The 56,523-nt window shown below is 51.3% G+C and carries 57 protein-coding genes and 3 tRNA genes (2 of these 60 only partly in view); 36 read left to right on the forward strand and 24 right to left on the reverse strand.

From position 1 onward, the window contains the following. Nucleotides 1-332, reverse strand: partial view of an MBL fold metallo-hydrolase gene (locus B0I18_RS03605; protein ID WP_245882043.1) — the beginning only. 445 nt of this gene lie to the left of the window's left edge; only the first 332 of its 777 coding nucleotides appear in the window; it begins with the start codon at nt 330-332; the stop codon falls past the left edge of the window. A gap of 2 nt (nt 333-334) precedes the next feature. Beyond that, nucleotides 335-643 carry a hypothetical protein gene (locus B0I18_RS03610; protein ID WP_106521272.1) on the reverse strand — a complete coding sequence of 103 codons (309 nt, stop codon included), beginning with the start codon at nt 641-643 and terminating at the stop codon, nt 335-337. 86 nt (nt 644-729) lie between these two features. On the opposite strand from B0I18_RS03610, the gene B0I18_RS03615 reads away from it, so the two are divergent. After that, nucleotides 730-1,461 carry an outer membrane beta-barrel protein gene (locus B0I18_RS03615; RefSeq protein ID WP_181358325.1) on the forward strand — a complete coding sequence of 244 codons (732 nt, stop codon included), beginning with the start codon at nt 730-732 and terminating at the stop codon, nt 1,459-1,461. Between the two features lie 63 nt (nt 1,462-1,524). Here B0I18_RS03615 and B0I18_RS03620 read toward each other — a convergent pair whose 3' ends face one another. Together B0I18_RS03620 and B0I18_RS03625 are read right to left on the reverse strand one after the other, a co-directional pair. Further along, entirely contained in the window at nt 1,525-6,642 is a 5,118-nt protein-coding gene (locus B0I18_RS03620; protein ID WP_106521274.1) for an AAA domain-containing protein, read from the reverse strand. Further along, nucleotides 6,639-7,781 (reverse strand): M48 family metalloprotease, encoded by a 1,143-nt coding sequence (locus tag B0I18_RS03625; RefSeq protein WP_106521275.1) that lies wholly within the window; start codon nt 7,779-7,781, stop codon nt 6,639-6,641. Before B0I18_RS03625 ends, B0I18_RS03620 begins: the two co-directional genes overlap by 4 nt. A 238-nt stretch (nt 7,782-8,019) precedes the next feature. Between B0I18_RS03625 and ispG the strand changes: the two genes are divergently transcribed. From ispG to B0I18_RS03690, 13 genes are all read left to right on the forward strand, one after another. Further along, nucleotides 8,020-10,041, forward strand: coding sequence for a (E)-4-hydroxy-3-methylbut-2-enyl-diphosphate synthase (gene ispG / locus B0I18_RS03630; RefSeq protein WP_106521276.1), 2,022 nt, complete (start codon nt 8,020-8,022; stop codon nt 10,039-10,041). 179 nt (nt 10,042-10,220) lie between these two features. Continuing rightward, a complete protein-coding gene (locus B0I18_RS03635) occupies nt 10,221-10,616 on the forward strand; it encodes an SET domain-containing protein-lysine N-methyltransferase (RefSeq protein WP_106521277.1) in 396 nt (131 codons plus the stop codon). A gap of 20 nt (nt 10,617-10,636) precedes the next feature. Then, entirely contained in the window at nt 10,637-11,308 is a 672-nt protein-coding gene (locus tag B0I18_RS03640; protein ID WP_146146644.1) for a hypothetical protein, read from the forward strand. A gap of 67 nt (nt 11,309-11,375) precedes the next feature. Next, nucleotides 11,376-12,110, forward strand: a complete 735-nt coding sequence (locus B0I18_RS03645) for a hypothetical protein (protein WP_146146645.1) — start codon at nt 11,376-11,378, stop codon at nt 12,108-12,110. Nucleotides 12,111-12,222: 112 nt separating this feature from the next. After that, the gene (locus tag B0I18_RS03650; RefSeq protein ID WP_106521280.1) at nt 12,223-12,870 is read left to right on the forward strand and encodes a hypothetical protein; all 648 of its coding nucleotides are present in this window, start codon (nt 12,223-12,225) and stop codon (nt 12,868-12,870) included. Nucleotides 12,871-13,037: 167 nt separating this feature from the next. Beyond that, on the forward strand, nt 13,038-13,769 hold the full coding sequence (gldF, locus tag B0I18_RS03655; RefSeq protein WP_106521281.1) for a gliding motility-associated ABC transporter permease subunit GldF: 732 nt from the start codon (nt 13,038-13,040) through the stop codon (nt 13,767-13,769). 17 nt (nt 13,770-13,786) lie between these two features. Continuing rightward, complete coding sequence (gene rsgA / locus B0I18_RS03660; protein WP_106521282.1) at nt 13,787-14,701, forward strand: ribosome small subunit-dependent GTPase A; 915 nt, start codon at nt 13,787-13,789, stop codon at nt 14,699-14,701. Nucleotides 14,702-14,771: 70 nt separating this feature from the next. Further along, nucleotides 14,772-15,428 carry an SCO family protein gene (locus tag B0I18_RS03665; RefSeq protein ID WP_181358326.1) on the forward strand — a complete coding sequence of 219 codons (657 nt, stop codon included), beginning with the start codon at nt 14,772-14,774 and terminating at the stop codon, nt 15,426-15,428. A gap of 20 nt (nt 15,429-15,448) precedes the next feature. Next, nucleotides 15,449-15,808 carry a nucleotide pyrophosphohydrolase gene (locus B0I18_RS03670; RefSeq protein ID WP_106521284.1) on the forward strand — a complete coding sequence of 120 codons (360 nt, stop codon included), beginning with the start codon at nt 15,449-15,451 and terminating at the stop codon, nt 15,806-15,808. Nucleotides 15,809-15,880: 72 nt separating this feature from the next. Further along, nucleotides 15,881-16,477, forward strand: coding sequence for a hypothetical protein (locus tag B0I18_RS03675; protein WP_106521285.1), 597 nt, complete (start codon nt 15,881-15,883; stop codon nt 16,475-16,477). A gap of 98 nt (nt 16,478-16,575) precedes the next feature. Beyond that, complete coding sequence (locus B0I18_RS03680) at nt 16,576-17,349, forward strand: enoyl-CoA hydratase/isomerase family protein (RefSeq protein WP_106521286.1); 774 nt, start codon at nt 16,576-16,578, stop codon at nt 17,347-17,349. Between the two features lie 64 nt (nt 17,350-17,413). Continuing rightward, the gene (gene infC / locus B0I18_RS03685) at nt 17,414-17,962 is read left to right on the forward strand and encodes a translation initiation factor IF-3 (RefSeq protein WP_106521287.1); all 549 of its coding nucleotides are present in this window, start codon (nt 17,414-17,416) and stop codon (nt 17,960-17,962) included. A 952-nt stretch (nt 17,963-18,914) separates the two neighbouring features. Further along, nucleotides 18,915-20,021 (forward strand): hypothetical protein, encoded by a 1,107-nt coding sequence (locus B0I18_RS03690; protein ID WP_106521288.1) that lies wholly within the window; start codon nt 18,915-18,917, stop codon nt 20,019-20,021. Here B0I18_RS03690 and miaA read toward each other — a convergent pair. Both miaA and B0I18_RS03700 read right to left on the reverse strand, forming a co-directional pair. After that, nucleotides 20,018-20,932: a tRNA (adenosine(37)-N6)-dimethylallyltransferase MiaA gene (miaA, locus tag B0I18_RS03695; protein ID WP_106521289.1), complete on the reverse strand. Its 915-nt coding sequence runs from the start codon at nt 20,930-20,932 to the stop codon at nt 20,018-20,020. The genes B0I18_RS03690 and miaA overlap by 4 nt on opposite strands. Nucleotides 20,933-21,011: 79 nt before the next feature. Further along, a complete protein-coding gene (locus B0I18_RS03700; RefSeq protein ID WP_106521290.1) occupies nt 21,012-21,596 on the reverse strand; it encodes an IS1096 element passenger TnpR family protein in 585 nt (194 codons plus the stop codon). A gap of 169 nt (nt 21,597-21,765) precedes the next feature. Between B0I18_RS03700 and B0I18_RS03705 the strand changes: the two genes are divergently transcribed. The 7 genes from B0I18_RS03705 (at nt 21,766) to B0I18_RS03735 (ending at nt 26,820) form a co-directional block, all read left to right on the forward strand. Continuing rightward, on the forward strand, nt 21,766-22,101 hold the full coding sequence (locus tag B0I18_RS03705) for a hypothetical protein (protein ID WP_146146646.1): 336 nt from the start codon (nt 21,766-21,768) through the stop codon (nt 22,099-22,101). Nucleotides 22,102-22,203: 102 nt separating this feature from the next. Next, entirely contained in the window at nt 22,204-24,510 is a 2,307-nt protein-coding gene (locus B0I18_RS03710) for a TonB-dependent receptor (RefSeq protein WP_245882068.1), read from the forward strand. Between the two features lie 53 nt (nt 24,511-24,563). After that, nucleotides 24,564-25,136, forward strand: coding sequence for a hypothetical protein (locus B0I18_RS03715; RefSeq protein ID WP_106521293.1), 573 nt, complete (start codon nt 24,564-24,566; stop codon nt 25,134-25,136). 198 nt (nt 25,137-25,334) lie between these two features. Next, nucleotides 25,335-25,538, forward strand: a complete 204-nt coding sequence (locus tag B0I18_RS03720; RefSeq protein WP_106521294.1) for a class I lanthipeptide — start codon at nt 25,335-25,337, stop codon at nt 25,536-25,538. A 209-nt stretch (nt 25,539-25,747) separates the two neighbouring features. Further along, nucleotides 25,748-25,972: a class I lanthipeptide gene (locus B0I18_RS03725; RefSeq protein WP_106521295.1), complete on the forward strand. Its 225-nt coding sequence runs from the start codon at nt 25,748-25,750 to the stop codon at nt 25,970-25,972. Nucleotides 25,973-26,167: 195 nt separating this feature from the next. Next, on the forward strand, nt 26,168-26,392 hold the full coding sequence (locus B0I18_RS03730) for a class I lanthipeptide (RefSeq protein WP_106521296.1): 225 nt from the start codon (nt 26,168-26,170) through the stop codon (nt 26,390-26,392). A 191-nt stretch (nt 26,393-26,583) separates the two neighbouring features. Beyond that, nucleotides 26,584-26,820 (forward strand): class I lanthipeptide, encoded by a 237-nt coding sequence (locus B0I18_RS03735; RefSeq protein WP_106521297.1) that lies wholly within the window; start codon nt 26,584-26,586, stop codon nt 26,818-26,820. Nucleotides 26,821-26,900: 80 nt separating this feature from the next. On the opposite strand, the gene B0I18_RS03740 is transcribed toward B0I18_RS03735, so the two are convergent. From B0I18_RS03740 to mqnC, 7 genes are all read right to left on the reverse strand, one after another. Next, complete coding sequence (locus tag B0I18_RS03740) at nt 26,901-27,935, reverse strand: glycosyltransferase family protein (RefSeq protein ID WP_106521298.1); 1,035 nt, start codon at nt 27,933-27,935, stop codon at nt 26,901-26,903. Nucleotides 27,936-27,974: 39 nt separating this feature from the next. Then, nucleotides 27,975-28,817 (reverse strand): UDP-2,3-diacylglucosamine diphosphatase, encoded by an 843-nt coding sequence (locus tag B0I18_RS03745; protein ID WP_106521299.1) that lies wholly within the window; start codon nt 28,815-28,817, stop codon nt 27,975-27,977. 223 nt (nt 28,818-29,040) lie between these two features. Further along, complete coding sequence (locus tag B0I18_RS03750; RefSeq protein ID WP_106521300.1) at nt 29,041-29,748, reverse strand: porin family protein; 708 nt, start codon at nt 29,746-29,748, stop codon at nt 29,041-29,043. A gap of 84 nt (nt 29,749-29,832) precedes the next feature. Further along, nucleotides 29,833-30,975: a methionine aminotransferase gene (locus B0I18_RS03755; RefSeq protein WP_106522039.1), complete on the reverse strand. Its 1,143-nt coding sequence runs from the start codon at nt 30,973-30,975 to the stop codon at nt 29,833-29,835. A 50-nt stretch (nt 30,976-31,025) separates the two neighbouring features. Next, nucleotides 31,026-31,376: a hypothetical protein gene (locus B0I18_RS03760; RefSeq protein WP_106521301.1), complete on the reverse strand. Its 351-nt coding sequence runs from the start codon at nt 31,374-31,376 to the stop codon at nt 31,026-31,028. A 77-nt stretch (nt 31,377-31,453) separates the two neighbouring features. Next, nucleotides 31,454-32,419 (reverse strand): AAA family ATPase, encoded by a 966-nt coding sequence (locus tag B0I18_RS03765; RefSeq protein WP_106521302.1) that lies wholly within the window; start codon nt 32,417-32,419, stop codon nt 31,454-31,456. Between the two features lie 145 nt (nt 32,420-32,564). Beyond that, nucleotides 32,565-33,686, reverse strand: coding sequence for a cyclic dehypoxanthinyl futalosine synthase (mqnC, locus tag B0I18_RS03770; RefSeq protein WP_106522040.1), 1,122 nt, complete (start codon nt 33,684-33,686; stop codon nt 32,565-32,567). Nucleotides 33,687-34,483: 797 nt separating this feature from the next. On the opposite strand from mqnC, the gene B0I18_RS03780 reads away from it, so the two are divergent. The 5 genes from B0I18_RS03780 to B0I18_RS03800 all read left to right on the forward strand — a co-directional run bounded on the left by B0I18_RS03780 (nt 34,484) and on the right by B0I18_RS03800 (nt 36,753). After that, complete coding sequence (locus B0I18_RS03780; RefSeq protein WP_106521304.1) at nt 34,484-35,464, forward strand: RNA ligase (ATP); 981 nt, start codon at nt 34,484-34,486, stop codon at nt 35,462-35,464. Between the two features lie 81 nt (nt 35,465-35,545). Then, nucleotides 35,546-35,630: transfer RNA gene (locus B0I18_RS03785), tRNA-Ser, on the forward strand. A 251-nt stretch (nt 35,631-35,881) separates the two neighbouring features. Beyond that, nucleotides 35,882-35,966: transfer RNA gene (locus B0I18_RS03790), tRNA-Ser, on the forward strand. Between the two features lie 161 nt (nt 35,967-36,127). Further along, nucleotides 36,128-36,212: transfer RNA gene (locus B0I18_RS03795), tRNA-Ser, on the forward strand. Between the two features lie 52 nt (nt 36,213-36,264). Further along, the gene (locus B0I18_RS03800) at nt 36,265-36,753 is read left to right on the forward strand and encodes a ribonuclease H-like YkuK family protein (RefSeq protein WP_106521305.1); all 489 of its coding nucleotides are present in this window, start codon (nt 36,265-36,267) and stop codon (nt 36,751-36,753) included. A gap of 50 nt (nt 36,754-36,803) precedes the next feature. Here the strand turns inward: B0I18_RS03800 and B0I18_RS03805 are convergent, their stop codons facing one another. The 3 genes from B0I18_RS03805 to B0I18_RS03815 form a co-directional block, all read right to left on the reverse strand. Then, on the reverse strand, nt 36,804-38,228 hold the full coding sequence (locus B0I18_RS03805) for an MATE family efflux transporter (RefSeq protein ID WP_106521306.1): 1,425 nt from the start codon (nt 38,226-38,228) through the stop codon (nt 36,804-36,806). A gap of 298 nt (nt 38,229-38,526) precedes the next feature. Then, entirely contained in the window at nt 38,527-39,438 is a 912-nt protein-coding gene (locus B0I18_RS03810) for a helix-turn-helix transcriptional regulator (protein WP_106521307.1), read from the reverse strand. A 156-nt stretch (nt 39,439-39,594) separates the two neighbouring features. Further along, nucleotides 39,595-40,062 carry a hypothetical protein gene (locus B0I18_RS03815; protein WP_106521308.1) on the reverse strand — a complete coding sequence of 156 codons (468 nt, stop codon included), beginning with the start codon at nt 40,060-40,062 and terminating at the stop codon, nt 39,595-39,597. A gap of 299 nt (nt 40,063-40,361) precedes the next feature. Between B0I18_RS03815 and B0I18_RS03820 the strand changes: the two genes are divergently transcribed. The 3 genes from B0I18_RS03820 to B0I18_RS03830 all read left to right on the forward strand — a co-directional run bounded on the left by B0I18_RS03820 (nt 40,362) and on the right by B0I18_RS03830 (nt 43,891). Next, nucleotides 40,362-41,555 (forward strand): AI-2E family transporter, encoded by a 1,194-nt coding sequence (locus B0I18_RS03820; RefSeq protein ID WP_106521309.1) that lies wholly within the window; start codon nt 40,362-40,364, stop codon nt 41,553-41,555. A 280-nt stretch (nt 41,556-41,835) separates the two neighbouring features. Then, nucleotides 41,836-42,915 carry an AAA family ATPase gene (locus B0I18_RS03825; RefSeq protein ID WP_106521310.1) on the forward strand — a complete coding sequence of 360 codons (1,080 nt, stop codon included), beginning with the start codon at nt 41,836-41,838 and terminating at the stop codon, nt 42,913-42,915. Nucleotides 42,916-43,030: 115 nt separating this feature from the next. Beyond that, the gene (locus B0I18_RS03830) at nt 43,031-43,891 is read left to right on the forward strand and encodes a mechanosensitive ion channel family protein (protein WP_219905902.1); all 861 of its coding nucleotides are present in this window, start codon (nt 43,031-43,033) and stop codon (nt 43,889-43,891) included. A 112-nt stretch (nt 43,892-44,003) separates the two neighbouring features. Here the strand turns inward: B0I18_RS03830 and B0I18_RS03835 are convergent, their stop codons facing one another. The 4 genes from B0I18_RS03835 to B0I18_RS03850 form a co-directional block, all read right to left on the reverse strand. After that, a complete protein-coding gene (locus tag B0I18_RS03835) occupies nt 44,004-44,213 on the reverse strand; it encodes a hypothetical protein (RefSeq protein ID WP_106521311.1) in 210 nt (69 codons plus the stop codon). A 23-nt stretch (nt 44,214-44,236) separates the two neighbouring features. Further along, on the reverse strand, nt 44,237-45,190 hold the full coding sequence (gene metF / locus B0I18_RS03840) for a methylenetetrahydrofolate reductase [NAD(P)H] (protein WP_106521312.1): 954 nt from the start codon (nt 45,188-45,190) through the stop codon (nt 44,237-44,239). A gap of 171 nt (nt 45,191-45,361) precedes the next feature. Further along, complete coding sequence (locus B0I18_RS03845; RefSeq protein WP_106521313.1) at nt 45,362-45,625, reverse strand: hypothetical protein; 264 nt, start codon at nt 45,623-45,625, stop codon at nt 45,362-45,364. Nucleotides 45,626-45,747: 122 nt separating this feature from the next. Next, entirely contained in the window at nt 45,748-46,671 is a 924-nt protein-coding gene (locus B0I18_RS03850; RefSeq protein WP_106521314.1) for a LysR family transcriptional regulator, read from the reverse strand. 96 nt (nt 46,672-46,767) lie between these two features. Here B0I18_RS03850 and B0I18_RS03855 point away from each other — a divergent pair, with 96 nt between their 5' ends. Genes B0I18_RS03855 through B0I18_RS03875 form a run of 5 tightly spaced genes read left to right on the forward strand, consistent with a single transcriptional unit; the run spans nt 46,768 to nt 51,462 of the window. Next, nucleotides 46,768-47,751 (forward strand): aldo/keto reductase, encoded by a 984-nt coding sequence (locus tag B0I18_RS03855; protein WP_106521315.1) that lies wholly within the window; start codon nt 46,768-46,770, stop codon nt 47,749-47,751. Between the two features lie 16 nt (nt 47,752-47,767). Further along, nucleotides 47,768-48,346 carry a VOC family protein gene (locus B0I18_RS03860; protein WP_245882044.1) on the forward strand — a complete coding sequence of 193 codons (579 nt, stop codon included), beginning with the start codon at nt 47,768-47,770 and terminating at the stop codon, nt 48,344-48,346. Between the two features lie 46 nt (nt 48,347-48,392). Continuing rightward, nucleotides 48,393-49,523: an alkene reductase gene (locus B0I18_RS03865; protein WP_106521317.1), complete on the forward strand. Its 1,131-nt coding sequence runs from the start codon at nt 48,393-48,395 to the stop codon at nt 49,521-49,523. Between the two features lie 24 nt (nt 49,524-49,547). Further along, nucleotides 49,548-50,672 (forward strand): alkene reductase, encoded by a 1,125-nt coding sequence (locus B0I18_RS03870; RefSeq protein ID WP_106521318.1) that lies wholly within the window; start codon nt 49,548-49,550, stop codon nt 50,670-50,672. A gap of 16 nt (nt 50,673-50,688) precedes the next feature. Then, entirely contained in the window at nt 50,689-51,462 is a 774-nt protein-coding gene (locus B0I18_RS03875; RefSeq protein WP_219905903.1) for a type 1 glutamine amidotransferase domain-containing protein, read from the forward strand. Between the two features lie 68 nt (nt 51,463-51,530). Here B0I18_RS03875 and B0I18_RS03880 read toward each other — a convergent pair whose 3' ends face one another. Further along, entirely contained in the window at nt 51,531-52,847 is a 1,317-nt protein-coding gene (locus B0I18_RS03880) for an MFS transporter (protein ID WP_106521319.1), read from the reverse strand. A gap of 146 nt (nt 52,848-52,993) precedes the next feature. On the opposite strand from B0I18_RS03880, the gene B0I18_RS03885 reads away from it, so the two are divergent. Then, entirely contained in the window at nt 52,994-53,563 is a 570-nt protein-coding gene (locus B0I18_RS03885) for a hypothetical protein (RefSeq protein WP_106521320.1), read from the forward strand. Nucleotides 53,564-53,575: 12 nt separating this feature from the next. Here the strand turns inward: B0I18_RS03885 and B0I18_RS03890 are convergent, their stop codons facing one another. Together B0I18_RS03890 and B0I18_RS03895 are read right to left on the reverse strand one after the other, a co-directional pair. After that, the gene (locus B0I18_RS03890) at nt 53,576-54,376 is read right to left on the reverse strand and encodes a helix-turn-helix domain-containing protein (RefSeq protein ID WP_106521321.1); all 801 of its coding nucleotides are present in this window, start codon (nt 54,374-54,376) and stop codon (nt 53,576-53,578) included. A gap of 90 nt (nt 54,377-54,466) precedes the next feature. Further along, nucleotides 54,467-55,363, reverse strand: a complete 897-nt coding sequence (locus B0I18_RS03895) for an oxidoreductase (RefSeq protein ID WP_106521322.1) — start codon at nt 55,361-55,363, stop codon at nt 54,467-54,469. A 179-nt stretch (nt 55,364-55,542) separates the two neighbouring features. Here B0I18_RS03895 and B0I18_RS03900 point away from each other — a divergent pair, with 179 nt between their 5' ends. After that, on the forward strand, nt 55,543-56,034 hold the full coding sequence (locus B0I18_RS03900) for a hypothetical protein (RefSeq protein ID WP_146146647.1): 492 nt from the start codon (nt 55,543-55,545) through the stop codon (nt 56,032-56,034). A gap of 32 nt (nt 56,035-56,066) precedes the next feature. Here the strand turns inward: B0I18_RS03900 and B0I18_RS03905 are convergent, their stop codons facing one another. Further along, nucleotides 56,067-56,523: the 3' portion of an aminotransferase-like domain-containing protein gene (locus B0I18_RS03905; RefSeq protein WP_106521324.1), read on the reverse strand. 1,022 nt of this gene lie beyond the right edge of the window; the window shows 457 of its 1,479 coding nt (coding positions 1,023-1,479); its start codon lies off the right edge, out of view — the gene reads right to left on this strand; it ends in the stop codon at nt 56,067-56,069.

Consider the following 56,523-nt stretch of genomic DNA (forward strand, 5'->3'; position numbering starts at 1 on the left):
CGCAGTATCTCTTCTGCATTGGGATCGGCGTATAGGTCTATGCCCTCGTTCTGCCAGTAATTGTAGGCCCGTACATCATCCAGCCCGGCCACATGGTCTTTATGACCGTGGGTAAACACGATGGCATCGATGCGGGGTACCCTGGCGCGCAGCATCTGGTAGCGGAAGTCGGGGCCGGCATCGATTACGACGCTGGTCTCCTCCGACTGCACCCAGATAGCGGAACGCAGCCGGTTATCCCTCGGATCTTTGGAACTGCATACCGCACAGGTACAACCTATAAAAGGAACCCCCTGCGAAGTGCCGGTTCCCAGAAATGTGATCTTTGCCACGCTTAAATGTCGATTTGGGTTTGAATGGATTGACTGCCTTCGGTGCCGGGGTTCTCGATCAGTTGCCGGTACCATTTCTGCATTTCCCCGCTCAGCTCCTCCTCATTGACCACGAGCGTGGGTAATATTTCGATCAACGCATTGATGCGGCCTTCCACATTGAGGAAGCGGTTGATTACCGCGATCCGGCGATCTTCGAGCACACAAAAGCCGGAATTGAAATTTCCCTTTTCGTACCGCACACGGTAACGGGCTTCTTCGAAAAGCTGTTCCAGTTTTTTTAGTGTGTTTGGTGTATATTTGAAGCTCATTTTTACGTTTATTTTGAATTAAGGCTGGGCGCGTTTTACAGGCAACCGGGTCATTACATTAACATTTTTGTCTTATGCCTCCGTTTATGGATTCGTCAGAACAGCATGGTATCCCGGTATTTCCAGCCCGAATATGGGCTAAAATTAGTAAAATAGCCGCAATCGTAACGATACTATTATCCACAGCCACTGCCAGGACCGTTGCGCAGGCCTATAACGAAGAATACAACAATTTTGTTGCCGGCCTGGTTGGCGGCCTCAATTTTACCCAGGTCGACGGCGACGGTTACCGCGGTTATAGCAAAATCGGCTTTAACGGCGGCGGTATCATCTATCTGCCTTTCGGTTATATGGAAAATATGCCGCTCGATGGTACCCTGGCCCTCAGCCTGGAGGTTTCCTTTACCCAGAAGGGATCCAAGGGCAAAACACCGATTCCCAATACCGGCGTACTGAGCCAGGACATTAACCTGCAATACGCCGAAGTGCCCATCCAGCTTAACTTTTACCGGGGTTCAAGAAAAACAGGCTTCGGGGCCGGCTTTTCGGTGGGTTACCTGGCTTCCAGCGAAGAGCTGATCGATAACGGCGGCGGCGTGATCCTGAAAAATGCATTGCCCTTCCGGAAGTTCGATTTCAATTTTGTACTGACCGGCAATGTACACTTGTATAAAGGATTCTTCCTCAGTCCGCGCTTCCAGTACTCGCTGGTTTCGATCCGTAACAACAACAGTATGTACGGCGGGCGCAACGAGCAATTCAACAACGTGGTTTCCTTACGCCTCATGTACCTCGTTAAAAGAAGGGGAGAGGAGTAGCGCGGAGTTAATATTACGACTATTATAACAAGGGGACGGATATCATTTCCGTCCCCTTATGTTTTAACCGGCGGCAAGCGCCTGTAACAATAGTTTTTTAACCGCATCCTGCCGGTAGATCCAGTCGCGGGTTTGTACCCGCTGCACCTTCCAGCCAAAGCTGCGCATAACGGCCGGGCGTTGTACATACTGTTCCAATACGTTGCTGTTGCTGTAATGCCGGGCATCGTCGAGCAATATACCCAGGCGGAACTCCTGGTCGCCTTCTTTTCTTACCGCCAGGCTGCATTTAAACATCGACTGTCCTACACCGGCCGATACCAGCCAGCCCTGCTCCTGCAGGAAGGCCGCGATCTGGCTGCAGACCAGCAATTGTTCCGCCTCGCCATCGATGGCCTGGTGTTTCGTATTATGAAGACTGTTCAATACCTGGGCCGCCTGTTCTACCGCGCCATTGCTGATATGTTCGGCATACTGCAGGTAACGGGCAAAGTAACGGGCGCCCTCGTTGTACTGGTTTTTGATATCGGTATGTTTGATACTACTTACGACCACTACGTGATTCTTGGCTCTCGAAAAGATAACATTGAGCCTCTTTTCACCGCCCTTTCGGTTGATGGGACCGAAGTTCATGTACATTTTGCCCTGGGCATTGTAACCATAACAGGTGCTGATGATAATGATGTCCCGTTCCTCGCCCTGCACATTCTCCAGGTTCTTGACGAAGAGGCCGGTAAAGTGGCCTTCGTCGGTGCGTTGGTATTCTTGTTCCACCAGGGTGTCAAACTGCGGATCTTCCTGTTGCAGGCGGTAAAGGGCATCTTCGATCTGGCCCTGCTGTTCCATGCTGAAGGCCACGATGCCTATGGTATTGCCCGATTGGCGTAACAACAGGCTGCGTACCAGTGTCGCTATGTATGCTGCTTCCTCTGCATTTTTCCGTTCATCGTAAAGGCCTTTGGGCAGGTAGTGATAGCTTATACTACGTTCGAACACGGCTTCCAGCTGCGCTTCTGCAGGATCATGTACGATAATTTCGGGCCGGGCGGTAGCAAACATTTTACGGTCGGGAATGGTCAGTAGCTCACCCTTATAAAAGGCAGCATTGGAATAGCTGATCAGCGACTCGTTGCGGCTGCGGTAATGCCAGCCCAGCATTACATGTTCCAGTTTGCGCGCACCCTGGGTCAGCAGGCTGTCGGCGTCCAGCGAGATCGGCTCTTCCGCTGCGCCGGCTTCGGGCAGGTTCAGGTCGTCGGGATCGGCATTGCCGGTATTAAAGAAATTGGTAGGCGGCATCTGCATTTCATCGCCCACGATAATACTCTTGCCCGCCCGGAACATAGGCGGGATGCCCTCTTCGAGCGTGATCTGCGAGGCTTCGTCAAAAATAACGACGTCGAAATAAGTGTTGGCCAGGGGCAGGGCATCGCTTACGCTCAGTGGGCTCATCAGCCATACCGGCTTGATCTCGCGCAGCACGGTACCGGTATCGCCGTCGGCCAGTTCACGAATGCTTTTATAACGGCGTGTTTTGCCAAACTCATGCTCCAATACCCGCCTGCCGTTGTTATAGATCTTCTTCAGTTCTTTTTCCTCGGGTGTCAATACGGCTGCGCTCTTTTCGGTAAGCAGCAGCTTTTCCCGGAAGGCGGCGCGGTGATGCGCCCTGATATAACGGGCATTGATGCCGAGCAGGTCCTGGTAGCGGCTTTCGATATTGGCGGTTAGCTCGTCTACCAGTTGCGTGGTTAGTTTTTCTGTTGCGGCATATTGCCGGTACAATTGTTGCAGGGTGTTTTCAAGCAGCAGCAGCTCAAGGTCGTCCGGTGTTATGGCCTGCCCGCGTACGATACGTTGCAGCTCCGGGTCTGCGAGGTCCAGTTGCTCGAGGTAATGCAGCAATGCAGGCAGCTGGCCCAGGTTGCCGATCAGAGCCTGTACCTGTTGCTGCAGGGTTTCGAGTATAGTATCCTGTTGGCCGGTCCAGGTATACGACAGGATCTGTTCTGCTTCGGCGAGTGGCTGTGCCTTGCTGCCCAGCCGCAAAACCAGGTCGGGATGCTCTTTCCAGGTTTTGATCCTTTGCCGCGATTGCTCGTCCTGGCGGGCGCGGAAGGCAGTGATCCTGGCCCAGTCGGCTTCCAGGTCCTGCAGGCCGAAGCGTTCGAGCGTATCGGTTTCGGCCCCGGTATATTCGTGTTGCAGGCGGTATTCTTCCAGCAGGTTTTTAAGTACGGTGCTGTATGCCGGCGGTACCTGGTGCGCCGAAAAGTTGTAATGACTACGGATTACCTTTTTAACCCTGCGCCAGGTGCCGCTCAGGAATTTGAAGAAGGAGTGCTCCAGCCGTTCAACCTGTTCCAGCGCGGTTTTGAGCTCCTGCTCCGGTAAGCGCGCAGTCCAGGCCTGGTTTTGCTGCCGGGCCTCTTCCAGTTTTTTCCGGAGCTGGCCCAGTTGCCGGATACGGCTGTTGAGCTCGCGGCTCTGGCTGTCTTTTTCATCCAGCAGGCGAAGGTTATCGTTTTGTGCGAATAGCTGTAACTGCTCCGCCTCACCGATAATCTGTTTCAGGGCGGAGAGTTCCAACGCCGGTATATCGGCGCCGGTTGCGCAAAGGCCTTCCAGCAAGGCGGCAAGCTGCTGCAGTTTAAGGCCCACTTCAGAAAGCGTCAGGCGCCGGATGCGTGTGGCTGCAGTATTGAAATGCCTTGCAGGATGCTGTGCCAGGGTCGCGTAAGGACCATCCTGTTGCAACTGCGTGGTAAGTTTACGGATCATGTCGCCCGAGTCGAGCCATGCCTTGTAAGCGGGTAGCAGCGGCATATTCAGCGGGTGCTCCGTTGTTGCGGACAACGCTTCTTTTAATTGCAGCAGGCGGTTCCATAACTGGTATACCGGTTTGCCGGCGGTTTCGAAGGCATGTCCTGCAAAATGGTGGAGCTCTTCCAGCAGGCCCAGGTCGGCCTGCAGCGCGGCTATTGCGGCATAACGTTCCCGGGTTACGAGATCGGCCGGCGGCTCCTGTTCGAGATAGCGTTCGTAGGTGGCTTTCAGGTCGGCGATCATATTCTTTTTATCGCCCTGGCTATCGTGTATGAGGCAGCACATATCGTGCAGGCCACGGCTCTGCAGGCGGTGGTACACCACTTCTACCGCCGCCATTTTTTCGCATACGAACAATACCTTTTTGCCATTGGCAATAAAGTCGGCGACCAGGTTGGTAATGGTCTGCGATTTGCCTGTGCCCGGCGGGCCCTGGATGATATAACTTTTATGGCCGCGCGAACGTACCACGGAATGAAGCTGCGTAGGGTCGGCAGGCACAACGGTATACTGCTGGGAAAGCCCGGTGCCGTTCAGGGGTTTGTCTTCGGCTATTTTCCGTACTTCTTCAGAAAACAGCTGGTCGAAGATGTGTTGCCCGGCGCCGGTTTCGAGGGCTTCGTTATAATCGCGTACCAGCGACATTTTACGGTAGTTAAAGTTGCCCAGTACAACATGGCAAAGGTCAAACTCCCAATGGTAGGGATTCCCGGGACCTTCGTCGAGCACATAGGTATCCTTTACCTCGGTAAGATGGCGTGCTCCGGGCCGGGCCGGTGTATCGCCGATAATGTGTTCGAGGTAACTGTCGCCGGGGGTAATATAATTGCGGAAAAGCTGGAGTCCCAGCGGTTGAAAGTTGTCCGCATCATAACTGTAGTCGAGGTGACTGTAACGCTGCATGCCGCGTTGCCGCTGTCTGATACGCTGGGCATAAGTACTGGCGGTACGTTGGGCAATATTATGGATCAGCCGTATGCGCGGCTTATCGACCAGCGCGATACGGATGCCTTGCCGCGCCAGTAGGATCTGCTCCTGCAATAACTGGTAAAAAGCAGTCAGGTCGGTCGTTTCGAGGTCTATACGCTCCGGCAGTTTTATGCCGTAGGTTTCGTCGAGCATATACCGCAGTATGGGGTTGATCTCGGCCTCGGTATCTTCAAACTCCAGGATATAATCGTCGTCCTTGCGCAAGCTTTTTTTCTTTTTCAGGTTGGCTGGTATCAGTACAAGCGGCGTGGATATGCGTTCCTTTTCGTCTTCCTTTAGGTTGTACCAATGCAGGAAGGCAACGGCCAGGCGCAGCTGGCTCATGCCATATTCGTTAATGTCTTTCTGGGTTTCCAGTCTTATCTTATCGAGCGCCGGTATGCTGTAGGGATTTTCATCGGCCCGGAGGTATACATTCAGGTGCAGGTCCTGGGCCTTGCTTACCTTTTTCGATATGGCTTCCTGCCAGTAGAAAAGATGTTCGGGTTTTACATAGTCCAGGTTGAGCGATAAAGGGAAAGAGGCTACCGTCAGGTTCAGGAAGCGCATATTGCTTTTGAAGTAAAGCATGCGGTTGCGCCTGCTGGTGTCGAACAGCCTGCTGCGCAGTTTTTGCAGTACTACCTTACGCCGGTCGGCCAGCGGCGCATGCCGGTAAGCCTCGATCGTGGTCAGGTCTATCGCTTGTTCGGGGTTATAATCCCTGAAGTTTTTCAGTTTGCCGATCGCTTCCTGCAGGTCGCGGCAGCGCATATTGCGGTCCAGTTCGGTCATTTCCTCCACCAGGTTGGCGATAGAGGGGTGCAGCCGGTTGTTGAGCTGCATCAGCGCCGTACGGTGGTATACAAATTTGCGGCAGTCTTCGGTATCATAGAGATTAAGCCCGGTGGCAACACTCGCCAGGATAAGCCCCAGCCAATAGATGTCGGTCAGTGCATCATGATGACCCAGTACGGCCTCATAACTCCGGTAGCCGGTCAGGTATACGGGCCGGCTGATGGCCTCAGCGTCCACGTCTTCGCTTTCGAGCAATAGCGAATCTTCGATGTCGGTATTGCCGGCGTCGGTATCGGTACGGGCTACCTTACGGCCTGTAATATGCAGCGCTTTATTACGGTCGTCGTCGAGCGCAGCCAGGGCCGCAGGGTTGTAAACGGGGGCGAGTATAAAGGTTTCGTCGATATCCAGGCAGCCACCGGTAACCAGTAGTGTGTCGAAACGCTGCAGGGACGCCACTTTGCCGCTGGTATGAAAACCGGCTACTTCTTCCATCAGTGGTAACATAACCGATACCAGCTGATCGTTGCCCGGGAAACCTTGTTGTATTATCGTGTCGAGATAAGTTTCAAATTGATTACGCATCATACCATCCTTATTTTCTTAAATCGTTCCTTGTATTGCTTATCGCTCAGTTTAAGTTCTTTTTTCAGCACTGCTGCGAGGTTATTGCTTATGCCTGCCGTTCCGGCCAATACAAACGCGGCTTCCAGTACGGGTTCCTCTGTTTCTTTATCGGCAAAGGCAAAGTCGGCGAGCACATAAGCCAGGTAATCCTTACAGGCAGGGCTGCTCAGGGCAGGAGGCAAGGCCTCTGCGGCGCCTGCATGCCCCGGTTTTTCGCCGGGAAAGTATTCGTTGAACAGCTGCAGGAGACTGGGTGTGTGTAAGGCTTCATCCCGGAGCAACTGGTCGAGGCAGGTGCGGGTATACGCCGCCAGCGCCTCCTGCGCAAAAACATCGAGCAGGTGCAGGTCGGCAGGGCCTTCTATTACCGGGCGGATCTGCTCCTGCCAGCTGGCGGCATCGGTAGCCTGCAGGTCCAGGGCATAAGCGCGTATAAACATTTCGGGATGGGTTTGCTGCCCGGTTACTACGGTATCCTGCCCAAATATTTCGCGGGCCTGCCGGATATACCCTGCGGCCGAAACCTGCTCCAGGCCGGAGGCCATCTTGACCAGTGCGGCTACGGCGGCATGACTGTCGCCGGTTACTTTAAGCGCCATACTATCGCAAAACAGTTCGGTATAGAGATCGAACAGCCTTGCCGTTTCGAGGTAAGTATTGCCCGCACCGGGTTGGCAGGACAGTGCATTCAGTATCTTATTGCTGATATTGTAATCCTCCTGGTTAAACAACAGCACATGGCCCAGTTCGTGCCCCAGTACGGCAAGTAGTTCTTCCCTGCTCAGTAGTTTAAGGGCCTGGCCCGAAAATACGATGTGGACCGCATCGGGCAGGGTGTATACTGCGGCATTGAGGGCATCGTTGTCCATCTGCTGGTAAAGGGTGATCTGCTGCCCGATACCCAGTGCTGCTGCAGCCTCATGGGCCGCCGCATACAGGGCAGGATCCGATTCGGGACTGAGCCGGTAGGTGGTTTTGAGCAATTCCTGCTGAACCGGGGAAGGGTCTGTGCTGCCGGCAGGGGAGGCAAAGTATTGCCAGAGCCGTGTTTTTGCCTTGAAAAAAGCAGCAACACGTTCATGGTACGATAATATTTGCATGGTGCAATATCAGGATTTCTTAATACAATACCGGTCCGGCTGCTATTACCCTGTCGGGAAGGGATATAACCACGGTACAAACCGCTGCCGGAAAGGATAATTAACCCAAAAATAGGAGAATTAGCCATAATGTATTTCTTAACTTTGCGGTTCGTTCCCTTACCCCGTAAAAGAACGAACCGGCCGGCAGGAATACGAATCGTGGGTCCGGCACGTTATAATCATCTCATCTGAGTATATGCAAGACTACGCGGCGTCGCTTACGCAATATAAAAGACTTAAGACCAGGGCAGTGAATGTAGGTGGTTTGCTGATCGGCGATTTTAACCCGATCCGTTTGCAAACCATGACCACTACCGATACCATGGATACCGAAGGTACCGTGGCACAAACCATACGTTGTATCGAAGCGGGGGCGGAACTGGTCCGCATCACGGCGCCTTCTAAAAAAGAAGCCGAGAACCTGCTCCTTATTAAAAACGAACTGAACCGCAGGGGCTATCATGTACCCCTCGTGGCCGATATACACTTTACCCCCAATGCCGCAGAGATCGCTGCCCGTATTATCGAAAAGGTGAGGGTGAACCCGGGCAACTATGTCGACAAAAAGAAATTTGAACAGATTGACTATACCGATGCCGAATACCTCGAAGAGATCGAAAGGATCAGGGAACGGTTTACGCCCCTGGTAAAGATCTGTAAGGAATACGGTACGGCCATGCGTATCGGTACCAATCACGGTTCGCTGAGCGACCGTATTATGAGCCGCTACGGCGATACGCATATCGGCATGGTCGAAAGCGCCATGGAGTTTCTGCGTATTGCACGCGACCAGAACTACCACAACATCGTGCTGAGCATGAAGGCCAGCAACCCGCAGGTAATGGTACAGGCCTATCGCCTGCTTACCTCGACCATGTACAACGAGTTTGGCGAGTGCTACCCGCTGCACCTGGGTGTAACGGAAGCGGGCGATGGCGAGGACGGGCGCGTTAAAAGCGCCGTGGGTATGGGGACCCTGCTGGAAGACGGTATCGGCGACACGGTACGCGTAAGCCTGACCGAGGAACCCGAACTGGAAATACCGGTATGCCGCGACCTGGTGAAACGGTATACCCATGCCTGCGACCGGGAGGAGGAGGTGCCCTTTACCGGGAGCCCCATCGTACTGCGCAGTACGCCCACTTTTACCGTAGATAACATGGGCACCGGGCATGTGCCGGTGGTGATCGCCGACCTGAGCAAACTGCCCGAAATTACGCCGGTATCGCTCGAGCGGATCGGGTATACCTATGATGCAGCAACCGATAAATGGAGCATCAGCGATACGGCAGCCGATTATGTATTTACCGGCAAGGAGCCGCTTGGCTTTGCCCTGCCGGGTATGCTCAAAGTAATTACCTGGCCGGCCTACTGGATGCTGGCTACGGATAAGACCAAATACTTCCCGCTGTTTAGCGATACCGAATACCTGGAGACCACCGAAAAAAGCGATACGATCAATTTCGTGATGGTCGACTGTTTTAACGAAGCAGACCGGGACAAAGACCTGGCTTACCTCGAAACGCTGGGCCGCGACAAGACCGCGGTGCTTTGCCTGAACAGCACCAATACCAATGCCATGCAAAGCGTGCGGCGCATGTACAGCGTGCTGGCCGAAAAACAAGTGGGTAACCCTACGATCCTCATGACTGGCAGCAGTTGGGCTACGGCCGATGAGCACCTGATCCATTATGCCACCGAAGCGGGCGCCCTGCTGCTCGACGGGCATGGCAACGGCGTGTGCTTCGGCATGAAGCAAGAGGCCTACGATGCCTTTGCCGCCTCCTTTTCGCAGGAAACCCTGAACGGGCGCAACTACAATACCAATACCAGCATCGAACAATTTGTCAATGCAACGGCGTTCTCTATTTTACAGGCAACCCGTACCCGCATTTCCAAAACCGAATATATTTCCTGCCCGAGCTGCGGCCGTACCCTGTTCGACCTGCAGGAAACCACAGCCAAAATACGGAGCCGTACCCACCATTTAAAAGGCGTGAAGATCGCTATTATGGGCTGTATCGTAAACGGGCCGGGCGAAATGGCGGATGCCGATTTTGGTTATGTAGGCAGCGGTGTGGGTAAAATAACCCTGTACAAAGGTAAAGACGTGGTGAAAAAAGGTGTGGACAGCGAGATTGCGGTAGATGAACTGATTGCCCTGCTGAAGGAGAACGGCGCCTGGGTAGAGCCTTCCACCCAGCCGCAAACGGCCTGAGGACAACATTGTCGCGAATCGCGTTGTGCGTAGCGGTATAATAACTCCTTATTATTTTTTAGCGCGATCGGGCAGGCAGACCTGTTTTGTGCCCGCAAGGCGCAGTGGTCCGTTGCCCCGCTCAAAGGTCCTGCCGGCAACACCTTGCGGGCAGGGTATTAATATATTATAGAAAAGATATGCAGATCAAAATCGCGCACTGTCTCTTTGTCGACGAAACACCGGGTAAAGGACGCGGTGTTTTTACCCGTGAAGATATCCCCCCAATGAAAACAATAGAAACATCGTCTGTATTGGTGATGGATGCCGCGGCAAGAAAACTGCTCGACCAGACTACCCTGCACGACTACATATTTGAGTGGGGGAGCGACGAAGACCAGTGTTGCGTGGCCTGGGGCTACATTTCCCTGTATAATCATAGCTACGAAGCCAATTGCGAATACTTTATGGACTTCGAACAGAACCTGATCACCGTAAAAACGATGCGTAAGGTATTGCAGGGCGAGGAGCTGACCATCAACTATAACGGCGACTGGAACGACAGCAAGCCGGTATGGTTCGAGACACGCGATTAAAAAATTAAGGTACCATGTATATGATAAGGAAAACCGCATTACTGTTATTGTTGTCCGGCTGTCTGGCCCAATCTGCACAGGCCCGGCTGGACGACGAGGCGAAAGAAATGCCGCAGCCTGCTGCCCCGGAGGCCGATGCAGGCGCTAACGTAGTGCGTATCGCTCCCCTCACGGCGATGGATATCGGCTACGGCTTCGGGCTGAGCTACGAACGTCTTCTGGGTAGCGAACAACGGGTCGGACTTATATTCCCGGTATCGATGTTGCTGGAAAAAAGGCCGGTGCCCTCGGATGCCGGCAAGACCACCAATACTTATTTCTACTTTACCCCGGGTGTTAAGATCTATCCTTTCGGCCAGCGCCGTATTACCTATGCCGTAGGCCCATCCCTGATGTTTGGTTACGGTGAGAATGCCGACCGCTTCGGGTATTATTTCCAGAATAATGGCACCACGGTACAGGAAGATGTACTGCTGCGGAAGTTCCGTCTGGGTTTTATCGTCAATAACTACCTCAGTTTCCGGGTTACACGGGCCCTGCAGATCGGCTTCGAAGGGGGTATCGGTATGCGTTACCTCGATCGCGAAACCTTCAACTCACCCGGCGCTTATCTCGGTTCGGAAAGGGTGCAGTTCCGCAATGGCTTTAATATTACCGGGCAGTTTTCCATGACCCTGGGTCTTAAATTTTAAAATAATAAGGTTACGGTAGCTGCCGTTAACCCTAATACTACATCTGCCAAACCAGAAAAATATCTTTATGATGCGAAAGATTGCATTAGCCCTTGTATGTTGTTGCCTGCTTAGTACTTCCCTGTTGGCGCAAAACCGCGACTTCCGGCGTGAAAGAGAAGAGCTTGACCGTGCCGAACGCGCCGAAAAACGCCGCTTAAAAAGAGAAGGGTATATGGGCCGCCCCAAAGTGGACTATGGTTCCAATATCCTGCGCCTGTCGCCGATAACGGCTATGGATATCGGCGTGGGGTTCGGCCTTAGCTACGAGCGCATTTTCGGCCAGGAGCAAATGATCGGTATCGTAATACCGGCTGCACTGATCCTGCAGGATAAAGCAGACGGCTATAATCCGATCAACGGCACTTATAATAACGACGTGCGTTATAACGCCTATTTTTATTTTACACCCGGTCTTAAGATCTATCCTTTTGGCCAACGCCGGGTAACCTATGCCGTAGGCCCCAGCCTTATGTTTATGTATGGCGGTGGTAAAGAATGGGTGAGCGATTACGACTCCAATACCGGGGTGACCACGTTCCGCGAATCGGAAATGACCCGCACCCGTTTCGGTATGCTGGTCAATAACTACGTTAATTTCCAGATCACACCGGCCTTTAACCTGGGGCTCGAACTGGGTCTGGGTATGCGCTATTACGATAAAGAAAGCCGTACCAACACTTTTTATAACTATGGCGGAAGCTACAACAATGGCTTCGACGTAACCGGGCAGTTTTCGATGACCCTCGGTTACCGCTTCTGACCGGCTGCGATACCGGATTAAAACGGCATCCCTGTATTTTTACAGGAATGCCGTTTTTTTTATACGATTTAAAATGAACATGCGTTAGATATGCAGCAACCCTATCCTGTATATGATCCTGAAAACGGAATCTTTCCTGTCGGCAATCCTATTGCTGATGCATACCCCTGCGGCCCGCGCCGGCAGCCGCATTGCGGCCGACTCCAGCACGGGCGCCGACCCGCATTATGGCGCCCATATCCTGTCGGTAATGCCACTTATGGCCATGGACTACCGCCTGGGTATTGGCATGAGTTACGAACAGTTGCTGGGCAAAGCACAACGGGTCGGGATGATACTGCAGGGAACCCTTATGCTGAACGGATACGAAAGACCCGGCTACCGCTACAATAAAAACAACCCGCATTATCCGGCATATTATTTTACCCCTGGTATCAAGATCTATCCCTTTGGTCAACGCCGCGCCACGTATGCTTTCGGACCTTCGTTCATGCTTTGTTACGGCAAGGAAAAAAACGAATGGTACCACGATTATCCCATTGAGGGCACCACGGTATCCTGGATGAAAATGGCGGCCATGTTCAGTAACTATGCCAATTTCCAGGTCACCCCCTGGTTCAGCCTCGGGCTGGAGATCGGGCTGGGCATCCGTTTTATCGACCGGCAAACCTACCTGGAGCCGGGTACGCCCGAACTGCATACCAGCGAGCGGGCCAAACCTACGGGGCGTTTCGGGCTTAGCCTTGGCTGCCGGTTCTGACGCGGGCCAGGCCGGCCGGCTTGCAACCGGGTGCCGGTAAGGGGCCCTGGTCCTACCATTTCTGCGATCTTTCGGCCCAGGGGCATGCAAGATGCAGGAGAATAAAGTACATTTGCCTTCCGGAGTGGTAAAGCCACCCGGGTTAAAACCAGATTTACAGGGTTATCATGCGCAGTATTTACTTTAAGGAACTTAAATCTTTTCTCAGCTCTATAGCGGGCTATGTGGTACTCCTGGTATTCCTGGTGGCTTCGGGCTTGTTTATGTGGGTATTGCCCGATACCAATATCCTCGACTACGGTTATGCTTCGCTGGAGCAGTTTTTCAGCATAGCGCCCTGGCTGTTGTTGTTCCTCATCCCGGCGGTAACCATGCGGTCGCTGGCCGACGAGTTCCGGGGCGGGACTATGGAATGGCTGGCTACCAAGCCGCTCAGTCTCCGGCAGATCGTACTGGGCAAGTTCTTTGCTGCGCTTAGCCTGGTCGTTATTGCCCTGCTGCCTACTTTAATCTACCTGTTCAGCATTCATTGGCTGGCTATGGACGATGCTGCGCTCGACAGCGGCGGCATTATCGGATCGTATATCGGGCTGTTGTTCCTGGCTGCGGCCTTTACCGCCATCGGTATTTTCTGCTCGGCGCTTACCGATAACCAGATCATCGCCTTCCTGTCGTCGCTGTTCCTGTGTTTCCTGCTGTTCAGCGGTTTCGAAGCCCTGAGCCGTATTACCGCCTTCCGCGGCGGGGCCGATTACTACCTTGGGCTTATCGGTATCGATTATCATTACAGCAGTATGAGCCGTGGCGTGATCGACACCCGCGACCTGGTTTATTTCCTCTCACTTATCATCTTATTCATTGCGCTTACCCGGCTTACGCTCCAGCGGAAAAGAGGTTAGGCAAATAATTTACCGTATTGATCGCGACCATATATAAATCCACCGGCAGCTTTTACCTGGCTTACGATGAGGCCGGCACCAAATGGAGTTGCCGCGTAAGAGGTAAGCTGAAGATCGATAACGCCATCTCGTCGACCAACCCGATTGCCGTGGGCGACCAGGTACAATTGCAGGCCGAAGACGAGGGCGAACGTACCGCCGTGATCAGTGCCATTCTCGACCGGCATAATTATATGGTGCGTACTTCGCCGCATAACCGGCACCAGAAGCATATCGTAGCGGCCAACCTGGACCAGGCCCTGCTCGTGGCCACCATTCGCGAGCCCCGTACCTCGCAGGGATTTATAGACCGCTTCCTGCTTACGGCCGAAGCCTACCATATACCTGCCATTATCGTATTCAACAAGGCCGATCTGCTCGAAGGCGACTACTACGAAGAGTGGCAGCGCCGCAAGGAAATATTCGAGGCCATAGGTTACAAAACCTTTACGGCTACGGCCATACAGGGCGAAGGGCTCGACGCGCTCCGCCAGCAACTTAAAGATAAAACCACCCTGTTCAGCGGGCACTCCGGTGTAGGCAAAAGCACCCTGATCAATAATTTTATACCACACCAGAACCTGAGGGTACAGGAGGTGTCGGGCTGGAGCGGGAAAGGGCAGCATACCACCACCTTTGCCGAAATGTTCGACCTGCCCGGTGGCGGCCGCATTATTGATACGCCCGGGGTTAAGGAGTTTGGTATCGTGGATATGGAAGCCGACGAACTTTCGCATTATTTTCCCGAAATGCGCGACCGGATACACGACTGCCGGTTCAACAACTGCATCCATATCAACGAGCCGGGCTGTGCCGTAAAAGAAGCCGTGGCCGCCGGCGAGGTAAGCCGCGAACGCTACGACAGCTATGTCGCCATCCTGGAAAGCCTTTAGCTTAACATACACTTACCAAATAAATCCTCCCTTCGGGCTTACCTTTGCGGTTCTTTATCTGGTTTTTGAAATGAAAAAGCAACGTATTACCGTATTTTTAGTTACATTTTTTATACTGCTCTCCGCCGGTTTTTCTTTTTACTACTACAGCCAGAGCAAGCAGATGAAAAAGCCTGAAATCGCGATTACCGGTCAGCCCGGACAGGCTATCCGGCCCTTTGCTTTTATCAACCAGGAAGGCGATACCATTACCAATAAAAATATCAAGGATAAGATCGTTGTGGTCGAATACTTCTTTACCACCTGTAAAAGCATTTGTCCGAAGATGAATGAAAACATGGCAAAGGTGTACCAGGCGTTCCGCAGCGACGACGATGTGGTGATCCTGTCGCATACGGTAGATCCTAAAAATGATACCGTAGCCGCCATGAAGGCCTACAGCCTGCGTTTCGACGCCGATCCCAAACGCTGGATGTTCCTTACCGGCGATAAAAAAGCCCTGTACGACCAGGCCCGCTACAGCTACAACATTACCGCGGTAGAAGAAGATACCGTCGATATCCAATCCGACTTTATCCATACCAATGTGTTTGTACTGGTGGACAAACAAGGCCGCCTGAGAATGCGCCTGAATAAAGAAGGCAACCCCGAAGCCTATGACGGTACCAGCGAAAAGTCGGTAGCGCAGATGATCGAGGATATCAAAATACTCGACGCCGAAAAATAAATTCTATAACCTTCTTCCCTATGCCCGAAGCCGGATTAACCTTAGCACAGGCCCAGCAACAAGTAGACGAATGGATCAGGACGATAGGGGTGCGCTACTTCGAACCCCTGACCAACCTGGGCATCCTGATGGAAGAAACCGGCGAACTGGCCCGGCTTATGGTACGCCGCTACGGCGAACAATCCTTTAAAAAGAACGAACAGGAGCAGGACCTCGGCGACGAAATGGCCGATGTGCTCTGGGTACTGTTATGCCTCGCCAACCAGTGCGATATCGACCTGACGGCTGCACTCCGCAAGAACTTTGACAAAAAGACCGGCCGGGATGCCGACCGCCATCGTAACAACGATAAGCTGCAAACGCCCGGCGCCGGGAAATAAGTATTTCATAGCATCGTAACAGCATAGAGATTAAACTATTCTCTATCTTTACCGTCTAAAAACGCACCAACTATGAAAAACAAATTATTATTCCTCTTTGCAGTGATCGGCCTGTGGACGGTACAAACCGTTTCCGCACAAAAAATAAAAGTGATCTCCGGCAGTACCGATGTGATAAAGGGTGTGGCGAAAATGAATGTAACCTTCGACTACAGCCAGATGAGCGTAGGTAAGTTCGACCAGGAAGCCGATTATATTGCCAAGAAAAAAGCAGAATACAATAAAAAGGAAGCCGGTAAAGGCGAGGCCTGGGAGAAAGACTGGGTCGGCGACCGTACCGAACGGTATGCACCCCAGTTCAAAGAGTTGTTCAACAAGAGCAGCGATGTGTTGAAAGTGGGTGATTACCCTTCCGAAAAATATACTATGATTGTGAAGACGACCCGTACCGAGCCGGGGTATAACATTGCCATTTCCCGGAAAAATGCGGAAATAGCCGGCGAAATACAGGTTGTGGAAACGGCAAACCCAGGGAATATTGTCCTGAAGTTGTCTTTTGATAAAGCGTTGGGCCGTAGCTTCGGTGGTTATGATTACGATACCGGTTTCCGCATCCAGGAGGCTTATGCCGACCTGGGTAAGGCCCTGGGAAAATACATGAGCAAATAGTCTTTTTTTATGGAACCGGGGATCTTTAAAAAAAGGTGCCTGATTTCTTTAAATCTTGTTTTACTTTTACGCACTCAAAAAAATAGCAGAATAACACTATGACAACCAAACATCCTGAAGGATATGTACATACTTCCATTGAAAATGGAATCGGGAAAATCGAATTTTATCACCCCTCCAGCAATTCCCTGCCCGGAGCGATACTGACCGATCTGGCACATGCCATTAATGATGTGGGTACTGACGAGCGTGCAAAAGTGATTGTGCTGCAAAGCGCAGGCGAGCGTTCTTTTTGCGCCGGCGCTTCATTCGACGAGCTGATCGCGATCAGCAACGAAGTCGAGGGTCATAAGTTTTTCAGCGGTTTTGCACTGGTTATCAATGCCATGCGCAAATGCCACAAGTTTATCATTGCAAGAGTACAGGGTAAGGCCGTAGGTGGCGGCGTAGGTATCATTTCTGCTGCAGATTACGCAATTGCGGTCGATACGGCTTCCATCAAACTGAGCGAACTGGCCGTAGGTATCGGTCCCTTCGTGGTAGGACCTGCCGTAGAGCGCAAAATAGGCGTTTCGGCTTTCTCTCAACTGGCGATCGACGCTACCGAGTGGCGCAGCGCCGACTGGGCCCGTAAACGCGGCCTGTACTCCGAGATCCATACCGACATTGCAAGCACGGACGAAGCGGTATCTGTACTGGCCAACAAGCTGGCACACGCTAATCCCGAAGCCATGACCCAATTGAAAAAAGTTTTCTGGGAAGGCACAGAGAACTGGGATGAGTTGCTGACCAAACGCGCAGCGATCAGCGGTAAGCTGGTACTGAGCGAGTTTACACGGAATGCAATCCATTCATTTAAGAAAAAAAGCTAATTTTTATAATTTGATTTTAGTTTAAAGCCTATCTTTGCTATAATATTTAACACTAAAACATTTAATGCAGAAAAGAGTAAAACCCAGGTTGCCAATCAAAAGAGAGGCGGAACACCGTATTAATCAACACATTAGAGCCACCCAGGTACGTGTAGTAGGAGAGAACATCGAACCCGGCGTTTATTCGCTGGAAGAAGCACGCCGTATGGCCGAAGAGCTGGAAGTGGACCTGGTGGAGATTTCACCCAACGCGGACCCGCCCGTTTGTCGCCTGGTTGACTATAACAAGTTCCTCTACGAAAAGAAGAAAAAAGATAAAGAGCAAAAAGCCAAAGCTAAACAAACCGAGGTAAAAGAGATTCGCTTTACACCGAATACCGATGACCACGACTTTGATTTTAAAGCCAAACACGCAGAAAAGTTCCTGCAGGAAGGTAATAAAGTAAAATGCTTTGTTCAGTTTAAAGGACGTTCCATCCTGTTCCAGGACAGGGGGCAGTTATTACTGCTTAAATTCGCGGAACGCCTTACAGAATGGGGATCGCTGGAGTCTATGCCTAAAATGGAAGGTCGTAGAATGTTAGCGATGTTCACACCGAAGAAGAAGAAATAATTCTTCGTTTTAGTAGGGCAATGTTGTCTTAACATTACCTTATTAAAAAAAAATTTTTACGGATAAATATTTTGCCGTAATTTTACACTTTGTTTTCATGGTGATAGGGTTTATAGGGGCTGGCTCATTCTTGGGCCGGCTTTCTTTTTTTATACCCGGCCCATTCCGCACCGGGTGACTTTCTCTTCTCTCTCTTTTTCTCTTCTTTGCGCCAGCATCTTGCTCAGCTATGCTGATAAAATTCCTTTTCGCTTAGCTATTCGTTGCGGCTCACTACGAATTTACCTGGCCTGGCAGCTGCTGCTATTTGCAGCAATGGAATATGATTTTTCCCGCAGCGACACGGCGATGTAGCGAACCTTTAAAAAATTCAGGTAAGTTTCGTCGCGACTGCTACTGTAAAAGGCGTTTTAATCAGGCTTATAGCTCTGCCCCGGGATCGGTAGTGATAAGTGTTTGATGCTATTTATTGCTGTTGTTGCCTGACTTCCACAAGGTCCCTTTGCAGGAGACCCTGTGGGGACATCTAAAATCCCTTTTTTCGCTGCGATCGCTGCGCCACTGTGTGCCTTTAAATAGAACCAACCGAATATCATCCGCAGTAACACTTGCTGGAGCGGCTGCGGAAGGCATCTTTGTTATTCGTAGCGGCTCGCTACGAATTTACCTGGCCTGGCAGCTGCTACTATTTGCAGCAATGGAATGCGAGTTTTTTTCTCGCAGCGAATGCTATTGCGCCTTGGGATCTTAAAAGATCGACCTGGAAATCAAGGACGAAGCAAACCTGCCTGCCACACCGCCCCGGCCGTATCAGTCCGCTAAATGGACCGCCTCCTGCCCTAATAACCTCCGTTTAGCATAATTTACGTTTAAATGATTTCAGTTCCTTAGATCGAATGTGTATTTTTATCGCATGAAGCAATCTTTACTCCTGATAATTTTATTGGCGTTTATGGGTATACAGGCTGAGGCGCAGCCTTTATCCGCTTATACCAGTTTCCAGAACCAGTTTATGGTATGGGACAATGGAATGATCCGTAAAGTTGAATATCTCGTGCCGCTGCAGGTAGGGATCGGGCGCAGCGCAATTCCCTATATCGATAACTCCCGCAACTTTAAAATATACTACCAGGGGGCTTCCCGCAAGGTTAACGACGGCTTTACACAGGCATTCCAGGTTACTGACAATATTGTAACCTACCAGAACTCCAAAGCCCTGTTTGTATGGGAAAGAGGCAATACCACCAACCTGTCGAAATATTGCGAACAATTTTATATCGGCGATAGTCTCGTGGTGTTCTTCGATGGGGTACAGCGCGAGTTCAGGGCTTATTACGACGGACGGATCTTCCCGATCGAGGGTTTCCTGGCGGGCAACAGCGTTTCCAATATATTCGATACCAGCACCACGTCTATCCGCAACAGCATGGATATCTCTTCCGGCCAGCTACCCAGCATAAAAGTGTCGGATAATATTGCCGCCTATGTTAATTACGCCAACCAGTTCCGTATTTTTTACCACGGCGAAATCGTAGAGCAGGAAAACTACCTCGTAAACAGTTTTGATGTGGGGCGCAACAATGTGGCCTATGTGGACGCCAACCGGGAATTTAAAATTTTCAGTAACGGTAAAACGACCACCATCGATAACTTCCCTCCGTATACTTATACCGCCGGCGACAACGTGGTGGCCTATGTCGGGTATGATAATTATTTCAAGATCTATTATAACGACTCCCTGTACACGATCGGTTATTTTCAGCCCGACTTCGTGGTAAAAGATAACGTAGTGGCCTTCCAGGATGCTACCGGGTATTTCAAGGTGTTTTATAAAGGACAGATTTATACCCTCGAAAGCTATTATCCTACCGACTTTAAGGCGGGTTACAACTCGGTGGCCTATGTAAACCGTGCCAATGTGCTGCGTTTGTTTACCGAAGGCGACATATACGATGTTACCAATGCCGATGTCGCCACCTGGCGTCTCGATTACGACGTAATACAGTATCGCTTCGGGGCCAATATGTTCAAGGTATTCTACAAGGGGAAAACGTATTAACCCGTACCCAGCTGTTGTTTGATATAGCGAATAATGCCGGCCGTGTCTGATGGGGCAAACCATTGGTAGTCCTTGTCTTTACGGAACCAGGTAAGTTGGCGTTTGGCATAGTTCCGGCTATGCTGTTTTACCAATTCTATCCCTTTTTCGAGGCTTATATGGCCGTCGAGCCAGTCGAAAAGTTCGCTGTAGCCCACGGTCTGCAGATTTTTGAGCTGCCGTTGGGGATATAATCCCCGGACTTCGTCCAGCAGCCCGGCGTCCACCATCTGGTCTACACGCTGGTTGATGCGTTCGTAAAGCAATTCGCGGGGCAGCTCCAGCGCGATCTTAATGATGCGGAAAGGGCGCTCCTTGATCCTGCCGCTCCGGTACTGCATAATCGACTGCCCGGTTGTCCGTTTAAAAGCCAGGGCCCTGATCAGCCTGGCGGGGTTTTGCTGTTCGGCTGCGGTATAAAACTCGGGGTCCTCGCGCTGTACCTGCTCCTGCAGCCAGCAGATACCCCGTTCGTCTGCTTTGGCTTGCAGGGCCTGTTCTATGGCGCGGTCGCTCTCCGGCATTTCGTCTATACCTTCACATAATGCTTTAATGTAGAGGCCCGTGCCCCCGCATACTACAGCAGTATCGTGCTGCCGTAAAATACCGTCGGCGTAGGCCAGCGCCAGCCGCTCGTAGTCGGCGGCGTTCAATGCTTCGGTAATGCTGTGGGAGTCTATAAAGTAGTGGGGCACCCGGGCAAGTTCCCCCGCATCGGGTTTAGCCGTGCCGATGCTCATTTCGCGGTAGCACTGCCGCGAATCTGCCGAAATGATATCGGTGCCAAAATGTTGCGCTACCTGTATGGCAACGGCAGTTTTGCCCACCGCGGTAGGCCCGGCAATAACGATAAGGTGCCCGGGTTGGGACATAAGAGGGGATAAAAAATAAAAAGGAGCAGGCAAATTGCAATGCACTGCTCCCGGTATGTAAAAAGAGGTATTTAAACTATTAATAATCTTCGTTGCCGCTATCGCCGCCTTCATCGCCGGCAAAACCGCTGCTGTCGCTTTCTCCTTCCTCGTCATCGCCCTCGTTGCCAAAGCCCTCGGCCATATCCTCGTTGCTCAGGTCGTACTTTTCTTCGATCTCCAGCAGGCGTTCGTTGGCCAGTCCTTTTACACCGGTCTGGGCAGGGGCTACACCTTCTTTCTTTACGCAAAGCGGGTATTCCTTTTTGCTGTCTTCATCCTTCTCTACCCCGATCAGTTCCACCAGGAACGTCCATTTTTTTACCGGGTCGTAGGTATAGATAAATTTCTTGTCGGGGTTATCTACCAGCGCCGACACCGGCGTCTTGATCATAGCTAAAGCCGGGGCATCCTTTTTATTGACAAGCACTTCGGAGGATATTTCTCTTCCCCTCAGCCACTTATCATTGCTTTCAAAAAAAGATGCGGCATGTTTATTATCGAACTCGAACGATTTTAAAATACTCTCGTGAAAAGCGTGGAATGTTTGGCCGGTTTGCAAAACAATATCTCGGTAAATATTATCATCATCCTCCCAGTAAACCCTGAATTTAAGTAACGGCATGGTCGTTTTGTTTTCAGCAACAAAAGTAATGATTATTTGATAGAATGGCGGTCTAATTGCCTTTGCTTCCCCGGGTGCTGTCGCGGGCTTCCAAGTTTTTATTTCGTTAATTTTATTGCTACTGAGTTGCATTTGAATAAATACTGTAGCTTTGCAGCCTGCAGCCTTTATGTTGAAGCGGATCGGAAATATCATTACTTACCTCACGCTGGTATCCTTACTATTGCTGAACGGCACTGCGCACGAATTCGTGCACTCTTTTGCCGGGCACGAGGATACCATCGACTGTACCACGAGGTCGCATTCCGATCACCATGCAGCATTCGAGCCGGAACACCATCACTGCGATTTTCTTGATCTGGTCGTTCCGGTATTTACGGCTTCCTTCTTTACTTTCGAACTCCATACGCAACTGCTGCATCCCGATTACTTCGTATTACCGGAGTACAGCTGCTTTACGCGTGATATCGTCCATACCACCTCCCGTGGTCCTCCTGCCTGCTGAATGGTTTTGAACATTACAGCCTGCTGGTCTTAAGACCGGCAAGGTAGCTGTGTATACAGCAAGGAACCACAAATTTTCTATTTAATGTACTTTTTGAAACAAGTGGCAACACTGGCGGTTGCTGCATGCGGTATCGTTCCGTGCACTGCCCTGGCGCAGCAGCAGGAATGTAACGGCCGCCTGCATGTACTCGTATTGGAAGCGCAGACTGGCGAAGTATTGCCGGGGGCGCTCGTAAGCATAGGCGAGCGGCAATCGATCAGCGACGAAAACGGCCTGAGCCAGCTCGAAGGGCTTTGCCCGGGCCAGCAGCACCTGCATGTGCAGGAACTCGGTTATGTAACGATCGATCGCGATATCAGCTTTGCGGCGGGCGATACCCTGCGTATCAGCCTCAGGTCGGCGGGCAAAACGCTGGATGCTGTCGAAATACTCGATCATAAGCAGGCCCTGAATACCACCACATCGGTAACCACCCTGCATGCCGAGGACCTGGATAAGCTGAAAGGCAATAACCTGGCCAATGTACTGAAAGCAATACCGGGCGTGACCATGATCCAGACCGGGGCTACGATTGCCAAACCCGTTATCAACGGGCAATACAGCAACCGTATCCTGATCCTGAACAACGGCATACGCCAGGAAGGCCAGCAATGGGGCTCGGAACATGCGCCCGAAATCGATCCTTTTATCGCGCAGAACATCAGCGTGGTGAAAGGTGCGGAGGCGATCCGTTACGGCGCCGATGCGATGGGGGGCGTGGTCATTATCGAGCCGCCGGCATTGCCTGCAGACAGTACCATACATGGCGAGCTCAACCTGGTAGGCGCCTCCAACGGCCGGTCGGGCACAGCTTCGGGCATGTTAAGCGGTAACTTTAAAAAAGTACCGGCTCTGGCCTGGCGCGTGCAGGGCACAGCCAAACAGAGCGGCGATTTCAGAACCGCCGATTATTTTCTCGAAAATACCGGCGCCAAAGAGCTGAACTACTCGGCCGCACTGGGGTATACTAAGGAGCACTTCGGACTGGGGGCCTTTTACAGTCACTTCAATACGAAGCTGGGCATCTTTAACGGATCGCATATCGGTAGTACCGACGATCTTAACGCTGCCCTGGCTCATGGTACGCCTTTTATATACCGCCCGTTTTCCTACGCGATCAATGCGCCGCGGCAGGAAGTGATCCACGACCTGCTAAAACTCAATGCACATGTACACCTGAACGACTACCTGCATCTTAACGTGCAGTACGGTTTTCAGCGCGACAGCCGTAAGGAATTCGATATACGCAGGGGCGGGCGCACCAGCCTGCCTTCGCAGGACCTGAGCCTGTATACCCAGACCCTGAATATCGCTATGGAGTACTTTAACGGTACCCACTGGAAAGCGACCTTCGGCCTGGATGGCCTGTACCAGAACAACGAGAATGTACCCGGAACCCTGACGGTGCCTATTATCCCTGATTATATAGCCAAAGGAGCCGGGGCACATGCCATAGGCCGCTACCTGCACGACAACTACGAGCTGGAGGCCGGGCTGCGGTACGATTATAAAAGAGTAGATGCTGCGGGTTATAACCGGGACCAGGACCTGTACGGTGATACGCGCACCTTTCACAATGTGACGAGCAGCCTCGGGGCAGTATGGCATGCCAGCCGGGAGCTGGATCTGCGCACAAACATCGGTACGGCGTTTCGCCCGGCCACCGTCAACGAACTGTTCAGCAACGGTATTCACCAATCGGTTAATGCCTGGGAACAGGGCGACAGCACATTGGTATCGGAAAAGAGCCTGAAATGGATCAGTTCCCTGCAGTACAATAATGCACCGGGCTGGCTATCGGTGCTCCTGGATGTATATGCCAATTACTTTAATAATTATATCTACCTGGACCCTACCGGCACGGTACATGAAAGCCTGAGCGGTGCGTTCCCGGTTTACAAACAAAGACAGGTCAATGCCCGTTTCCTGGGCGCCGACCTGACGGCAAACCTACGTTTTGCGAAGCATTTCGAATACACGCTTAAAGGCTCGGTAGTTCGGGCTAAGAATACGACCGACAACGCATTCCTGCCCATGGTACCGGCCGACCGGCTGGAGCAGGCCCTGCAATACAAATACGATCCGCTGCCTTTCCTGCATGAGTCTTACCTGCAGCTGGCCCACGTATATGTGGCCCGGCAAAACCGGTATGACATGGCCAGCGAAATAGCGCCGCCGCCAGATGCTTACCACTTGCTCAACCTGAACATAGGTACCAGGCTGGCCTGGGGCAAGCAAAGCCTGAATGTAAACTTCGCAGTCGAAAACCTTACCAATACCCTGTATAAAGACTACCTGAACCGCTTCCGGTACTTTGCGCACGACCTGGGCAGGAACTTCGTACTGCGGCTTACCTACAGGATATAAGCAACCCCGCAGCCGTTTTTTAATTATTTATCCATCTTATTTAAAACAACACAATGAAAAAAATAACATCCCGTCTTGCTTTTATCGCTGCTATTGCCGGCATTATCACCATCAGCTCCTGCTCTAAAGACAAACCGACCCCTACGCCCGAACCGGCACAGGAAGAGTATGACGCTGCACGTATCCAGTTTATTGCCCTCGATGCCAGCGGTAACCAGACCACCGATACCACTACGGTGAACTTCGGTAAGGACGGCGTACCTTCTCCGTCGCACAGCCACCTGGCGCCCGGCGGCAAATACCGTACCCTGATCACCCTGTTCTACAAAGGCAATTCGATCAACCAGGAGATTATCGATGAAGGTACCGAGCATAAATTCTTCTTTATTCCTTCGGTAGCAGCCGGCGTTACCAATTTTGTGTATAACGACAAGGATAAAGACAATCGTGGTATCGGTCTCGATGGTACCATGACCATCGGCAGCGGCGAGTTCGATCTGAAGATCGTATTGCGCCATGCGCTCGATAAATCGAAACCGGAAGCGCAAGCCTGGAACAGTCCTAACTATACCGCAGCAGGTGGCGAAGACGACCTGAACGTAGCATTTGAAATACACGCAGAATAAGGCCAAGGCCTGAAATGCGAAAAGGGCACAACGGCTTATCCGTTTGTGCCCTTTTATGTTTTGTATGCATTCTGTTTTTTAAGAATAAGTATTATATTTGTATTGATTTAGATTATATGCATTAGTGCATGTGCCGAAAACTGTCCCGGGGCGTTAAAGACAGGGGCAGCTTATTCTTAATCTTAAATTTTACAAACCATGAAAAAGAAAAACATCACCCTGGACAAAAAACTGTTCTTTGGCAAAACGACGCTTGCCGAGCTAAACAAAGATGCAGCAGCCCAAATCGGTGGCGGCGCCGGTAATACCGGTACCGGTTGCGAATGTGTAGTAAAGACCTGTGGCATCATTGTATGCAGTGCTGTTACCTGTAATTTTACGTTGTCCCTTCCCTGCTGTTAAGGTAAGGCCGTATTGAAGACTGAGGGTAGAGGCGCATGCTTCCGCCCTCATTTTTTTGTGCGCGGGTTGAAATATATGTTGTTTTTGTTTATATTAAGCCTATATTTGTAAGGCTGTAAAAAAAGATACGATTACCCGGAAACGCTGAAAACTGTCCCATGGCGTTAAAGACAGGGGCAGGTTATTCTTAATCTTAAATTTTACAAACCATGAAAAAGAAAAACATCACCCTGAACAAAAAACTGTTCCTGGACAAAGCAACCCTCGTTGAACTGAACAAAGATGCTGCTGCGCAAATAGGCGGCGGTCAGGCCATCGGCGGCACCGTAAAACCACCATTGGGTACCGGTACAGGCTGCGCATGCGCCGTTAATACCTGTGGTATCGTTGTCTGCAGGGGTATGGATCCGAATTTCGATCTGGCGGCAGGCTGATTATAAGATAGTCTATATAAAAATGAGGGCAGGGACGCAGGTTCCTGCCTTTCTTTTTTTGAGATATATGTTGTTTTTGTTTATGTCAAACCCTATATTTGTAAGGCTGTAAAAAAGTTACTATTACCTGGAAACGCTGAAAACTGTCCCAGGGCGTTAAAGACAGGGACAAGTCAACCTAAAAAATTACCAATAATGAAAAAGAAGAACATCACCCTGAACAAAAAACTGTTCCTGACCAAGGAGACCATCGTTGAACTCAACAAAGACGCTATCGCCAATATCGGCGGCGGTAAAGAGATTGGTGGCACCCTTAAGCCACCTATTGGTACGGGTACCGGTTGCGAATGTGCAGTAAAGACCTGTGGTATTATTGCATGCCGGCCGCTCGACATCGATCTCAGCCTCGGAGCGCTCTGATTAAGATAAGCTTGTATAACAGGGCAGGAATGTATTATTCCTGCCCTGTGTCTTTTGTGAAATATAGGTTTGTTTTACATATCAAATCTTATATTTGTAGGGCTGTAAAAAAAGACAGGCTTACCTGTAAACGCTGAAAACTGCCCCAGGGCGTTAAAGACAGGGGCGGATCAACCTACAACTTACCAACAATGAAAAAGAAGAACATCACCCTGAACAAAAAACTGTTCCTGGCTAAAGAAACGATCGTAGAACTGAACAAAGATGCTACGGCTCATATCGCCGGCGGTAAGGCCATCGGCACCATTAAAGACTTGCAGAAAACACCGGTAGGTACCGGTACCGGTTGCGAATGCGCGGTAAACACCTGCGGTATCGTTGTGTGCAGCTATAACGGCACCTGCGATGCGGATGTAGCAGCGTTCTGATCAAGATAATATTGCATGAAAGCGCAAGGGCGGGAACTGGTGTTCCTGCCCTTGTTGTATGCGGTGTAATGGATTCCGGTTCAGGAGAACCCGGGAATGGGTTTATGAAAATTGTCTGCTGTTTTATTGATAAAGTCGCCGATCATTTTATGCACAGCTATGGCGGCGGTTTCTTTAGGAAAATGGACGTCTACCACCGTGCCGCTTTCGATCCACTGGTGTACCGCTTTAAAATTGGCTGCCGATAAAGAACTGATAAAGGGCACACCCAGTGTGGCAATGGCGGCGGCATTACATTGTTGCTCGTACTGGCGCTGCATGGGTACCACCATCAGTTTCTTTTTTAGGTACAGCGCTTCGGCCGGACCTTCGAAACCGGCTCCCAGCAAGGCTGCCGAGCAGCCGGCCAGGCTCTGCAGGAAAGCTTCGTTCTCGATCGGTGCGATGCTGATATTCTCAAACTGGAAGGCCTCCTTATTGTGTTTGGAGAATACCTGCCATTCCACTTTTTTGAAGCGGTGGAGGAAACGGATCAGGGCATTATCATCATAAGCGGGAAGGTATACCGTGTAGTGTTTGCCGTTTTCGGGTTGCAACTGCTGTACTTCCTTACGGATTACCGGGGGGAAAATATGATCGTCGAACCGCTTGAAATGAAAACCGTAATGCGTCTTGAAAGGCGCATAGTATTTCAGGATAAACCGTCCGAACCAGCCTTTGGATCTGGGTTTGGGCGCATCGGGATGTATTACCGCCGACTGGTGGCTGAGGGCGATACAGGGTACGCCTCTTAGTTTGGCGGCCCATGCCGATACCGGTTCAAAGTCGTTTACGACCAGGTCGTATTCCTTTATCGGGATGCGGAAGAGGTCCCTGAAAAAAGTAAGGGGGCGGAGTCTCTTAATCGTTTGCCAGAGCGATACGCCGCCATGTTTCCCGAAGATAAAGCTCAGGCCTTTGAGTCTATATTTTACGGGGAATGGAAGTTGTATATCGGCCTGGCAGCCGCTTACCAGGATGTCCACTTCCCCGTATTTCTGTAATTCCGGATAAATATCCCTTGCCCTGGTCAGATGTCCGTTACCAGTGCCTTGTATCGCATATAATATTTTCATGTAGTCGTGTGCTTAGGCAGTACGATGTAAATCCCGTTCCTATTTGGCAAGTTTCATTTCTGCCATCAGGCTGTTGAATAATTCTTTGTGACTTTCTTTCCTGATCTGTTTTTCATTCAGCGCTACTGCCTGCGCCACCGGGTCTTCGTTGTAGCGGTAGAGCTTCCACTCGCGGTTGTTGTATTCCAGCGCAGTAAGGTTTTCGATCCAGTCGCCGGAGTTGAGGTAGGAAACGGGCCCATGTTCGGTAACCATCGTTTTCATTACCGGTTCGTGGATGTGGCCGCAGATCACATACTTGTAATCGTTGGATGCAGCGATCTCACAAACCGTGGATTCGAACTTGTTGATAAAGGCAACGGCACTTTTTACACCGTTCTTGATCCGCTTGGAGAGCGATATTTTGCCCCTGCCCATTTTCTGAGCCAGGAAATTAACGAAGCGGTTAATGAGGATAAGGGTATCGTAACCCACGGCGCCCAGCCTGGCCAGCCATTTGGAGTGTTGCATCACCACATCGAATGCATCGCCATGGAAGATCCAGACCTTTTGCCCGTTTAGTTTTATCGATAATTTATTGCAGATGCGCAGCGAGCCCAGTTGGAACCCTTTGAACCGGCGCAACATTTCATCGTGGTTGCCGGGAATGTAATAAATGGGCACACCTTTAGCGATCAGGCCCACAAAATGTTTGACAACCATCATGTGGGAAGTGGGCCAATAGCGTTTGCTGAATTGCCAGATATCGATGATATCGCCGTTCAGGATCACCGCTTTGGGTTTGATGCTCTTCAGGTATTGCAGCAGCTCCTTCGCATGACAGCCATATGTGCCAAGATGGATATCCGATAATACGAGTAAGTCTATTTCTCTCTTTGCCATAAGTTCGATGCGCAGGCTGGTTTTGCAGGATCTTTATACCCCTATTCGCAAAGAGAAGATTTATATATTGCTTAATTATTAAATGAAAGTAAAGTAATTATTAAAAGTGGAGCTGTAATCCTCTGCCAGCTTGCTTTTGGGCGCATTATACAAAAAGTTGTGCCCGTCTCTTAAAGACGGGCACAGGTAAGGCTAAGCAAGGGTCAGTAAGTGTTTACTCCTATCAGAAGTTGTAGACCAGTGCAACGAAAATAGTGCTGAAGGCATCCTTGTTTTTATTGCTGGGCCAGGTAGGCGTATAACCGTCAAGCTTATCAGAGAATGCGAAGTTGTGCCGGTAACCTATATTGAGCGACAGTAGCGACTTGCTGTAGGCAGCCTGGCTCTTGTCGAGGTGGGCAAGCGGCAGGTTATACCCCAGTTCTACGGGCAATACGATCTGCATACCGTCTGCGTCGGTTACCAGACCGGCGCCGTTGGCCGTTGTAGCAAATGCTTCGGGCTTGCTGGATATAAAACCCAGGCCCACGCCGGCATACAGGCCGCCGAGGTAACGGGCTGCCATAGGCTCGGGCAACAGGCGCAGCGGGTATACGCGGCCGGTAAGGGCGCCATAGAAATAGTTGTTTTTAAACTCCATATTTGACACCTCCGCTTTGCTGCGGTCGCCGGCTTTTAAAGTACCGTACTGCAGGTCGAGGTTGATGCCCAGCCAGGGCAGCGGTGTGTATTGGATGCCCGCGCCGAATACCGGTGCGCTTTTGCTTTCTTTTACATCGGTAAAGGCAAAAGTCATACCGCCGCCTACAGATACGCCGAACACCGGTGCATATGCGGGTTTTGCTACTGCTGTATCGATAATGGTATCCTGTGCGGAGGCTGCCCCTGCCAGTAAGGAAAGGGCTGTGAATAAGGTAAGCGTTCTTTTCATATTGCGTTAGTTTGGGCGGCAAATTATTCCATTATTCCTCATTTTTAAAGAATAACAGATAGTTTTTTTGTAACCAATACTTTATCAAACCTGCTTCAGCCGGGCAACGGCGGCCTCCAGGGTGGCTTCCTGCTTGGCAAAACAGAAGCGTACCCGCCGGCTGTTGACCGGTTGGCTGCAAAACGAGCTTAGCGGTATGGTGGCAACGCCATGCTCGCGGGTAAGCCAGATGGCAAACTCCTTGTCCGGCAGGTCCGACAGCGCCGAATAGTCCATAACCTGGAAATAGCTGCCCTGTGCGGGTTGCAGCCAGGTAAACCGGGTTTGCGCCATCTCCTGCAGAAAATAATCCCGCTTCTTTTGCAGGAAGGAGGCGGTGGCCTGCAACTGGTCGAAGTCCTGCAGGTAACCGGCAATAGCCTGCTGCATGGGAGTATTCACACTAAAGGCGAGGTATTGGTGCATCTGCCGGAAGGCCTGGCTGAGTTCGGGCGGCGCTACCATATACCCGATCTTCCAGCCGGTGCTGTGCAGCGCCTTGCCGAAAGAATACGTAACGAAACTGCGGGCCCTGAGTTCGGGGTAGCGCAGTACCGATAAATGTTGTGCGCCGTCATAAACAAGATGTTCGTATACCTCGTCGGCGATAACATACAGGTTATGTTGTACCGCCAGCTCCTGCAGTTGCAGCAGGTCCTGCTCCTGTAAGGTACTGCCCGAGGGGTTATGCGGGTTGTTGACGATGATGGCTTTGGTACGGGGCGTTATGGCCGCTGCAATCTTGTCCCAGTCTATGCTGAAGTCGGCGGGGTCGAGGCTTACCGGTACCGGCACGCCGCCGCTGCTGATGATGTTGGGAATATAACTGTCGTAAGCAGGTTCGGGTACGATCACTTCATCGCCGGGTTGCAGCAGGGTACAGAACGCCGTGTAAATGGCATAGGTGGCGCCCGGGGTGATGGTGATCTCGGTATCCGGGTCGACCGTTACCTGCTGGAACCGGGCGATCTTGGCAGCCAGTACCTGGCGTAATGCAGGCAGGCCGGTCATCGGGGCATATTGGTTGTAACCCTGGTTAATGGCTTCGGCTACCAGGGCGCCGAGTTTCGGATCGATCGGAAAGTCGGGGAAACCCTGCGACAGGTTGATCGCAGCATGCTCCTGGGCAAGCGCACTCATTACCGTAAAGATGGTGGTGCCTGTAGATGGAAATTTAGGTTGCAACATAAGGTATAAAGAAAAGTGCCGCCTGTACAGCGGCAATAATAATACTGGGTTTAATCGATGTCGAAATACTCGAGTATATATTCCTTCAGCAGCATTTCCTGCGCGTTAAGGGCATGCTCGCTGGTCTCTACTTTTTTAAGCTCGCGGTAATGCGGCCAGCCTTCGTCGTCATAACCTTCCAGTACGTAATAACCGCCCTTGCTGAGCAGGGCGCATACGGCCACGTGCATCAGGTCCTGTTTCTGCTCCTTCGAAAATTTGATTTTGGGAATGCGTCCCTTGTATTCGTTGGCGCCGATCAGGAAAAGGATGGCTTCCATATTGGGTTTTTTACCGAAACGTTCTACGAGTTCGGCTTCCAGTATAATCCAGCGTTCAAATAATGATTTCTTCTGTTCCATGAGCTATATGCTTGTTTTGGCAAACGGCACCCCTGTACAGAGATGCCGTTTTAAAGTCTGTGCGGTAAGCGCTGTTATCAGAGCATACGCGTAATCAGATCGCTTAAGGCAATACCTTCAGCTTCTGCTTTATAACTGGCTACCACGCGGTGCATCAGTACCGGCAGCGCCATGGCTTTTACATCTTCAATATCGGGCGAAAACTTACCATGCAGCAAGGCATAACATTTTGCTGCCAGGATCAGGTTTTGCGAAGCGCGCGGACCAGCGCCCCAGGCCAGGTACTGGCGGGCCAGGCTGTCTTTGTCGTTGCTGCCGGGCCGCGTTTTCTGTACCAGGCGCACGGCGTATTCCAGTACATTATCCGGCACGGGTACCTTACGCACGAGTTGCTGGAAGTACAGGATATCTTCGGCGTGCAATACTTTGGGTAAGGCTACCTGTTGCGGGCTGGTGGTCTGGCGTACGATCTGTACCTCCTCCTCGAAGGCAGGGTAGTCTACGATAATCTGGAACATAAAACGGTCCAGCTGTGCCTCGGGCAAGGGGTAGGTGCCTTCCTGCTCGATGGGGTTCTGGGTGGCCAGCACAAAAAAGGGTGCAGGCAGTTTATATTCATCACCCGATGCCGTTACATTGCGCTCCTGCATGGCTTCCAGCAGGGCGGCCTGTGTTTTGGGCGGCGTACGGTTGATCTCATCGGCCAGCAGGATATTGGCAAAGATCGGGCCTTTTATAAATTTGAATTTCCGGTTTTCATCCAGGATCTCGGCGCCTGTAATATCACCGGGCATCAGGTCGGGTGTAAACTGGATCCGTTTGAAAGAGAGGTCCAGGGCGTCGGCCACGGTCTTTACCAACAGGGTTTTGGCAAGCCCCGGTACGCCTACCAGCAGGCTGTGCCCGTTACAAAGAATAGAAATGATCAGCTTTTCCACCACATCCATCTGTCCTACGATCACTTGTCCTACGGCCTGGCGCAATTCGTTATATTTCTGTTGCAGCGCTTTTACTGCTTCTACATCTGATGCGTAATTTACCATACTTCAAAATAAGTTCTTAATTGGGAAATCAGCAAATGTGAAATATGCCAATGTTCCTTACGGAAAACATTGGCATATCCCGGGGGTAAAACGGTAAGCACTTGTCTGCCAGCGGCTATTCGAAAAGGCTTTCCCCGTTAATTATTTAATAATCGATCACCTGCTCCTGGTGCTCCGGCATTTCGCGGAACTCGTATTGCTGGTTACGGAGCTGCGGTTCGAAACCGGCTTCCCGTATGGCATCCTGTATGCCCTGGGCCGTAAACCGGTGCGGTGCGCCCGCTGCGCTTACCACGTTCTCTTCGATCATAATGGAGCCGAAGTCGTTGGCGCCGGCATGCAGGCAAAGCTGGGCCGTTTGTTTACCCACCGTAAGCCAGCTGGCCTGTATGTTCTTTACATTGGGCAGCATAATACGGCTCATCGCGATCATACGGATATATTCTTCGGCCGTGGTATCGTTTTTGGCGCGGCGTATACGGCGCAGCAGGGTATCCACGTCCTGGAAGGTCCAGGGGATAAAGGCTACGAAGCCTTTGGCATCGGCAGGTTTTTTAGCCTGCACATCGCGCAGTTTTACCAGGTGCTCAAAGCGTTCCAGTATCGTTTCCACGTGGCCAAACATCATGGTGGCGCTGGTGGTAAGACCAATCTGGTGGGCTACTTCCATAATGTCGAGCCATTCCTGTGCACCGCATTTGCCTTTAGAGATCAGGCGGCGTACGCGGTCGTCGAGTATCTCGGCGCCGGGCCCGGGCATGCTGTCCATACCCGCTGCTTTAAGCGTCGTAAGGGCCTCGTGGTAGCTTACTTTGGATACTTTACAGATATGGGCTATTTCGGGCGGGCCGAGCGCATGCAATTTCAGGTTAGGATATAAGGCCTTCAGCTGTTTGAACAGGCCGGCATAATAATCCAGGCCCAGGTCGGGATGGTGCCCGCCCTGCAGCAGCAATTGCTCGCCGCCATAGCGGAAGGTTTCGTCGATCTTGCGCTTATAGGTTTCGATATCGGTCGTATACCCTTCGGCATGTCCGGGTATGCGGTAGAAGTTGCAAAACTTGCAATTGGCCGTACACACATTCGTGGTATTCATATTCCGGTCGATGATCCAGGTTACCTTATTGTACGGTACCTGTTTCTTCCGCAATTCGTTGGCGATATAAGACAACTCCGCCAGCGGCGCATTTTCAAAAAGAAATACGCCTTCTTCCGCCGACAAAAACTCAAAATTCAGCGCGCGTTGATATAGATTCGAAAGATCCATGGGGTATAATATCAGTTCGGTATAAAACACCCGGCAATGCCCGGTGTTCAAAACAAGGCAAAGTTAGCATAAATTGATGTTGGCTGTTATCATAGATTTTGATAGCAACCTTTGTTCCTGCCTTATTTTCGAGCGTCGCCACAGTGCATGTTCCGTTTTATTGTGGAAAAATGTAATCGCCTGTAATGCTTTGTGGAATTGTGTTCCAGTAATTAATGAATTCCCGGGGCTGCCTGTTTTTGAAAATATATTTTTTAGTTTGAAAATTTAGTGTATAACTTTGTCCCCGCAAAAAAAGCACGAAAATTAATTCGAGATGAAACAGGTGAATCAACATAACGCAGCATTTAAAAGCTTGAGTCCGGTTTGGGCTTATAGCGCGTGCGGGGCTGTTCCTGTTTTTATCTTCAGCAACTTTTAGTAGTAAAAAACTGATCATATGGAACGAGCCCCGCAATAAAAGCGGGGCTTTTTTTATGTTGCCCTTCCCGGGTTTCAACAAGGCAGTAAATTAAAATATTAAAGCAAAACATCCTATAACATGTCGCTGACCAACAAACATCATAATACAACATCCTGGTTTACGCTGCAAAGTAGCGCATTGCCGGTGGCGCCTTTTATGAAAAGTGCGGGCCAGGGTAGTTTTATGCTGTATGCATATATACGTAAAATCAAACGACTGAGTTGTTTTGTCTTGCAGGATTAACCTGCTTTCGAAAGAGATGAACCCCGCAGTCTGACCACTGCGGGGTTTTTTATGTTAACCCGATTCTTCTAAAACGAAAAGATTAAATATCATGAGAAAATTAGCATCGATCCAGCGGATAAGAAGCCTGGAGCGTATTGAAGGGGCCGACGTCATTGAAAAAGCCACCGTACTGGGCTGGCAACTTGTCGTTAAAAAAGAGGAGTTCAAGGTTGGTGAATTGTGCGTGTATATTGAAATAGACAGCGTGTTGCCGGAGACCGCGATGTTCGAATTCCTGAGGAGCAAGAACTTCAGGATAAAAACAATGAAGCTGCGGGGGCAGGTATCACAAGGTATCTGTTTCCCCTTGAGCATCCTGCCTGCTGGCACTGCTATCGAAGAGGGTATGGAGGTAACCGGCTTGCTGGGCATCAAAAAATTTGAACCCCTTATTCCATCATCGTTGTCCGGTTTAATGAAAGGAAATTTCCCTTCGTTTATTCCCAGGACTGATGAAACAAGGGTGCAACTTTTAGAAGAACTGTTGTTAGAACATGCCGGAAGGCCTTGTTACATCACGGAAAAACTGGATGGCACCTCAGCCACATATTTTGTAAAAGACGGGGAGTTCGGCGTATGCAGCCGCAATATGGAACTGCACCGGGAGGACCGGAACATATACTGGCAGATGGCCGATACGCTTGACCTGGAGCGGAAACTGAAGCGCCTGGGTGATAACATAGCTATCCAGGGTGAGCTTGTTGGGGAGCAAATCCAGGGGAATAAGCTAAAACTGCAAGGACAGCAATTGTTTGTTTTCAGTGTATTCCTGATCGATGAATACCGTTATGCATCTCTTTCCCGGATGAAAGAGCTGGCAGCGCAGATGGATGTACAGCTGGCGCCGGTATTGGATGAGGACTATGCCCTGGATGCCGGTATCCGCAATATCCTGGAAATGGCCGAACGCAACTCGGTACTCTGCCCAGAGGCAAAAGCCGAGGGTATTGTTATACGGGTTAAGGATGCAAAGGAGCATATTTCCTTTAAGGTGATCAGCAATACATTTTTACTCCAATACGATGAATAATAAAACGGGCATATAGCGGCAAATGGTCTGTCGCTGCCCGCTTTACAGGATGGCGCGGGTCAATATTTCTCAAAGTAACCCGGTAGATTACTCAAATGGTCAAGAGGGCAGTTTGCTAAACTGTTAGGGCCGCAAGGCTGCATTGGTTCGAATCCAATATCTACCGCAAAAAATAATCAACCCGAATAGCCCGGTATAATAGCCGGCTGTGTAAGAATATGAAAATTGCTCCAATACGATGAATAGTAAAACGGGCATATAGCGGCAAATGGCCTGCCGCTGCCCGCTTTACAGGATTGCAGGAAGAAGTCGTCTCTAACTTATGAGGTAAAGGGGCGCAAATGGATGCGGAGCACAGGCTTCAGGCGCCGGCGAGGACCCGCAATTAAGGCGGATCAATATTTCTCAAAGTAACCCGGTAGATTACTCAAATGGTCAAGAGGGCAGTTTGCTAAACTGTTAGGGCCGCAAGGCTGCATTGGTTCGAATCCAATATCTACCGCAAAAAATAATCAACCCGAATAGCCCGGTATAATAGCCGGCTGTGTAAGAATATGAAAATTGCTCCAATACGATGAATAATAAAACGGGCATATAGCGGCAAATGGCCTGTCGCTGCCCGCTTTACAGGATGGCGCGGGTCAATATTTCTCAAAGTAACCCGGTAGATTACTCAAATGGTCAAGAGGGCAGTTTGCTAAACTGTTAGGGCCGCAAGGCTGCATTGGTTCGAATCCAATATCTACCGCAAAAAATAATCACCCCGAATAGCCCGGTACAACAACCGGCTGTGTAAGAACATGAAAACAGAAATAACATCCTGGCGGCGGCTTGCCGGGCACCGGATCGAAATGCCGATCGAAGAAGAGATCCGCAGGGCAATCGTGCGCGAACATGCTGCAGGGCATAAGCTGAAAGCCTGCATTGGTACAGACAGCCAGGTTAAAGGCGGGGATATAGCAATAGCAACCGTTATCGTATTGTTGCGGCAAGGTTGCGGTGGCTTTATGTATATCCACAAAGAGGTTTTAAATAAAGAGATGCGTATCCGGGAGCGGATGCTGTACGAGGTATCGAAGAGTGTTTCGGTCGCTTACGCGTTATGTGGTTTGTTTACGGCACACGGCATTGCCATGGAGGTGCATGCAGACATCAATACCGACCCCTTATTTAAAAGTAATGCTGCACTGAAAGATGCCATGGGATACATTACCGGCATGGGCTTTACCTTCAAAGCCAAGCCCGATGCTTTTGCCAGTACCAGCTGTGCCAATAAAATCGTGCATTAAAAAAGGCAGCAGTACACTTACTGCTGCCTTTTGCTTATCGTGCAGAATACCTAAACTTTTATCTTTTTCCAGCGTCCTTTTTTAAACAGGATAAACGCTGCCACACTGATCGCCGTTTCGGCAACGGGGATGGCAATAAACACGCCTTCCGGCCCCATATCGATGTATTTGGCCAGGAACCAGGCCAGGGGCACCTGGAACAGCCAGAAGCCGCAAAGGTTTACCCAGGTGGGCGTCCAGGTATCGCCGGCGCCGTTAAAGGTATTGATCATCACCATGCCGATACCATAGAAGATATAACCGGCGCTCATGATGCGCAGGGCCTGCCGGCCCACGGCCTTGATGGCTTCGTCCTGGGTAAAGAACGATACCAGCCAGTTGCCGAAGAAGAAGAACAGCACAGTCACGAAGAGCATGAACACTACATTGTACCGCACCGTCTTCATTACCGACTCTTCGGCCCGGTCGATGCGCTCTGCACCCAGGTTCTGACCTACCAGGGTGGAGGCGGCATTGCTCATACCCCAGGCCGGCAACATAAAGAACATCATCAGGCGCAGCGCCGTCTGGTAACCGGCCGAACCGTTGTCGCCGCCGGTAGTGGCCACCAGCTGCGCCAGGAAGATCCAGCTGCAGGAAGCGATCACGAACTGGAAGATGCCGGGAGTGGCGATACCCACCAGCGATTTGATGACGGGGAACTCGGGTTTGAAATGACTGATCCGGATCTTGAGCTGGTGCTTGCCATAGAACAGGTGATAGGCCTGGTAAGCCACGCCGGTAGCCCTGCCTATGGTGGTGGCCATGGCTGCGCCGGTAAGTCCGAAGGCCGGTATAAAGCCGAAGCCGTTGATCAGCAGCGGACACAGCACGATGTTACAGATATTGGCCAGCCACAGGCTTTTCATGGCGATGGCTGCATTACCCGCACCGCGGAATATACCATTGATCAGGAATAACAACATGACCACGATGCTACCGCCCATAGTAATGCGGATAAAGGGCGTGCCCTTGGTTACCGTTTCGGGCGAAGCGCCCATGATCTTTAAAATCTCAGGGGAGTAATAAAGCCCGGCAAGGCTAAGCAGTACCGTTACGGCAGAAGCTACGATAATGGCCTGAACGCCTGCCTGGGCAGCCTTTTCGGGGTTTTTCTCACCGACACGCCGCGCTACCACCGCGGTGGCGGCCATACTCATGCCTATGGCGATAGAGTACATAATGGTCAGTACGGATTCGGTAAGACCCACGGTCTGGATGGCATGGCTGCTGTCTTCCAGGTGGCCTACAAAGTAGAGGTCCACCAGGGCGAATACAGACTCCATGATCATTTCAAGCATCATGGGTACAGCCAGCATAATGACGGCTTTGCGGATGCTGCCCTGGGTATAATCCATCTCTTCGCCGCGCAGGGCTTGTTTGAACAATGTAATATAGTTCGATGCTTTGGAAGCACCGTTAGTCGGATGGGACATAAAAGTGTAAAACGATTAGAATGAAAAATTGGGATACAGCGATACCATTTGGAACGGATCCATCAGGTATCAGGTGTCGGAGGAAATGGCCGCGTAGCTAGCGTACTACGATCTCGGCCCCGTAAATTTTCATCGTTCTGAGAGTTGAGGTTGCGAAGATATAAATAATCAGGATACGAAAAGTAAACAGATCGTAAAAAAAATAACAGGTCAGTTCCTGGTGGCTACGCTGGCCTGTAACCCTTGCGAGCCGGTCTTTACAGGCAGGGGTCAGGCCAAAGCCCGACCTGCTGCAAGGCTAAAGCGGGTAATAAGCGCCGGCTTTATCCAGTATTTTCTTCATCGTTTTGCGCAGCGAAACGGGTTTCAATATCTCTACATCAGCCCCGTGCGAGAGCAGTTCCATCACCAGGTCGTAAGTAATATACAATTCCAGTTCGATCACCAATCCTTTTTCGTCATCCTGCCTGATCTGCTGCGAATCGTGCAGCGGCAGGCTTTTGATATACTTGCCTTTGTCGGGCCCGAAGAAGAGCTGGATGATTTGCGGTTTGGCGCCCGGTTCGGAGGGACGGATGATGCCGAAGCAATTCCGGAAATAGTCCGATACGCGAAATCCCGCTTCTGCTTTGTATTTCTGCCGGGTTACCTCCAGTTCTGAAATACGATCGAGCGCAAATACCTTGGTGGTATTGTCTTTGCTGTCTTTGGCAAGGAGGTACCAGCGGCTTTTAAATTCCTTAAGCGCCAGGGGGGCTACGCTACGCTCGGTAATATTACCGTCCATGTATTTTTCGTAGGTAAACCGGATCATCACTTTATTGCGCAGGGCATGCATCAGGCTATGAAAATGTTCCATACCCTGGGGTCTGCGTTTTTCGAGATGTACAAACTCGGCTATACCATCCGACATATTCAGCGCCTGGTAGGTATTGTAGGCATCGGCGATGCGGTTGCCGAAATCGTCGGGTATGGCATCTTCTTCCAGGTAATACTTGCGGAGCGACGTATTGTACTGGATATCTTTTTTATGCAGGGAAAGGATCTCCTCCTTGTCGCGGAGAAAAGTACGGTTGGAGAAAACAAAATTATAGCCATGTGTCTCGCATTCCCGTTCATAGTAATCCTTTATCTCCTGCTGGCTGGCCGGGGATCGTTGCAGTTTCCTGATTATACACTGGTGCCGGAAATAGGTATCGGAGAGTGACATAGCTTTTTGTTTCCTTTGGTGCTTTGCAAATATAAATAAACTGGTGACGGCCGCGAAAAACGGCTTCGTCAAAGGGCTTACAGAAAAAAAGAGGCCGGTACCCCCTCCTAGATACCGGCCCTGGTGACAGGCTGTTTATAGAGGTGCTGTTTGGGTTTAGTGGCTGATAAGGTCTTTTTTACTGTTCAATCCGCCCAGGGTCTTATACTGCTCGTTGAAGTGGCGGGTGTTCCAATAGCTGCGTACCCATTGCAACAGGGTGTCCGCCTTTTCCGTCTGGAGGTGGGCCGGTGGATGGAATTTGTTTTCCTGCTCGAACTGTTCGCCGATCTGTTCGTCGAAGAACAGGGTATGCAGGCAGTACTTATGCATCAGTTCGTGCTGCTCGCTGTTCGGGAAGCGGAACAGGGCGGTATGGCGCAGCTGGCCCGTAGGCTGGTAATAGGCTTCTGTATAATAGATAGCCTGGTTGCTGTTCCGGTTTTCAAAAGCATACACCTTAAGTTCCAGCGGCTCCCCGTTACGGATACAGCGGAAGGTGGCCGGTGTGCCGGTTTCGCGGAAGCCGAGGCGGACAATAAAATCGGAACTGTAATGTGGCACTGCAGGATATAATGCGTTCATAACGATCTGTTTTTAATTATCTTTTAAATAACCGGCGATCTCTTACCGACGATTGATAAAGCAAAGGTAGACCGGGGGTACGCCGTTACCCGGCGTAGTGCGGGGCACTGCGGAAAATAAAAAGGAGCGATTTTTTTTATTGCTATTTCATGCAGGGTGCTTTGTCCATATATTTCACAATGCCTATGCAACAATTTTTCCTATTGGTTGTCATACAGCAGGTTCCCGATTTTTAACGCAACGGAGTTATTAGCCGAAACCACCTTAGCTTTACCTTTTTAAAACAAGAAGAATAAATTATGGGCATATTTTTTAACTGGAAAAGAAACAAAGACAATACCCCGGATGAGGGCGGCCTGATGAGCGCCAAACATACCTATCCTTTTTACATCAAAGCGCCGATGGTCATTATCGGCATCTACCTTTTCTTTTACATCCTTTTCCTGTTACAGGATATTATTGTGCCCTTTGCCTTTGCGGGGCTTATAGCCGTATTGCTCAACCCGCTGTACAATAAACTGCAACAGTGGCGGGTCAATAAAATCGTGGCGATCTGTATCACCATCCTGGTGGCTATCCTGGTATTGGGTGCGGTCCTGTTTTTCCTGTCTGCGCAGATCGCGCAGTTTGGCGAGATGATCCCGCAACTGAAAGCCAAATCCATGAGCTTGCTGCACCAGGCGCAAAGCTGGCTTTCTTCCAGTTTCGGCATCTCTACCGAAAAGCAGATGACTATGGTCAACGAGGCGATGAACAACAGTAAGGCTTACCTGGGCGCTACCATCAATACCGTTTTCGGCATGCTGGGTGTGTTTGTGCTCATCCCGCTGTATGTATTCCTGCTGCTGTATTACAAGCCGCTTATCCTCAATTTTATTTTCGAGGTTTTTGAAGAAGATAACTCCGACCAGGTAGCCGAGATATTACAGGAAACCAAAAGCGCGGTGCAGAGTTATATTGTGGGCCTGATGATCGAGACCTCCATCATTGCGGTAATGAATTCCGCAGCCCTGCTTATCCTTGGCGTCAAATACGCGATATTGCTGGGCGTGATCGGCGCCATCCTCAACCTGATCCCTTATATCGGTGGGGTAGTCGCCATCCTGTTGCCTGTGCTGATGTCGTTCGTAACCAAGGACGGGTTTACGACGCCTTTGCTTATTGTCGGCGCTTATACGCTCATCCAGTTTGTCGACAACAATATTATCGTTCCCCGGGTAGTCTCTTCCAAGGTATCGGTCAATGCCCTGATTTCGATCATCGTCGTGTTGCTGGGCGGTACGCTTTGGGGCGTAAGCGGTATGTTCCTTTCGATACCTTTTGTGGCCGTACTGAAAATTATATTCGACCGTATCGACGAGCTCAAGCCCTGGGGCAAATTGCTGGGCGATAAAATGCCCAAGCACCCCAACCGCAGCGTGGTGAATGCCACGGAAGCCGATGATACCGATGCCGGTGATGAGGAGCAAGAAAAGGAGCAAGGAAAAAAATAGTTCCACTTTAAAAAAAGCAATATACCTTTGCAACGCCTCCGGGCAGATTAAATCTAAAACAATGCAACGCAACAACTTCATACTGACACTTGCCGGTAACCGGTACAGCCCGCTGGGTTGTGCTTTTGGCGGGATGTTATATGCAGTCGGATAGTTGTCGATCTTATCATACTGTACGTAACCCCGCTTTCCCGGCGGGGTTATTTTTTTGCCCGTATCCCGGCCCAAGGCCCGTGGTTAGCGGTTGCTCCCTTATTTATTTACGATCAAAAATTACAAAATGAACCCTTCATTTTCCGATAAAACATTTACAAGGCCCGAGGTTTTCGACTACCGCTTTATCGATGTCAAGTCCTTTTACCTTTCGTTGTTCCATACCCTGCCCAATGTCAACTTTATGGGTAATATGGATGGCGAGAAAGCCTATAAGGCCTTTATGGACCAGTATGCCGGCCTGGTAATCAGTACGCATACGTACCGCTGGTACGAGAAGCGCAAGAAGCGTTATAGCTTCGACCGCACCGTGCTGGTATTGCAGCATAATTATGTGCTCGAGTTTAACGACGAATATTTCAAGATCCTGCACGACGGTACCGAACCGGAATGGCTGGAAAAGTTTACGGTCCTGGCCGGTAAGTTTCTTCAAAAAGCAAGGCAGCAACAGCCGGAGGTAAGCCTGGTGGTAAGAGGTACCGAAGGCCTGGAGCTGAAAGATATGGAGATCAAACGCAGCCGGCTGGATATCGATCTGTACTACGACGATGACTTCAAACCCGTAGATGAACTGATCCGCAAAAGGTTGAATAAAAAAGCGGACAAAGGCATCGTGCTGCTGCATGGCTTGCCGGGTACAGGCAAAACTACATACCTGCGTTACCTGATCGGCAAGATCAAAAAGCGGGTATTATTTCTCTCGGCCGATATCGCGGGCAATCTAATGGATCCTGCATTTATAGAGCTGCTGATCGATAACCCCGACTCCGTAATCATTATCGAAGATGCGGAGCAGCTGATCATGGATCGCCGCAGCCACGGCGGGTCGCCGGTTTCGGGCCTGCTGAATATTTCGGATGGCCTGCTGGCCGATTTCCTGAATGCACAATTGATCTGCACCTTCAATAGCTCGTTGTCGCAGGTCGACAGTGCGCTGTTGCGTAAGGGCAGGCTGATTGCCCAATACGAGTTTGGTAAATTGCCGGTAGCCAAGGCGCAACGGCTCAGCGATCATGCGGGTAAGAACCAGGTGGTTACCGGGCCGCTTACCCTCGCAGAGGCGATGAGCACGGAGGAGATACCGGCCGCAGTACCCGCTACCCGCGTCATCGGTTTCAGGAGGGCCGCCGAAGAAATAAATAGCTAAGACGGGGCGCGCTCTTGGGAGCTATTACCGGGTTATTCCGCGCAGCGGCTAAATTTTTGGCATCATACTTGTATATATTCCGTAGGAAACATTTTTCACACAAAAAAAATCCTATATGGTCTTTTTACAAATCAATGAAACTTTACAAGCCGGTACTACTGCGTTGAATACCGGGGGCGTATGGCTCGACAAGATGAAGGCAATGGCTATCGCCTATGCACCTAAACTCGTGGGCGCCATCCTGGTATATCTTATCGGTTCCTGGCTTATCGGTAAGATCAATGCTTTGTTCCGCAGGGTGCTTACGGGTCGCAACTTCGACGCTTCGCTGCAAAAGTTCCTGCTGTCGCTGGTGCGGGTAATGCTTACGCTGTTGCTGTTCCTGGCCATTGCCGGTATGATCGGCGTGGACATTACCGGTTTTGCGGCATTATTGGCGGGTGCGGGTTTGGCTATCGGGGCTGCGCTTAACGGTTCGCTGGGCAACCTGGCCGGAGGTGTTATGATTATGGTATTTAAACCATTTAAGGTAAATGATATGATAGAAGCCCAGGGTATGGTCGGTATCGTACAGGAGATCGGTATTTTTAACACGGTTGTCCTGTCGCCCGAGAACAAGACCATTATCCTGCCCAATGGGGCCTTGTCTACCGGGGTCATCACCAACTATACCACACATGGCAACCTGCGTGTCGACCTTTCCATTGCCGTAGCGCTAGATGTGGATATCGACAAAGCCCGGCGTGTAGCGATCGGCGCCATGCGGGCGCATCCTAAAGTGTTGCAGACACCGGCCCCGGAGGTAAGCGTGCTTAAAGTCGCCGATGGTATGACCACCCTGGCCATTCGCCCCTATACCCTGCAGGCCGACTATTGGGATGTGTATTTTGGTGTACAGGAACTGGTGAAAAAAGCCTTTGATGCCCATAGTATCGCAGGGCCTATACCGACCCGCGTACTGATCAATAAAGTCTGATGCCGTTCAGGATGCAAATACGCAAAAAGGCTTCCCCTGCGGGAAGCCTTTTTGTCAACCGGTAGCCGGTTGAAATATGATGTATCGCTGCTGTTTTAATTGCAGCGGGGTATTATGCCCTGTTGCGTTTCCACCAGATAAATCCTACGGTACCCATAAAGGCCAGCGGGATAGCGGCCAGGTAAAGAATACCGTTGTTAAGACCACTGGCGCTGCTCTGGCCCAGTCCGGCTGCAGTTTTGGTACATACCGCACAACCCTGTGCCCAGGTATCGGTAGCGCAGCAAGCGGCGGCTGTAAGCAGGAAAAGTATCTTTTTCATGAGGCAAAGGTACAACAATCCGGTTAAAGAATAGCTTTCACTACATTGTAAACGACCTGGGGTTTACCCAGGGTGTAAAAATGTAATACCGGTACTTTGCGCGCCAGCAGTTCCCTGCACTGGGCAATCAGCCATTCGGTGCCCAGTTGCTCGCAGGCTGCATCGGTCTTGCATTGCAGCATTTCGGAGGCAAACTCGTTGGGAATATCAACGTGGAAGATGCTGGGCAGTATGCTCAGCTGGCGTTTATTGGTAATGGGTTTCAGGCCGGGAATGATCGGCACATGGATATTGGCGCTTTTGCAATTGTCTACATAAGCGAAGTATTTCGCATTGTCGAAAAACATTTGCGTGGTGATATATCCTGCACCGGCGGCAATCTTTTGCTGCAGGTAATGCAGGTCGAGGTTCATATTGGCGGCTTCGAAGTGCTTTTCGGGATAACCGGCAACGCCGATACAGAAATCGGTTTTACCTGCATCCACGATATCGTCTTCCAGGTAACGGCCGTTATTCATATTCGTGATCTGGTCGACCAGGTCTACGGCATACCGGTGGCCCTGCGGGTGCGGGGTGAAGAACTTCTCGTTGGCCGGGGAGTCGCCTCTCAGGGCCAGTACATTGTCTACGCCCAGGTAACGGAGATCGATCAGTGCATTTTCGGTTTCTTCTTTGGCAAACCCGCCACAGATCAGGTGCGGCACGGCATCTACGCGGTAGCGGTTCATCAATGCGGCACAGATGCCTACGGTTCCGGGGCGTTTGCGGATCTCTACCCGGTCGAAACTGCCATCGGTGCGTTTTTTGAATATCTGCTCTGCCCTGTGGTACGTAACATTTACGAAGGCTGGCTTGAATTCCATCAGGGGATCGAGTATCTTGAAGATGCTGTCGATGCCCTTGCCTTTCATCGGTGGCAGGATCTCAAAGGAAATCAGGGGCTTGTCCGCCTGGCTGATGTGGTCGGTAACTTTCATCTTAAGTGTAAATACAGTTGGTAAAAAGCGTGGTGTTTAAACAGGTAACAAAGATAATGAAGCAGGGCTAATACGTTCTGTAAATTTTTAAACAGCTGTTAAAGGGAGCGACCGGGGCTGTGTAGCCGAACACGGGTACAAGCGAAAAGGCGCCGTGCTGGCGCCTTTGGTTTACCGGTAATAAGAAAAAACCTCCTCGGCTTTAAACCGGACGAAGTTGCTGTGATCAAGCTTTAGTTTGGCCAGGATATCCTTGTCGTTATTGGGACTGATATGCATAAAGAAAGCGATGACCCTGCCTTCTATATCCTTAAAGTCCTCCATAGGCCTGTGGCTGAGCTTGTGGTACTCCCCGAGGCTAAGCCCCAGTAACTGGGCTATGGCGCTGTCGGGCAACCGGATCTGTTGTTCGGGTACTGGTTTTACGGATTGCATTGTGGTTGGTGTTGGTTCTCCGTAAAGTTAAGGTATTAAGCCTGCAAGCGGCATCAGCCGGCCAGATTTAAAGCTTCTTTAGAATTTGGTAATACCGGCCGGCGCCCGTTCCTGACAACCCATCAGGCCCTTGCTGCCGGGCAGATACAGACCATCTCTTCTTTAAAGATCGCCTTTACCCGCGCAATCTCTTTTTCGAACATCGTACGCTTGCGGCTACCAAAGTACAGGGTGTTCTCAATCGGGCTGTTGCCCTCCCATACCAGCTGCAGGCCGCCGGTCGCTATCTCTTCGCGGCAAAGAAAATCGGGGATCACCGAAAAGCCCGTTTGGCCGCTCAGGCAGCGTACGATCGAGCTGATATTGGGCACGATGTAATTGGGTTTGAAATCAAGATGATGCCTGAAGTTCGTTTGCCAGAACCGTTTCAGATGGCTCATATCGGCTGCAGTGCTGTACCAGAGCTGCTGTTTGAGCAATTGCCCGGCTTCTTTTATCTTTTGTTTTTTCAGCAGAGCCCTGATCTCGCCGGCATCGGTATCCGATCCGCAAACCATCACGATGCTTTCCTTCGAAAATGCCTCGTATTCAAGGTTGCTCTGGTCGCCCTTTTGCGGGGTGATGATCAGGTCCAGTACGCCCTTGTCCAGGTCATGAAGCATTTGCGGGTAGTCGCCGAATTTGATAATCACGTTAAAAGGCAGCGACGAAATATAACGCTCCAGCGTAAACTGGAAGGTCTCGAAACACATGCCGATACTGATCGTCGTACGGTCTTCTTTCGAACTCCGGTGAAACAGCTGCTCGGCCGTTTCCAGCTTACTGAGCGGCTCCAGTATGAAGTTATACAACACTTTGCCCCGCTCGGTAGGTACCATTTTCTTGGCCGAACGGTCAAACAGTTTATAGCCGGTATAGGCTTCCAGGGAGTTGAGGTGCAGGCTTACGCCGGGCTGGGATACAAAGAGGGCCTGGGCGGCGCTGGTGAGCGTGCCGTGGTCGTAGATCGCTTTGAAGGTCCGGAGCCATTCCAGGTTCAATAACATAACCTATCATTTTTATAATGCAAAGATATGATTTAAGTTATTAGGATAATAATAAATCCCGGCGGAATTTTGCCCTGTAAAATAAAAATCATTCAAATGGAATACAGAAAACTGGGCGATAGCCCGCTCGAATTACCGGCCATCACTTACGGAGCATTCGCCATCGGCGGCAATATGTGGGGCGGCAATGAAAAGCAGGACTCGCTCGATGCGATCAGGGCATCGATCGATAATGGGGTAACAGCGCTTGATACCGCACCGTTTTATGGTTTTGGCCTGAGCGAGTCCCTGATCGGCGAGGCCATTAAGGGAAGGGATCGCAGCAAGATACAGGTGCTGACCAAATTCGGGCTGGTATGGGATGGCAGCAATGCGGGCAAGGGGGAATTCTTTTTCGATGCCGGCGACGGGGATAAAAAGATCCCAGTTTATAAATACGCCTCCAAACAAAACGTGATCAAAGAAACGGAAGAAAGTCTGAAACGCCTCGGCACCGACTATATAGACCTGCTGCAACTGCACTGGCCCGACGGTACCACACCGATACCCGAGACTATGGAAGCCCTGGACCTGCTGGTGCAGCAAGGCAAGATAAGGGCGGCAGGAGTATCGAACTACAGCAGGGAGCAGCTGGACATGGCAGCGCCGGCGATAAAGCTGGCATCCGACCAAGTGGCGTATAGTATGCTCAACAGGGGTATAGAACAGGAGCTCGTGCCTTATGCTTTGGAACACAACATCGGCATTATCGCCTACAGTCCTATGGAACGCGGTTTACTGACCGGTAAATATTTCCGCGAAGGACAATTAAAAAACGACGATCACCGTAACGGCTATTTCGGACAGTTTGAACTGGCTAAAGTAAAAGCCTTCCTGCAACAGATAGAGCCGCTGGCGCAGGACAAAGGCGCCAGCCTGGCCCAACTGGTACTGCGCTGGACTACCCTGCAGCCCGGTATTACCGTGGTACTGGCGGGTGCGCGCAATGCAGCACAGGCCGAAAGCAATGCCCGTGCTATGGATATCAGCCTGGATGCCGGTGAGCTGGCCTTTATCAACGCAGCGCTCGACAAGCTGTAACACAAGCCCGGACAACATGCAAAGACGATCATTCCTCACAACGGCAACATGGGGAGCGGCAGGGCTGATTGCAGCAGGACCGCTTGCCACGCTGGCCGGAACCATAAAAAGAAAACCTATGAACAATACAGGGTTCAGCCGCGTAAACCACGTCGGCATCGTAGTAGCCGACCTGGACCGGGCGGTTACCTTTTACGAAACACTGACCGGCCGTAAGGTGAGTAATACCGACGAGATCGGTGGCAGCCGCATGGCCCAGGTACTGGGACTCGATAAGACCCTGATCCGGTATGCCAACCTGCACCTCGATAACATCAATATCGACCTGTTGGAATACAAACAACCCGAGCCCAGCCGAGCACATTATGAAAACAACCAGATCAGCGCCATGCACCTCTGTTTCGAGGTAGACGATATCCACGAGGCCGTAAAACGCCTGAAGGATGCGGGTATCAGGCTTTCTGGCGAACCCATTGTTTTTGAAGAGGCCGATGGCCTGAAATCGGGCTGGGGCACTGCGGTAGCTTACTTCGACGATCCGGATGGCACGCATCTCGAGATCATAGCGCCCCAAGGCCCTTTTAAAAGAGCATGAAATTAAGTGATCAGGGCATTGCAATTAAATTAAAAAAGTATCTACCATGTTATTCAACACATATCAGTTAGGGAAGCTTCACCTGAAAAACAGGATCGTAATGCCCCCGATGACCCGCTCGCGCTCCGGCGCCGGCGAAGTTGCCAACGACCTGATGGCACAGTATTACAGCCAGCGCGCCGGTGCGGGCCTGATCATTTCGGAAGGCACGCAGATCAGCAGGCAGGGCCAGGGTTATGCCTGGACGCCGGGTATCTACACGCCGGAGCAGGTGGCAGGCTGGCAAAAGGTAACGGCAGCCGTACATGCCGCAGGCGGTGTAATCTTTGCCCAGTTGTGGCATGTGGGCCGTGTATCGCATACCTCCCTGCAGGAACAAGGCCAGGCGCCCGTTGCGCCTTCAGCGATTGTGGCCGAAGGGGTAAAAGTGTTTGTCGATCCCGAAGGAAAAGGGCCGCAGGGTGGCGCTGGTGCGATGTTGCAGCATTCTGCCCCCCGCGAGCTTACCGTGCCGGAGATCAGGGCGATCGTTCAGGACTATGCCGCAGCGGCACGTAATGCTATTGCAGCGGGCTTCGATGGGGTAGAGCTGCATGGCGCCAACGGTTACCTGATCGAACAGTTTATCGACTCGCAAACCAACCGGCGTACCGACGCATATGGCGGCAGCCTCGCCAACCGCCTGCGCTTCCTGGAAGAGGTGACCAGGGCGGTAGCCGATGCTATCGGTAAGGAAAGAGTAGGGGTACGCCAGGCCCCGTTGACCACTCTGATGGGAGCGGTAGATGATAACCCGGAGGAGACCTATATAGCGGCGGCGAAGGTGCTGAACGACATTGGTATCGCTTATATCCATATTGCAGAAGCCGACTGGGACAATGCACCGGTAATGCCGGTTGCGTTTAAAGAAGCCTATCGCCAGGCTTTTAAGGGCACCCTGATCTATGCAGGCAAGTACACCAAAGCCCGTGCAGAAGAGGCGCTGGCGCAGGGCTGGGCCGACCTGGTCGCCTTTGGCCGTCCCTTTATTGCCAATCCCGACCTGCCCGACCGCCTGGCACAGGATATACCGCTGAACACGCCCGATAACCGTACATTTTTCGGTGGCGATGCAGGCGGTTATACCGATTATCCTTTGGCGGAAGAACTGAAGGTTCATCCCGCTTCTATTGTATAAAAACACAAAAAAAATATCCATATCATGTTATTCGAATCATTTGAAAAAGGAACATTGAAACTGCACAACCGGGTAGTGATGGCGCCCATGACCCGCGCCCGTAATCCCGATCGTATACCCAACGAATTGACCGCCCTTTATTACCGGCAGCGCGCCGGGCAGGAAGGCGCCGGCCTTATCGTTACCGAAGGCACCGCTATATCCGCTACTGCGGCTGGTGTGCTGCATATTCCGGGTTTGTTTACACCCGAACAGGTGGCAGGCTGGAAATTGGTTACGCAGGCCGTGCACGAAGCCGGCAGCGTTATATTCAACCAGTTGTGGCATGTAGGGCGCATATCCCATACCAGCAATCAGCCCGATGGTATAGCGCCGGTAGGAGCATCCGGTATACGGGCGGCCCAATCCTCTGCCTGGGGCTACGACGAATCGGGTAAAGAAAATTTTGTACCCGCCTCACAACCAAGAGCCCTCACCACCGCAGAAGTAAAGGTCGTTGCCGGCGATTTTGCTGCGGCCGCGGTAAACGCGATAGCTGCGGGTTTCGACGGTGTCGAGTTGCATGGCGCTAACGGTTACCTGATCGAACAATTCCTGAACCCGTTTGTAAATAACCGGGATGATGCATACGGCGGTAGCGTGGAAAACAGGAGCCGTTTCCTGCTCGAAGCGGTCGATGCCACGATTGCAGCCATCGGCGCCGAAAAAGTAGCGATCAGGCTTACGCCTTACGGTGGCCTGCATGAACTACCCCACTACGACGAGTTGGAGGCTACGTATGCCTACCTGGCTGCCGAACTTAATAAAAGAGGCCTGGCTTATGTGCACCTGATGGACCAGCAATCGAGAGGCAGTTTTGCCATACCCGAGGGCTTCCTGCAACGCTTCCGCGATTGGTACAGGGGCGTGATCATACTGGCAGGTGGCATGGACCGGCAAAAGTCAGAAGCCTTGATCGAGGCCGGGGTTATTGACCTGGCGGGCTTTGGCGAACCGTTTATCGCTAATCCCGACCTGGTAAGCCGGCTCAAAAACAACTGGCCGCTCACCCAGCCCGACCGCAGCCTGCACTATGGCGGCGGCGCTAAAGGATATACTGACTATGCAACTTACAGGGCAGCCGCTGCAGTGGAAGTTGCCGGGAATTAAAAAAGATAAAGCGCTTATGAAACATATATTGAAACTGACGCTGGCCGGTATGTTCGCTGTAATGGCCGTTCTGCCTGCATTTACAGCGCAGGCACAAAACAAAAAAACTATGGCTATGAAAAAGAAAATCCTGTTCGTGGTAACGAGCCATGATAAAAAAGGAAGTACCGGGCAGCCCACGGGTTATTATTTATCCGAGGTTACCCATCCCTGGGAAGTGTTGCATGGAGCGGGTTACGAGATCGATTTTGTAAGTCCGCAGGGGGGTAAAGCCCCGGTCGATGGCTTCGACCTCGAGGATAAAGTAAATGCAGCGTTCTGGAACAATGAGCAGGAGCGCTATAAAGTAGAGCATACCAAAAAGCCTGCCGATATTAATCCTGCAGACTATGTTGCGATCCATTATGCCGGTGGCCATGGCGCTATGTGGGACCTGCCTGAAAATAAGGAACTGGCGGCCATTGCAGCCAGCATCTATGAGCAGGGCGGTGTGGTGAGTGCGGTATGTCATGGCCCGTCCGGCCTGGTCAATATCCAACTGAAAGACGGTTCGTACCTTGTGGCAGGTAAAAAGGTGAACGGGTTTACCAATGAAGAAGAAGTAGCCGTGAAGCTCGATAAAATAGTGCCTTTCCTGCTGGAAGATAAACTGAAAGCGCGCGGCGGTAAATTTGAAAAATCGGGGATGTGGCAAAGTCATGTGGTTACCGACCAGCGTTTGGTAACCGGCCAGAACCCGCAATCGGCAAAGGCTGTAGGCGAGGCCTTGTTGAAAGAGTTAGGTAAATAATAACAGGTGTCGGCATAAATGGGGGATAATCATTACGGTTATCCCTCTTTTTTATACCGGTAATAACCTCAGTTATCTTCATTCAGTTTCGAAGTCGAGCGGGTATCTTTCATAAACACATATACCAGTAACGAACAGAAGATACAGCCCGTAATATACCAGTAGAACAGCGATTCATGTCCCCAATCCTTTAGCCATAAAGCAATGTACTCGGCGGTGCCGCCAAAAATGGCAACCGTAAGGGCATAGGGTAGCCCTACACCCAGGGCGCGTACCCCGGCGGGGAACAGCTCCGCTTTTACCACGGCATTGATACTGGTATAACCGCTTACGATAACCAGTGCACAAAGCAGCAGGAAGAAGGCCGTCCAGGCGTTATCGGTATGACTGAGCAGGGTAAGCAGGGGTATTGTAAACAGGGTGCCCAATACCCCGAAGCCGATCAGTAGCGGCCTGCGGCCTATGCGGTCGGATAGAGCCCCGAATGCCGGTTGCAGCAAGGCAAAGATCAGCAGGCTTACAAAGGAGATCAGGGTAGATTGCCCTTTGGTCAGGTGTACGGTATTGACCAGGAATTTTTGCATATACGTGGTATACGTATAAAATGCCAGCGTACCGCCAAGGGTCAGGCCCACTACCGTCAGTACCGCGCGCGGATGCTGTAACAAGGCTTTGATCGTCCCCTTACGCTTTTCTGCTTCTTTTTTCGTGGTTTCGAATGCATGCGTTTCCCGCAGGTTTTTACGCAGGTAGAGCGCTACCACAGAAAGCAGGGCGCCGATTACAAAGGGTATGCGCCACCCCCAGGCCTGTAGTTGCTCTTCGCTGAGTAATAGTTTTTGCAGTATAAGCTGGATGCCCAGGGCGATCAGCTGTCCGCCGATGAGTGTTACATACTGGAAGCTGGAATAGAAGCCCCGCCTGTTTTTACTGGCCATCTCGCTCAGGTAGGTCGCCGAAACACCGTATTCGCCGCCCACGCTAAGTCCCTGCAGCAGGCGGGCCAGCAACAGCAGCACCGGCGCCAGTATGCCTATGCTTTGATAAGTAGGCGTAAAGGCGATGAGCAGCGAACCCAGCGACATCAGCAATACGGAGAGCGTCATACTCTGTTTGCGCCCGACCTTATCCGCAATACGGCCAAATATCCAACCGCCTATAGGTCGCATCAGGAAACCCAGGGCAAATATGCCCGCCGTATTCAGCAGTTGTGCCGTCGGGTTGCCTGCCGGGAAGAAGGCCGCGGAAAAATACAGGGCAAAGGCCGAATAGGCATACCAGTCGTACCATTCCACCAGGTTGCCTACCGACCCGCCGATGATCGCTTTCAGCGTGCTTCCCGATATCTTTTCCGTAGCTGCAGTCGTTGTTGTTGCTTTGTCCATAGCGTTGCCGGTATTGCTCCCGGGGCTACAAATGTAAAACGCTTATATTCCTGTACAAGATTATATCCTGATTATTCCCGGAATATGGTTTCCGGGCTTGCCCGAACGCGGCCGTTCTTTTAGTTTTGTAAGGCAAGCAAACAGTTATGGAAACAAGGGGTTATAATTTTAGCATCGACGCCGGGGGACCGGTATCCGGCTTGTTCCGGCAACAGGGTATTACCAGCTTTGCCGCTGCTGCGACCCGGGTAAGCAGCTGGCCGTATAAACGGAACCGCGATAAGAGCGACCTGGCTGCGGTATTTGCGGAGGGTTGTGGTACCTGCAGTACCAAACATGCATTGCTGTATACGCTGGCCGCTGAGCAGGGCCGGCACGAAGTAAGCCTGGTATTGGGTATCTTTAAAATGAGCGCCGTATCAACGCCTAAGATCAAGGCCAGGCTCGACCGGCATGGCCTGGACTATATGCCCGAAGCGCATAATTACCTGCGGATAAATGGTGTGATAGCCGATTATACCTGGCCCGATGCGCCCGGTTTCAGCAATGATATCCTTACCGAGCAGGTAATCGTACCGGCGCAGATCACCGGGTTTAAAGTGGCTTTTCACCGCGCCTTTTTGGAGCAGTGGTTATCGGAAAACCCCACTGTACCCTACAATCTTGACGAGCTCTGGATGATCCGGGAGCAATGCATCAGGGATCTTGCCGGCTGATTGCCGAGAGCCTTATACTCTTGAGGGCGATATGCCGTATACCTTTTTGAAAGCGAAAGAAAAATGGGAAAGGTCCTCGAAACCCAGGTCCAGGTAGACATCAGAAGGCGCCCTGCCTTTGTTCTTAATCTGGTAATACGCTTCTTCCAGCCTGCGTTGTACCAGCCATTTGCCCGGCGATGTATGGAAGATCTTTTCGAAATCGCGTTTAAACGCGGCCAGGCTGCGACCGGTAAGGTAGGCGAAGCGGCTGAGCTGTACATTGAAATGAAAGTTGCGATTCATAAAAGCGGCCAGGTCGATCTTACCCGGAGGGTCGAAGTCGAAGAGCACGTCTTTCAATTCCGGTGCGGTTTGCAGCAATACCAGGATGGCCTCTTTCAGTTTCAGGGCCAGCAGCGAAGGACTGAAAGGCGCCTGCGCATTTTCATAGGGTAACAGCGATTCGATATAACTCCGCAAAAGCGGGCTGGACGGTAGTTCCAGCACGGCGTCGCCCGATGCCCGCGGTACTGCGCTGTAAGGATATTCTTTGCAGAAGTCCTGTAAAACCTCCTGGCTGAGATAGATGGATAAAGACCGGAACTCACCATTTTCGGGTGGTTGTTTGCTGAACTTAACCAGGCGGTTGCGTTTCACGAAGCGCAGATCGCCGGGTTGATACACATAAGTTTTATGGCCGTCGTTCAATTCCAGTGTGCCCGATAGCTGATAGCTGAGCACATGTTCGGGTACAAACTGTTCGCCTTCCCTGCTGCGTTCATAGTAGCAGGAATAAACAATCGCGTTATCGTGAATACCGTTGGTCTCCATAAGGTAAAAGTAAGCAGTATTGCTCTATACTGTGGCAATACTGCTGTTGGTTAGGTTAAAAGATGCAATGATGGCTGCGCACTCCCCGGACTAGGAACGGTCTGCTCCTTCCTGTTTTACCAGGATCTTGCCAAAGCTGGTGCTCAGGAAGTCGACGGCTTCATCGTGGTCGGTACTTTTGCTTACCGCGATCCACTGTTCCAGTTCGGCCTGTCTTTCTTTTTGTGCGGCCTGTACCATGGCTACCGCTTCGCTGCCCAATAGCAGGTGTACCGGTGGCTCGGGGCTTTCGGTAAGGCGGATCATGGCTTGGGCGGCCTTATCGGGATCGCCCATCGGAACAAAGTTCCCGTCTTTGATAAAGTCGGCACGCTGGTCTACCGATTGTTCATAACCGGGCACCTGCGGTGCATAACTCATCGAGGCGCCGGCCCAATCGGTACTGAAGCCACCGGGCTCTACGCTGGTTACAAAAATGCCCAGGGGGGCTACCTCTTTGGCCAGGGCCTCGCTAAAGCCACCCAGGCCGAACTTGGCCGCCTGGTACATGGTAAGTCCTGCATTGCCTACACGGCCGCCTACCGAACTGATCTGGAGGATACGGCCCGAGCGCTGCCGGCGCATATGCGGCAATACGGCCCTGGTAATGGCGATAGGCGCATACAGATTGGTTTCCAGTTGACTGCGCATCTGCTCCTCGGTATAGGCTTCTGCAGCGCCTATAATGCCAAAGCCTGCGTTGTTGACCAATACATCGATCCTGCCGAAACGGGCTATAGCCTGCGCTACCGCCTGCCCGATCTGTTGCGTGTTGTTGACGTCGAGCGAGAGGGGCAGTACCTGGTCCGGGTATTGTTGGCGGAGCGTTTCGAGCCCCGTAATGTCCCGGGCGGTGGCGATTACCAGGTCGCCCTGGGCTAATACTGCGTTGGTAAGGCTGCGTCCCAATCCGCGGGAGCTACCGGTTATGAACCATACTTTTTTCATGTTTTAATTTTTTTGTTTTACAACACAAAGGTGGTACATAAACGCCCCTGGCTGGTTTGTTGAAAGGCTCAGTTTTTGTTTGTTGAAAAGCTCGTGTTTCTATTCCCCGCGAGCGGTCATAAACAGTTTGTGCCGCTTTGTTGTTTAGATCAACGTATCATTGCAAAAAGACAGGAATTATGATCAGAACACTACTACTATCCGGTATAATGGCGTTTGGCCTTTTGGTGCAGCAGCAGGCAGCGGCTCAGCAATCGGTTACCATCAACAGGCAAAGCTTTGGCGGCGGTTATCCCGCGGTATTGCTCGATGTAAAAAGCGGCAAGATCACGAAGCTGGCTAAGGATTTCAGGGAAGAGGACCTGGCTGGCGATGCCGATCTCTGGATCGAACCCCGCGACCCGGAGATCAATTGCCTGGAGCGCGCCGAAGATGCTAAGTTGAAAGGGCTGAGCCCGCACCTGCTGGTCGCAGAACAGGCTTTCGACGCTATGGATGAAAAAAGTATACCCAAACAGATCGACCGCGATGCTTTGCGGAAGGACCAGATCGTTGCCGGCACGGTGTTCTGGCTGCAGGCCAGCAATAACTCGGTATATAAAGTAAGGATCGACCGGGTTGAACCGGGCGCTGAAACCCTGGTACTGACCATTGCCCTGGTACGCCGTTAGGGGTTACCGGCGCTGTTTGCGGTGTTTAAGCATTATGTGCCGGTAAGGCGTAAAGCGGCCTGCAGGATATCTACTGCTTTTTCGAGACCGGCGGTATCGAGCGAGGCGAAACCAAAACGAAACGCATTGAAATCAGCGCCTTTACCCGGGTGATATACGGTGCCCGCAATCCGGAGTCCGCGGCTAGCCGCCCGGGCAATTACCTTTTCCAGCGGCACACCGGGTTTAAACTGCAGCCACATGGCCATACCGCCATCCGGTTTTTTAAATTCTATGGTTTCTCCAAACGTTGTGCTGAGCAGGTTGCCCAGGTAATCGCAGCGTTGGCAATACAACTTATTTGCTTTTTGTATCAACCGGGTAAGATCCCCGTTTTCGATCAGGCCGGCAACCACCTGCTCCGAGAATACATCGCCCCTGAGGTCGATCAGTATGCGCTTCCTGGCGGCGGCATGTATAAATTTTTCGGCCGCCACGATGTAACCCAGG

The organism is Taibaiella chishuiensis, assembly GCF_003014535.1.
Classification (GTDB): Bacteria; Bacteroidota; Bacteroidia; order Chitinophagales; family Chitinophagaceae; genus Taibaiella; species Taibaiella chishuiensis.

Excerpts from the sequence above, each read along its gene's own strand:
- B0I18_RS03670 (WP_106521284.1), top strand. The coding sequence starts at position 15,449 with ATGCCCGAAGCCGGATTAACCTTAGCACAGGCCCAGCAACAAGTAGAC.
- B0I18_RS03610 (WP_106521272.1), bottom strand. The coding sequence starts at position 643 with ATGAGCTTCAAATATACACCAAACACACTAAAAAAACTGGAACAGCTT.
- B0I18_RS03640 (WP_146146644.1), top strand. The coding sequence starts at position 10,637 with ATGATAAGGAAAACCGCATTACTGTTATTGTTGTCCGGCTGTCTGGCC.
- B0I18_RS03815 (WP_106521308.1), bottom strand. The coding sequence starts at position 40,062 with ATGAACGCATTATATCCTGCAGTGCCACATTACAGTTCCGATTTTATT.
- B0I18_RS03800 (WP_106521305.1), top strand. The coding sequence starts at position 36,265 with ATGAAAACAGAAATAACATCCTGGCGGCGGCTTGCCGGGCACCGGATC.
- B0I18_RS03875 (WP_219905903.1), top strand. The coding sequence starts at position 50,689 with ATGAAACATATATTGAAACTGACGCTGGCCGGTATGTTCGCTGTAATG.
- B0I18_RS03675 (WP_106521285.1), top strand. The coding sequence starts at position 15,881 with ATGAAAAACAAATTATTATTCCTCTTTGCAGTGATCGGCCTGTGGACG.
- B0I18_RS03735 (WP_106521297.1), top strand. The coding sequence starts at position 26,584 with ATGAAAAAGAAGAACATCACCCTGAACAAAAAACTGTTCCTGGCTAAA.
- B0I18_RS03780 (WP_106521304.1), top strand. The coding sequence starts at position 34,484 with ATGAGAAAATTAGCATCGATCCAGCGGATAAGAAGCCTGGAGCGTATT.
- B0I18_RS03865 (WP_106521317.1), top strand. The coding sequence starts at position 48,393 with ATGTTATTCAACACATATCAGTTAGGGAAGCTTCACCTGAAAAACAGG.
- miaA (WP_106521289.1), bottom strand. The coding sequence starts at position 20,932 with ATGTCCCAACCCGGGCACCTTATCGTTATTGCCGGGCCTACCGCGGTG.
- B0I18_RS03880 (WP_106521319.1), bottom strand. The coding sequence starts at position 52,847 with ATGGACAAAGCAACAACAACGACTGCAGCTACGGAAAAGATATCGGGA.
- B0I18_RS03745 (WP_106521299.1), bottom strand. The coding sequence starts at position 28,817 with ATGGCAAAGAGAGAAATAGACTTACTCGTATTATCGGATATCCATCTT.
- infC (WP_106521287.1), top strand. The coding sequence starts at position 17,414 with ATGCAGAAAAGAGTAAAACCCAGGTTGCCAATCAAAAGAGAGGCGGAA.
- mqnC (WP_106522040.1), bottom strand. The coding sequence starts at position 33,686 with ATGGATCTTTCGAATCTATATCAACGCGCGCTGAATTTTGAGTTTTTG.
- B0I18_RS03835 (WP_106521311.1), bottom strand. The coding sequence starts at position 44,213 with ATGAAAAAGATACTTTTCCTGCTTACAGCCGCCGCTTGCTGCGCTACC.
- B0I18_RS03720 (WP_106521294.1), top strand. The coding sequence starts at position 25,335 with ATGAAAAAGAAAAACATCACCCTGGACAAAAAACTGTTCTTTGGCAAA.
- B0I18_RS03810 (WP_106521307.1), bottom strand. The coding sequence starts at position 39,438 with ATGTCACTCTCCGATACCTATTTCCGGCACCAGTGTATAATCAGGAAA.
- B0I18_RS03830 (WP_219905902.1), top strand. The coding sequence starts at position 43,031 with ATGGTCTTTTTACAAATCAATGAAACTTTACAAGCCGGTACTACTGCG.
- B0I18_RS03895 (WP_106521322.1), bottom strand. The coding sequence starts at position 55,363 with ATGAAAAAAGTATGGTTCATAACCGGTAGCTCCCGCGGATTGGGACGC.
- B0I18_RS03885 (WP_106521320.1), top strand. The coding sequence starts at position 52,994 with ATGGAAACAAGGGGTTATAATTTTAGCATCGACGCCGGGGGACCGGTA.
- B0I18_RS03730 (WP_106521296.1), top strand. The coding sequence starts at position 26,168 with ATGAAAAAGAAGAACATCACCCTGAACAAAAAACTGTTCCTGACCAAG.
- B0I18_RS03850 (WP_106521314.1), bottom strand. The coding sequence starts at position 46,671 with ATGTTATTGAACCTGGAATGGCTCCGGACCTTCAAAGCGATCTACGAC.
- B0I18_RS03625 (WP_106521275.1), bottom strand. The coding sequence starts at position 7,781 with ATGCAAATATTATCGTACCATGAACGTGTTGCTGCTTTTTTCAAGGCA.
- B0I18_RS03890 (WP_106521321.1), bottom strand. The coding sequence starts at position 54,376 with ATGGAGACCAACGGTATTCACGATAACGCGATTGTTTATTCCTGCTAC.
- B0I18_RS03680 (WP_106521286.1), top strand. The coding sequence starts at position 16,576 with ATGACAACCAAACATCCTGAAGGATATGTACATACTTCCATTGAAAAT.
- B0I18_RS03615 (WP_181358325.1), top strand. The coding sequence starts at position 730 with ATGGATTCGTCAGAACAGCATGGTATCCCGGTATTTCCAGCCCGAATA.
- B0I18_RS03665 (WP_181358326.1), top strand. The coding sequence starts at position 14,772 with ATGAAAAAGCAACGTATTACCGTATTTTTAGTTACATTTTTTATACTG.
- B0I18_RS03705 (WP_146146646.1), top strand. The coding sequence starts at position 21,766 with ATGTTGAAGCGGATCGGAAATATCATTACTTACCTCACGCTGGTATCC.
- B0I18_RS03725 (WP_106521295.1), top strand. The coding sequence starts at position 25,748 with ATGAAAAAGAAAAACATCACCCTGAACAAAAAACTGTTCCTGGACAAA.
- B0I18_RS03805 (WP_106521306.1), bottom strand. The coding sequence starts at position 38,228 with ATGTCCCATCCGACTAACGGTGCTTCCAAAGCATCGAACTATATTACA.
- B0I18_RS03765 (WP_106521302.1), bottom strand. The coding sequence starts at position 32,419 with ATGGTAAATTACGCATCAGATGTAGAAGCAGTAAAAGCGCTGCAACAG.
- metF (WP_106521312.1), bottom strand. The coding sequence starts at position 45,190 with ATGAAAGTTACCGACCACATCAGCCAGGCGGACAAGCCCCTGATTTCC.
- B0I18_RS03900 (WP_146146647.1), top strand. The coding sequence starts at position 55,543 with ATGATCAGAACACTACTACTATCCGGTATAATGGCGTTTGGCCTTTTG.
- B0I18_RS03700 (WP_106521290.1), bottom strand. The coding sequence starts at position 21,596 with ATGCCGTTACTTAAATTCAGGGTTTACTGGGAGGATGATGATAATATT.
- B0I18_RS03755 (WP_106522039.1), bottom strand. The coding sequence starts at position 30,975 with ATGTTGCAACCTAAATTTCCATCTACAGGCACCACCATCTTTACGGTA.
- ispG (WP_106521276.1), top strand. The coding sequence starts at position 8,020 with ATGCAAGACTACGCGGCGTCGCTTACGCAATATAAAAGACTTAAGACC.
- B0I18_RS03750 (WP_106521300.1), bottom strand. The coding sequence starts at position 29,748 with ATGAAAAGAACGCTTACCTTATTCACAGCCCTTTCCTTACTGGCAGGG.
- B0I18_RS03870 (WP_106521318.1), top strand. The coding sequence starts at position 49,548 with ATGTTATTCGAATCATTTGAAAAAGGAACATTGAAACTGCACAACCGG.
- B0I18_RS03635 (WP_106521277.1), top strand. The coding sequence starts at position 10,221 with ATGCAGATCAAAATCGCGCACTGTCTCTTTGTCGACGAAACACCGGGT.
- B0I18_RS03855 (WP_106521315.1), top strand. The coding sequence starts at position 46,768 with ATGGAATACAGAAAACTGGGCGATAGCCCGCTCGAATTACCGGCCATC.
- B0I18_RS03860 (WP_245882044.1), top strand. The coding sequence starts at position 47,768 with ATGCAAAGACGATCATTCCTCACAACGGCAACATGGGGAGCGGCAGGG.
- B0I18_RS03845 (WP_106521313.1), bottom strand. The coding sequence starts at position 45,625 with ATGCAATCCGTAAAACCAGTACCCGAACAACAGATCCGGTTGCCCGAC.
- B0I18_RS03820 (WP_106521309.1), top strand. The coding sequence starts at position 40,362 with ATGGGCATATTTTTTAACTGGAAAAGAAACAAAGACAATACCCCGGAT.
- B0I18_RS03740 (WP_106521298.1), bottom strand. The coding sequence starts at position 27,935 with ATGAAAATATTATATGCGATACAAGGCACTGGTAACGGACATCTGACC.
- B0I18_RS03620 (WP_106521274.1), bottom strand. The coding sequence starts at position 6,642 with ATGATGCGTAATCAATTTGAAACTTATCTCGACACGATAATACAACAA.
- B0I18_RS03690 (WP_106521288.1), top strand. The coding sequence starts at position 18,915 with ATGGGTATACAGGCTGAGGCGCAGCCTTTATCCGCTTATACCAGTTTC.
- B0I18_RS03645 (WP_146146645.1), top strand. The coding sequence starts at position 11,376 with ATGATGCGAAAGATTGCATTAGCCCTTGTATGTTGTTGCCTGCTTAGT.
- B0I18_RS03650 (WP_106521280.1), top strand. The coding sequence starts at position 12,223 with ATGATCCTGAAAACGGAATCTTTCCTGTCGGCAATCCTATTGCTGATG.
- B0I18_RS03825 (WP_106521310.1), top strand. The coding sequence starts at position 41,836 with ATGAACCCTTCATTTTCCGATAAAACATTTACAAGGCCCGAGGTTTTC.
- B0I18_RS03760 (WP_106521301.1), bottom strand. The coding sequence starts at position 31,376 with ATGGAACAGAAGAAATCATTATTTGAACGCTGGATTATACTGGAAGCC.
- gldF (WP_106521281.1), top strand. The coding sequence starts at position 13,038 with ATGCGCAGTATTTACTTTAAGGAACTTAAATCTTTTCTCAGCTCTATA.
- B0I18_RS03715 (WP_106521293.1), top strand. The coding sequence starts at position 24,564 with ATGAAAAAAATAACATCCCGTCTTGCTTTTATCGCTGCTATTGCCGGC.